The sequence below is a fragment of the Patescibacteria group bacterium genome, from assembly GCA_018896215.1.
Classification (GTDB): domain Bacteria; phylum Patescibacteriota; class WWE3; order 0-14-0-20-40-13; family 0-14-0-20-40-13; genus JAHINB01.
Map to the genome: position 1 here is coordinate 1 of JAHINB010000020.1, position 41229 is coordinate 41229.

Here is a 41229-nt window from a genome sequence, read left to right on the forward strand (position 1 = left end):
AAGCCCGCCGAAAAATCCGTCCGTCCGAAAGTTTTGGGGGCGAAGCCCAAGCAGGCGGGCAAAAAGGAAGGGGGTTGGGGGGAAGGAATTTTTGCCCGCCTGCTTCCGTTCCCGTCCCGTTTGAGCAAAGGAAAAGCGGAAGGGGGGTTTGGGGGGAATTCCGCTTTTCCTTTGCGAAATCAAAATGAGGCCAGCCCCGCCACCTGCCTGAATACTTGGAAGGCAGAACACCGCAGAAAAATACTCTTTTCATTAAGAGAAAAAGAAATCCGGCGCGCGCACAATGAAAAGAGCAAAGAGTATTTTTCTGTGGTGTGGCGAGCGGAGCGAGCGGTGGCGGGGCTGGCTTCCTTGGTCTGGTTTCGTTCAGGAGTTTTTGATAAAATAGGTTCGAGCCAAACTGTAAAGACACACCAATTGGGCAAGTGGCGGAATGCGTTAGAAAATGTTTTCACAAAGTGAAATACATTTTGTTTCGTCCCGTAAAGTTTGCGTAGCAAACTTGTTCGGGAGCAGACGCGATGGACTTCGATTTGCGAAAGCAAATCTAGAGGAATTTTATTTGGTTAATGGGCAAGTGGCGGAATGGCAGACGCGATGGACTTAAAATCCATTGTCCTTTAAAGACGTGAGGGTTCGACTCCCTCTTTGCCCACCACGTAAAAATCTTGTCGATCCCCGACTTTAGGTCGGGGGAGACTAGAGTTTTAGAGTGCCCCGTTTAATTTGAGCGAAGCGAAAATTATTTCGGGGCGAGTTTCACAACAAGATTTAACGTGGCGCGGCCACACAGATTGTGTACTTGTAGGGGAGTATTTTTTGAATTAAAATAAGCCATTACTTTGGTGAGGTAGCCAAGTTGGTCACGGCTCTGGTCTGAAAAACCAGCCATGTGAGTTCGATTCTCACCCTCACCACCATTAGTCTTTGTGTTCGCAAAGCAAACTACAAAGACTTATGTCCTCCGTAGCTTTAGCGTAGGAGGACTGTTTTTATAAGTTCTCCTGAGGTAGCCAAGTGGTCTAAGGCCGCGGTCTGTAAAACCGTTATTCGTAGGTTCGAATCCTACCCTCAGGACCATCCAAAATTATTCAAGCCGAGATGGCGAAATGGTAGACGCGCAACGTTGAGGTCGTTGTGGGCGAATAGCCCTTGGAGGTTCAAGTCCTCTTCTCGGCACCACGTAAAAATCTTGTTGAATTCGCAAAATAAATTTGGCGAATGAAACTAGAGTTTTAGAGTGCCCCGTTTAATTTGAGCGAAGCGAAAATTATTTCGGGGCGAGTTTCACAACAAGATTTAACGTGGCACAGCCATAAGAATTCGGGGATTGGCGCAGTTGGTAGCGCGCCACGTTTGGGACGTGGAGGCCGTCAGTTCGAGCCTGACATCCCCGACCACGCTTAGTAAAATAACATACATGTAATGTCCAATTTTTGGCAAAAACTTGCAAAACCTTTTACCGTACTTGCTCCCATGGAGGATGTCACAGATTTTGTCTTTAGAGAAATAATTTGCGATCTTGCCAAACCCGATGTTATCTTCACTGAATTTACCAGCTCTGACGGTCTTTGTTCATCCAAAGGTTACGAATATAGCATTAAAAAACTTCTCTATTCCAAAAAACAACGCCCCGTTGTAGCACAAATATGGGGTAGTAATCCAAATCTACTCTACAATGCAACCCATATTGTGAGAGATCTGAAATTTGATGGGGTTGATATAAACATGGGATGCCCCGATAGAGGTGTAATTAAAAAAGAAGCTGGTTCGGCACTTATTCAAAATAAACAATTAACTGGCGAGATTATCTCCGCAGTGAGAGAAGGTGCGGGTAATATGGCTGTCAGTGTTAAGACAAGAATCGGCTTTGATTCTATTGTAACGGAAGATTGGATACGCTTTTTACTGGAACAAAAAATTGACGCTTTAATAATTCATGGTCGAACTGCTCGGGGGAAATCAAAAATACCAGCTGATTGGGATGAAATCGCCAAAGCCGTTTTGTTAAAAGATAAAATCTCTCCCAAAACAATAATTATTGGTAATGGTGATGTAAAAAGCTACGCAGAAGTTGTGGAAAAACATCAAAAGTATGGCGTGGATGGGGTTATGATTGGACGAGGAATTTTTGCCGACCCTTGGGTTTTTGATAAATCCCCCACTCCCAAAGTACACTCACCACAAGACAAAATTAATATCCTGCTTAAACATACTAAATTGTTTTGTGAAAAAAACACAATACTCACAAGTGAGTATGAAACGCCCCCGACACTAGGTCGGGGTAATTTATCGGAGGATTTCTCTAAATCTTGTTATAAAAATTTTGATGCCCTAAAGAAATTCTTTAAAATGTATGTAAATAACTTTAATGGCGCGGATAAGATTCGTCAGCAACTTATGGAATGTAATAATTTTGCCGAAGTGCAAAAAGTGGTAGACTTAAATTCATGCGCGATAAAAAAGGGTTAATCCTACAAATTATTGGAATCACCACATTGCTTTTTATTGTCTTTAAAGACAAAGAGCAGTTTATTACTATTCTAAACACCGCTGATCTTTCTTATTTACCCCAAATTGCCTTTTACAGTTATCTGGCTATTTTGTTTTCCGGGATAGGTTTTGTTTTGGTGGCGCGACTTTTTGAAATTAAAGTAAAAACCATTGCTCTTTTGCCAATCGCGATACTCTCCATCGTAATAAATAACTTGATGGCGTTTGGCGGAGTTGCCGGATTTTCCTTAAGGATTGTAATGCTTAAAAGATACGATATCAAAGCAAGATTGGTGATAGCGGCATCGCTTTTTCATATGTATTTGTACACGATTGGAATTACCGCGTTTATTCCTTTTTCCCTAATTCATATTTTTAACAACTATGTATTATCTCCACGGCAATATCACACTCTAGTAGCTCTGTCCTACACCTCTTTTATTATTTTTTGTCTAGCAACGATTGTTTTGCTTTTTTCTCAAGTACGAAAAATCGTTCTTTTGGGGACAGAAAAAGTTCTTAAAGTTTTTTCCAAAAAATCATTAAGCGAATCATTTGCTAATTTTGATTTGGTACTTTCTACCGGAATAAAATCCGCCACCAAAAAATTTTGGATTTTTCCCCTACTGGTATTGATTGTAATTGCAGATTATGGATCGGCGTCTCTGGCTTTAGGTTACTGTTTTAAAGCCTTTAATATTTCTTTGGGTCGCTTTTCAATCTTTAGCGGGATGGTGGTTGGAGCATCGGCAGGAATTATTTCGATGATTCCAGGAGGCTTGGGGGTTCAAGAGGCATCGATGTCCGAAATCTTTAAATTTATGGGAGTTCCCTTTAATACAACATTCCTAGTTTCTCTTTTGTTTAGAGCGGTTTTTTATCTAGTACCTTTCGCGCTTGCGCTTACTTCGCTCTTTGTTATCAACAGAAGGAAAAAAATATTGGGGTAGGATGGCCGCACCACGTTAAATCTTGTCGATATTGATATAGAATCACTGCCACGTAAGAATTCTCACTTCGTTCGAATTCAACGTGGCTACGTAAAACTCTAGTCTCATTCGCCAAATAAATTTGGCGAATTCGACAAGATTTTTATGTGGTGGATCGCCAGGGGGTCGAACCCTGAACCTACCGGTTAAGAGCCGGTTGCTCTGCCATTGAGCTAGCGATCCATTAGAACATATTAGCGAGTTTGCGAGCTTAAATGTTCTTATGTCCGCCAAAGCTTTAGCGACGGCGGACTTGCTTAGCCCATCCTTCGCTCGCCACAGGCGAGCTACGGAGGGCACAAGAAACTGTACGATACTTCGTATCCACAGTTTCTAGTGGTGCGCCCGGAGCGAATCGAACGCTCAACCTCTACCTTAGAAGGGTATTGCTCTATCCGTTGAGCTACGGGCGCATGTTGGGACTTTGTGAGCACCCAAAGACTTTGTAAGTATAATATATTTTGGTACAATCTAAAAGCTTAAAGATGCGGCGGTAGTTCAGTTGGTAGAATGCCTCCCTTCTCCCAAAAAACTTGGAGCGTAGCGACCTAGTTTTTTGAGAATCCCGTGAATGTGCAATAAAGATTTGTTGGCGATGGTAGTTCAATGGTAGAATGCCTCCCTTCCAAGGAGGAGGTTGAGGGTTCAAATCCCTTCCATCGCTCCAAGTTAACGGGATCGCGTAAAATTAGTGCTTCACAAAAGTTCAGCACATTTTACGGGACAAGGAGAAGGTCGCCAGTTCGAATCTGGTCCGCCGCTCCACGGGTTCATAGCTCAGTTGGTTAGAGCGCTTCGTTTACATCGAAGAGGTCTCAGGTTCGAGTCCTGATGAACCCACCATGGTGGGTGTAGTTCAATGGTTAGAATGCTTCCCTGTGAAGGAAGAGGTTGTGGGTTCGAATCCCATCACCCACCCCATTAGAAAATGTTTCCACCGAAGGTGGGTTACATTTTCTTATGCCCTTCGTAGCCCGCCTATGGCGAGCGAAGTAGGGCTATTTAGTTTATGCAAAAAGAAATCCGCTGGTTGCTTAAAGAAAAATATCACTGGACAGAGGCAGAAATTCTTTTAAATCAGCGTTTACCCTTACCAGAAGAAACATTTGACATCAAACGCCTTGAACAAGGAGAACCTGTGGCTTATGTAATTGGTAAAACCGAATTTTTAGGTTGTGTTATTGATCTTTCTTTAAGACCGCTGATTCCCCGTCCCGAAACCGAATATTGGGTAAACCAAGCCATAAAAGGAAAAAATCGGGTACTACCCGATTCGGGTAGTACCCGCATGGTTAAAGCCTTAGACCTATGCTGTGGGTCGGGGTGTATTGGAATAGCGTTACTAAAACACTTATCAAATGTCTCAGTTGATTTTGTAGATATAGACGATAACGCTCTTAAACAAACGGAAATAAATTTAAAACTAAATCTCATAAGGGGCGATCCCCGTTCGATTAGGGATAATCCCTTACAGGGATTATCCCTTATCAAGTCAGATCTATTCTCGAGTCTAAAGGGGAGAAGATACGATTGTATTTTTTGCAATCCGCCGTATGTCAACCCCAACGGCAAGTTTGATAAAAACCTAAAATTTGAACCCAAAGAAGCCCTTTTTGCCAAAGACAATGGGATGTTTTTTATCAATAAAATCCTAAGGGGATTCACCAAATACTTAAAACCAAATGGTATTTTGTATTTAGAGTTTGGGGATGATCAAAAAGTTTTGATTGAGAGGAAGCTTAAGTTACTTGAGAGATCCAAGAGACGCGACTTCTCTTTTCACAAAGACCAATTCGGGAAATGGAGATACCTCAAAATCGAGGAATTTATGAGATAATGGGAGGATTATGCTTTATCGATTAGTAACTAGCCTACTTATCGTTGTTTTGGTTTTTTCTATTAAACCAGTCAACGCTTTTGCTCAAGGCGATGTCTCCTTTGAAGTTTCAGTAAGCGCTGTGTACGATTATACCAATTCGGAGTATACACAAGTTGCCATTACTAATACTGTTACCAATTTAAAGCAAAGCGTTGTTTTAGGCAGTCAATTTATTAAAACTGGGTTTAATGATATTTGGGATGTAAAAGTTTCTTCGCAAAATAAATCTTTAGATTTTCAAACCACTACGGGTACAAGTGGTCGTGATATAGAGATAAACTTTACCGAACCTATTGTGGGAAAGGAAAATAGTTTTTCTTATACTGTTTCATTTAAAACTTTGGAGTCTTTGGAAAATAATGGACTAATTAGAGAAATTTACATTCCCAAAGTCAAGCGGTTGTCGGAATACCAAAGCTATCAAATTACCGTTGTGTATCCTAACTATTTTGGAGAAGTAAGCTTTGCCTCTCCAGCGCCTTACACGCTAGACACAAGTAAAAATAGTTTAACATTCGCGAATGAGTCTTATTATACCGTCGCAATGGTGGTCTTTTTTGGAAACTACCAAATATATAACTTTGATTTAACATACGATTTAGAGAATCCCACGGTATTTGTCCAAGATAGGGTTATTACACTCCCCCCAATTATTGCCAGTCGTCAGGAGGTCATCGTAAAAAAAATTACACCAATTCCAAAAGATATTTATCTTGACTCCGATGGAAACACCCAAGCCGTAATCAAAGTTAAAGAAAAATCTACGCAAATTGTAAAAGTTTCGGGATTAATCAAGGTAATTAATCATCCCATAGATCAAAAAGACTCCTTAAAAATCTTGCGGATGTCGGCTGGCAATATCCAAGAATACACAAAACCACTGCCTTTCTGGGAGGTAGATGACCCGGACATTAAAGCGGTTGCTCAAGAATTAGCAAGTTCAAAAGAGTCTAATCTAGAAAAAGCTAAAAGTGTTTTTGACTTTGTAACCCAGAATATAACTTACGATTCCACAAAACAATCTTTAGGAAATTCTCTTCGTCTTGGCGCTGTCAAAACGCTGGAAATCAAGAAGGGGGTTTGTATGGAATTTAGCGACTTAACAATTGCCCTGTTGCGCGCTTTGAGCATTCCTGCACGAGAGATCGATGGCTTTGCTTATTCTAAAGATTTATCCAAAAAGCCACTTTCGGTTTTTTATAATAAAGAAGACGATTTTTTACACTCTTGGGTGGAATTTTACGATCCTTCCTATGGTTGGATACCAATAGACCCTACTTGGGGAGCCACTTCGGGATTAGACTACTTTAACAATTTTGATTCCAACCATGTTAGTCTAGTAATTAAAGGAAAAGACTCTACAAACCCCCTTCCTCCAGGATATTTTAGAAGCGCCAATGATTTGACTAAAAAAGTCAATATTAGTTTTGCAACCAATAGCGAATGGAACCCCAACGAAAGTTTAATTAAGAATCTAAATACCAATACCAACCTTAAAGCTATTGAAATTTTAGGAATTTTTGTGGCTGTTGCCCTGTGCGTGAGCTTGGTAATTTTAGCATTTCAGCTACTCCGCCCCCATACCTGACATTTGGTATTCCCATTTAACAAAGTCTCTTAATCGTTCCCAGGGATAATAAAGATCATCAATTAACGGAGCTTTAATTTTGTCGCTCATATTATAATAATAAACTTCATGATATAAAAATAACGCCGGTACCTCTTCGTTGATTACGGTTTGAAAAATGCTGTAGTGCTCTAATCTTTGTTCGGGATCGGTTTCTTCGCGACCTTTTTCTAAGGCTTTATCCACTCTAATATTAGAGAATTGCGATAGGTTAAGTCCTGGGTACTGCTGTTGCGTAGAATGCCAAAAGACATATCTGTCGGGATCGTGTCCTACTTCTTCTCCTAGCAAAATTAAATCGTAATCCCTTTCTGTGCTGATCAGATTGTTGATTTCTGCGGGTGTTAAAGGGTTTAATTCAATTTCCAGATTTAACTTTTTGGCTTCCTGGACAATGTAATTGGCCACAAGAGAAAGTTCTTTGGAATTAGAGTACGAAAGAGACGACTTTACAACAGTGGTTTCGGGACTTTGGTTGGGATCGTAATCTAAAGACGCTAAATCTTTTTTTGTAACCCAACTATTGCTGATTACCCCATCGGTTTTTACCACTTTATCCTTAAGCAAAGTCTTTTGCAGGTAATCTAAATCGATAGATTTGGCTAGTTTTTTTCTTAAGTCTTTATCAGAGAAAGGCTCTTTGGAGGTATTAAAGTGCAAAACAAAATAACGACCGTAGATTGGAGTGCTAATTTTATGCATTCCATGAAAATTAAATTCTTGTCTGGCAAAAAACCCGTCAATTTCTCCAAGTTTATAAGCAGTTTGCAGGTCAGTATCCGACTTGTAAACTCTAAAGGCTATTTTATTTAATTTATAAGCAGGGTTGCTAGTATATAAGCTAGCTTGTTTCTGGTGAAATAGAACAATTTGAGAGACTCCATCTTTTGTTCGAGATACTTTAATAACCCTAAAGTCACCGGAACCATTAACATACAAATCAGAGACTTTGTTACTATCCTTTGAGGAGACTAATGGAAATGTAAGAATAGATAAAAATGGTGAGAACTTATTGGGAAGGATGAACTTAACTGCCGTATCACTCACTCTGTCAATTCTAATTTCACTAAGGCTGGAATATAATGAGGCGGAATACAAAACATCGTCAGCAGTAATTGGATCGCCGTTGTGCCAAAAATTATTCTCACTGATTGTCACCGTATAAGAAAGTCCGTCATCTCCCACCTCTACCGTTTTGGCTAGATCGGAAACCAAGTTTCCTTTGTCGTCATATTTGTAAAGACCGCGGTAGACCAAACTCACAATAGTTTTTTCAGCGTCTGTAGTGCTTTGTGGTGGGTAGATGCTTCGTACCGGACCTACAACCCCCTCTATGTATAATGTAGGAACTATCAATGATTTAAAAAAAATCCAAATGGAATAAAGTACGGTCGCAACAGCCAGCATTTTTATTTGATAAACACGGAAACTGTGGATACTGCAACAAAGGCAATGGCAACAGCGATGGTAGCAAAAAAGATGTAGCGGTCAAAGCCTCGTTTGGTGGCAAAATAATTAGCGTATCCCGAAGATGAGGATAAACCAGCTCCGCCACCTTGAAGGATGATGAGGGTTATGAGCAAGAGAGACAATAAAATCTGTAGTGATGTAATTAAAAGTGCTGGAAAAAACATTAAATTAGTTTTCAAACAACCACATAACAATTCTAGATAACCAACTGATAATAAACGAACATAGTGTTACTGTCCAAAAAACATTTAAAGAGGCGTTGGGAACCCTAAAGCCGTTTGAGGAAAATCCGCCAAATTCAAACGCCGAAACAGTAAATCCCGAAACCAAATAGGTCGTAAGATAAAGCATAAAAACGCCAATTATCCAGGAAATTGTTCCCAAGGTAATAAAGTTTATGGGCAACATTACCAGTTTTAAAACGGGTCGCAAAATTAAATTGAGCAGGGAAAAAACCGCGCCAGCAAGAAGCAGGGTTTTAATGTTGTTGTCAAAGCTTAAACCTGATACCAAAAGAGAGCAGGCATAAATTGCAATGACCGAAACAAAAATTCTCTTGAGAATTGTTTTCATAAACATAGGCTAAGGAAGTATACAGTATTTAGTTGCGAATTTCCACCCAGCTGGTCTTAAATTCTTTAAGCTCTCGTTGCGAGCTTAAAACCAATGGCGAGGGATCGTAAATCACCAAAAGCACCGGATCCAAATTCCCATTCCCCGGAACTTTGCTCATATCTCGATTAATTAAAATATCCCCGCTAGAATACAACCCCCCGCTTATTGTAAGAGTTTTATCTCTGCCATCATTTGCTCCCGTTTCCCCATCAACAATAGTAGTATTGTTTCCCACAACAATTACCGTAGCTTCTATTAAATCAACATCTTTGGAAACAACCAAATTGCCGTTTATTACAAGTATTAAAGTTGTATTAGAGGAAGAAGAGGAACTTTTATTTATTCTCTCGTTTATTGTTAAGTCTCCATTAAAAAGTATTACCGCCACAGCGGGGTTTGTTCCATTAATTTTATAATTTTTAAGCGAGTTTCCTAAAGACGAAACGGACGAAGTTGGCTTATAAATTCCACCTTTTGATAAATCTCCTATGTTGGATGTTGCTGTAGCTGAATCTTCCAGTAGCCCAAAGCTTTTGTTGGGATCAAAAAGCGCCGGAAAGGAAATAGGTTTTGCACCCGATCCAAAAATGCTCCATCCAGTACTACTTGAGGGAACAAATAAATCATCAGGTGTTGATCCACTAAATGATTGGGTAGTTAAAACGCCAAAGGCTTGACTTCCAATATTAGTGAATGATCCAACTATGGTAGAAACATTGTTTGCTGTGGCGTAAAAGTACTTATTTGGTGGAAGGTCGTCCATAGCGGTTTGACCGTTGACATTGACATCGCCCCCGTAAACCTGGAACCAGGGAGCGGGAACTAAATCATTTAAGACAAAATCTACTGTTTTATTGGAACCGTCTGTAAGGGTAACTGCTCTTGCTAAACCGCCACACGATGAGGTAACCGTTTTTTCGGCTGGAGGTGTTAGAGATACCGTGTAGTCGCCAAGTGGTAGATTACTAAAAGAGTAAGAAGGGTTTGAGGTTGTTATTTGAGTACTTCCAGACGCAGGCACTAAAGTTACTGGAGCTCCCGAAAAGGAAGACGCTCCGCTTGTGGAGCAACTGGTTTGATCTGGCTGGTAATAAACAGTTCCGCTAATCGATCCTGTTACCGCTACAACAGTTGCTGTTGTTGGACAGGTACTTGTTCGTATTGGACGCACGGAATCGGTAACCGTAAGTTGTAAACCATAGCTTCCAATTGCAAGATTGGCCCCAAAGGAATTTTTAGCCGTCCAGTTGGTTACAGCGCCTGTAGCGTTCGAAAATTGACCAAGAGCACCCCAGGAGTATTGAACAACTCCAAGTACATTGCCCAACACAGTTCCTGTAAGAGAGGAGTAAGTTTGGCCTGTAATAACACTAAATGTAAGCGGGCTTACAGAACAAGAGATTGGCGCAAGAACAGTAATTTGAGGAGATACCGTGTGGGTTCTAGTTATAGATTGGGTTCCAGTTGCAGTTACCGTAATGGTGTAAGTCCCACTAGGAGTTGCCAGAGCTGTTGTAACTGTTAGTGTTTGTGTTCCTGTGGGAGTTATCGAAACTGGTGATAAAGAGCAGGTCGGTTTATTTAGCAAAGATCCTAATACCAAACAGGTTGGAGACAAAGCAGTACTCCATCCATTTACCGAGACATAAGAGATTGTATAGGAAGAGCCCTGTCCCTTGTCAACAGAAGCTGTAGCAGGCGCAACGGTCATTGTAAAGTCAGGACCATTTCCAATTGTAAGACCTGCAGAATCTGCGTGCGTTCTTGTATAACCACTTTGAGTAGAAGGTCCTGCAGTTACTGTAATAGTATATGCTCCGGAGTTTCCTGCCGTGTTGGATATTGTTCCAGTGGTCAAGGCGGTTATGGAGGGTATCTCCGATAACTTGTTTAGGTTGCATACGGGACCTGCAGGAGAAACCGTGCAAGACAAAGGAACTGCTACTGTCCAGTCAGAAGATCCATCTCGTAGGTTGACGCTAAACGATCCATTTACCCCTTCTGTGGTTGCGATGGCACTTTCCACAATATTTACAGAAAAATCTGGTTCGTTCGAAACTGTTATCGGCGTGGTACATCCACCAGAAACTCCTTTGGTATCCGTTACTGTTAATCTCACATCGTAAGTTCCGCTGGGAAGATTAACGGATGAAGCGTTCTTAGCCGTCCAAGTAGCGCCAGCTAAAGAAGTACCGCTCAACGATCCACCGCTGGCTGACCAAGACGGGGTTAAACTCCCCACTCCTCCTGCCGTTGTTGCTGTCACGGTAGATACTCCTCCTGGAAACACGCTAGTTGGACTTGCTGAAAGAGAACAAGAGGGAACATCTCCTACAGTTACCGTTACAGAAGTGGAGTGAGTTCGTGTTGTTCCCGATTGGGTTCCGCTGGCATTTACTGTAATAGTGTAAGTTCCATTGGGAGTTTGAGAAACCGTAAAAACGGTTAAAGTTTGCGCTCCGGGGGGGGTAACAGATGGCAAAGATAATGTACAAGTTGGTTTGTTGGCAGATGTTCCCGAGACCGAACAAGTTGGAGACAAAGCGCTATTCCATCCATCAATGGATTCATACATTACCAGATGCGAAGAACGCGATCCTTTGGTCACTGATGCCGATGCAGGAGAAGCCCACATCAAAAAATCCGGAGCGTTGACAACAGTAATGGGTTTAGTACAGGTTCCTGTGAGAGAACCATCGGATACAGTCAGGTTAATGTCTGGACTTGAGGCGACTGGTGGAGCAGTCCAGGTTGTGGGGTTAGTTGTAGTGTTGGAATAACTGCCTGCGGAAGATGTCCAAGTATAGCTGATAGGGTTTCCGTCGGGATCGGAAGCTGTGGCTTGCGCGGTATTAGCAGAACCCACAATAACAGGGCTTGGAGGTGCGGTGATGGAACATGTTGGGGCGCGATTAGCTTGAGTAATAACCAAACTGACATTGGCAGAATGTGCGGCATCGCCATTTATTGTTAATGTGTACGACCCAACCACTATTGAAGCGGTGGTGGCGACAGAAACAGTTTTTGCCGTCCCGGATGTCGAAGGAACAAAAGCTGTATTGGGTATTGTACAAGTAGCGTTAGCTGGACATCCAGAAATAGATGGAGTAATAGAGGTTGACCAACCATTTAGAGCTGTAAAGGTTGCGGTATATGTTGTTGATGAACCCTGCACTACAGAACGAGAAGTTGGAGAGAGAGAAACAGAAAAATCTGGAATCGCTGTTGGGGGGATTACTTGCAAAGTCAGCCAAGCCGAATGGGGAATCGGTTTGCTTAAGGCTGGAGAGGTGGCGCTGGTTTGGAACATCAAATAATAAGTTCCAAGAGAGGCGCTACTCCCGGCGGAAAATGTGATTGTGGAGTTGCAATCGGGGGTGCAGGAAGATGGAGAGTAATTAACGCTTATACCGCTAGGGGGGTTGCCGGTTGCGTTTGCTGGCCACCAAACACTAGATCCTGGATCGGTGCTTTGCCATCCAATCAAACCAAATCCCACTGAAAGAGAGAAGTTATAGCTTGTAGATGGAACTTGATCGGCGGTTCTTCCCAATGTCGTTTTTGACCCTCCCTGCTCTACGGAAACGCTGGTTGGATTGATCCAAAATGTGTAGTTTTTAACATGAGCGACGCTGGCGCAACTGGCGCTTCCTTCCACCCCAGAAACTAATAGATTTAAATCATAATCCGTTCCCGGAAGTCCTGTATTTCCCGACTGCGCTGTCCAGCGAGGAGTTGCCGATGCGGTACTGCTGTACGATCCGGCGCTGGCTGACCAAGTGTATGTTGGGTTAGTGATGCCTGTTACCGTGGCTTTTAGATCTAAATAGTCTCGGGCGTAGGGATCCATTCCAGACAGGTTAGTGGAGCTGATAACGCATCCGCGAGACTGTGACACTATGAGAGTTAAATTGGCCGTTTTGCCTTCGTCAGTTGACAACCTTACATTATAGGATCCCCTTCCGGGAAAACTGACGCTAAATCTCGCTGTTCCGCTGGCTCCAGCAACCACTGCCGAGGCGGGAGAGCAAGATCCTCCGTTATCAACAGCACAATACACAGTCACATTGCTTGTCCAACCGTTGAGTGGAGTCAGAGTTGCGGTAAGAGTTTGCGCAGGATACCAAGTGTAGATTTCGCGCAGTGTAGTGTTGGTGCTGTCCCATTTCGCGGTCATGGTGTAGTCGGGAGTTGCAACAGAAATCACCGTTACTGGTGTAGTACAGTTAGCAAAGACGCCATTGCCATCCGTGACCTTAAGATTAACATCATAAGTTCCACTGGGAAGATTAACGGATGAGGCGTTTTTGGCAGTCCAAGTGGCTCCAGATAAAGAAGTACCGCTTAAGGTTCCTCCACTACTAGACCAGGTTGGAGTTAAACCTCCTACCCCTCCTGATGATGTTGCTGTAATAGTGGATACTCCTCCCGGAGGCACGCTAGTGGGACTTGCCGAAAGGGAACAGGAAGGAGGGTCTCCCACGGTTAAAGTTACGCTGGTTGAATGCGTGGAGTCTCCAGTAACTGTTATGGTGTAATCTAGTTTTGGAGTGTTGGCATTTGTCGCGACAGTTAAAGTTTGCTTTGCTAGGGCAGAAAGCGGTGTCAAAGACCCAGAGGCTATTGCCAAAGAGCAGGTTGGTTTATTTGATGAAGAAGATCCGGCAACGGAGCAGGTTGGACTTAAATTACCGCTAAATCCACCAGAAGGGGTATAAGTAATTTCGTAAGTTGTAGTGGCGCTTTGACCTATAGAACGAGTTGTCGGGCTTGCTGACATAGAGTAGGCTGGCGTGAGCGCTGGCGTTACTGTTATACCCCCAGTGCAGGTTGCGTAATTTGCCGAGTTGGCTGTTTCGTAAACTTTAAGTCCTAAATTAAACGATTGGGCGCTGGAAATATTAGGAGGAGTCCATGTTGAAGGGTTTCCCGTTACGGGATTCCAACTTCCCACGGGATCTCCAACTCCCAGAGGATTCCAGTTGTAGGTTACTGGCATGGATAAATCATCGGACGAGAAAGAGCCGGTTAGCCTGGAAGTTTGGGCTGTTGTGATTGAACTCGGGGCGGGAGAAACCCCGCAGGATTTTATCTTTGCCTTAATCGTTAGAGCTATATCCACATAGTGAGTGGCATCTGCTCTTATCCTGTATGCATAACCTCCAGGGGTTGCGCTCGTTGAGTTTGTGATGGAAAGTGTTCTATTTGTTCCAGGGCTTGCCGGAGGAACGAAAGAGTTTGTGTTAAATGAATATGTGGGTTTAGTTGCTCCCACGGGAGCCGTTACCGAAACAGTTGGGGTTATCGCTGTACTCCAGCCATTTGTTCCGGTAAAGTTTATATCGTAAGTAGTAGTATCCCCTTGATAAATGGTTCTGGAGGTTGGGTTTGCCGATAGCAATAAATTTGGTGTTGAGACAATACAGGTAGCTACTGTAAAAAACTGCTCTTTCGCCCCGATGTTTCCGACCGAATCTCTTGCGTATATCCAAACGGAGTGGCTCCCCGCGGACAGACCTGTAACCGTTTTTGTTGTGGAGAAGGAGTAAGTTGTAGCGTTTATCTCATCAATATTGCTTGCCGAATAAGAAAGAGAAGAATTTCCGCATCCCGTGTCCGAACCGCTCCAAGAAAGTGCTACTGATCCGTCGCTGTTTCCGGGGTTGGCGCAGGTTGGGGTGGCGTTTATAACCCCTATTGTCGGATGCGAAGTGTCAATTGTGTAAACAGAATCTCCAGACCAGGATCCCCATAAAGAGGTGCTTTCTTTATACCGTGCTTTTATAGAGTAATTGCCATCGGGTTGCAGGGGATAGGAGGAACTTTGAGTAAAGGCGGAAATCACCCTACCATAAACTGCGTTATTGCTGTCCCAGCTGGTGTCTAGTTCCGTCCCGTTTGCGGTAAAACAACCCGAATTGCTTATACTCCATACCCAGCTTGGGGTCGTGTCATTTGTACAAACCGCGCTTCCCGGGGTTGGGTAGAGATTAGATACAGAGGGGCGGGTCGCGTCTATCCCTACTGTAGCACTGTCGGAGCAGGTTCCGTAGGTAGTACCGCCATTATTGCTGTAGCAAACTTGAATGGAATCGCCACTTGTTCTGTCCAAGGCAGAGGTCCACGAAGTTAGCTCGCTATTAAAATATTCGGTAACTCCTCCCCAGCTTTTGATTATTTTGGTTTTGTTAATAGCGTTACAATATCCACTATACGAGTAAGATCCCCTAGTCCAAGTTGGTGTGGTATCTTCTGTGCAAGATGAGGCGGTAAATGTTGGAGCGGGAGGAGGCGAGTTGTTACAGACGGTGAATGGAGCAGAACAAAAGTTGTCCGCTTCGCTTTTTTCGTTGGTAATGGCATTAGTGGAATCAACCTTTATATAGTAAGTATGTGAACCTGTTGTGGAGACTGTTAATCCACTGAATGTTTTTGTCGCACTAAACCCTTTCATAATTCCATCTACGGGAATACGAGATACATAAGAACAACTGGAAGTTTGGGGGTTGCAATCCAAAAAAATGTCGCCGGAAGATGCTCCGGCGTACGCCGATCCGATATTATTTATCGTTACGCTTGTAGTGTGAGTTTGGTTGAGGTAGGGATTGGCGGGAGATAAAACAACCGAATTGCAAGTGAGGTTGGGTCTCTTGCATTCGCTACTTAGCGTACAAAGATTGCTATAGCACGCACAACCGCCACCGGAACAAAGTGGTTGATTTTCATTTACTACACAGTTATCAACCGAATTGCAGGAGCTGTAGGAACAAGAAGCTGGGATGCTACATCCAGTACAATCGCTACCATCCCAAGTCTCGAGATAGAAGACATTGTTAGAGCAAGAGGAACGACAATAAACCGTGAGGTCACACTTAAAACAATCACCATACCAAGGATCTGCTCCATAATCCAAGGCGCAAGTGGAGTTTGGAAACATGTCATACGCGAAACTGTCATAAGTACATGCCATTGTAGCAGTAGATGAGACTGCAAAAAAACAAAGCAAGATAAAAATAAAAACACACAACCCCTTGAATTTTTTAAGGTAGCAAGAGTAGCTCGAGATTTGGGACAAAACCATACATTGTATATTATAGATAGGTAAGGATGTAAAATCAACTAGAAAGAAGTTGCTCCCGTCCAGTGTTTCTCCACTTAAGGATTATACTGAACGAGAGCATCGTTTATGGGATGGTGCTACAGCCAGCACAATCACTACCATCCCAAGTCTCGAGATAGAAGACATTGTCAGAGCAAGAGAAACGACAATAAACCGTGAGGTCACACTTAAAGCAGTCGCCACGCCAGGGATCGACCCCGTAATCCAAGGCGCAAGTGGAGTTTGGAAACATGCCATACGCGTAAACGTAATGTCGTATGCTAACATCAAAAACGAGCGGGAACCACACTTTTGTGGGTGTGGTGGGGGCGGCGACAGTGGTGTTTGCGGGGGTTCCCACGCCCAGCAACACAAACGCCAGGACGACGATGAGAGTGAGTCGACCAAAGATTTTCTTCATGATGCACCTCCTTAAGATGCATTTTTTGAGATTTTAGCCGAGACGGACCGCCTGTCCGTGGGCTTTCGTTTTTGAGCCAAACTTCCGCTCAATATGCCTTTATTATACCACTTAGGTTGTCTCCCCGTCAAATTCTATAGTCTTTCATAGCACCCATGATCGCCTTTACCTTGATAGCTGTCGGTAAGTTTGCGTCGAGCAATACTACATTTTTCAGTTGCCCACTCAATGTGATGTACTGTCTCAAGCACTTCTGCAACTGCTCTTGCGTTTCCGTTGTTGCCGGAAGATTGTATCCAGATTTCTTTCTGGTTCTCTCCAAAATTCTCTTGTAACAGAGATTCGCATCCCCATGTAGACATTCTGTTAGAATCCACCCAGATCTTACAATCTCAGAGTGTGTATATTTAGATCCCACTCCCGAAGTGTCAGATATTTTTACGAAAGCCACTATAAGTTTTCCCAAAGAGTGTGCTAAGTGTAAATTTGTAAATTCGTGTAGGGGTGGTTGTGTTAGCAGAAGAATTCTGAACAAAAGCGCATATAAGCCCGATGAATTTTGTCCTATTGTTAGGGGTTTTAAGGTTCCTGATATAAACTTCAAATTGGCTACTAATCCGAAAGATCTTATTCACGCATCCTACCTTTGCACAATAGTTTTGAGCCTCGAGTAGTTTTTATTTGTTATGGTGATAATAATTTGTCCACGGGCAGATACGCATAGAACAACAGAAGAGAATTTGGGTGCTGAATATATCGTATCTTTCTTGAGAAGCAAGGGAATAGAAGTTGTGTACATAGACGCGTGGTTATGCAATCTAGAAAATAAAAAGATTCTTGAAATGCTTAGGAAAGTGAAACAACCTATTTTAGTGGGTCTTTCAATGTCAATGGACTCTTTTTCTTCTGGATGTTATTTATCGAAATCCATAAAGACCATTTTTCCCGATGTACATTTGACCACAGGTGGTTACAAACCAACCTTCTCTGCAGAAGAAGTTTTAAAATCTTGCATAAATATAGATTCGGTGTGTTTTGGCGAAGGTGAACTTACAATTTTTGATTTATACAAGACTTTAAGCGCAAAAAAAGATTGGAAAAAAACACGAGGATTAATTTATTTAGATAAGAATGGTACTGTTATCAAAAACAGCCCACGCACTCTAATAAGAGATTTAAACAGTCTACCGTTTCCCTGTAGGGATTATATAAATATTGTAAAGAAAAAGAAAACCCCAGCACATATTTCTGCAAGTAGAGGGTGTTATGGAAACTGTTCTTTTTGTAGTATAAATTCTTTCTATAAACTGTGTCCTGGAAAAAAGTGGCGATCTCGTAGTGTAGAAAATATAGTTGAGGAGATCTGTTTGCTAAATAAAGTACACGATATACGCTCTTTCAAATTTGTGGACGATAACTTCTTTTCTCCAGTAGATACGGATTTGAGAGTTGATAAATTTTGTAAGTTCGTTAGACAGAAAAAATTGAATATAGAGTTCAGAATTTCGGCAAGAGCTAACGATATGGTAGAAGAAAGAATTGGAAAACTTGTGCGGATTGGATTGTATTCTGCTAGTGTTGGGGTAGAATCTGGAAATCAAAAATCTTTGAATCTCTTTAATAAAGGAACGACTGTTGACCAAAATTGTATAGCTTTAGATATTTCACGAAAGCTTGGGGTATATATACAAATGGGTTTTATTCTTTTTAATCCGCTTACCGATATGGAATCTTTAGTAGCAGATTACCGTTTTTTAGTTGCCAATAAGGACAGCATTACTAAAGGCATTTTTTCCTCTTTATTCCTTGCGGAGGGCACACCTATCACAGAGATGTTTGTTAAGAAGGATGTCATCAAGTATAAATCGGGATCAAATTATATTTACGAACCAATCAACAAAAAAGTAGCTATAGTCTTTAGAAGTTTAAAACTTTGGGCTATGAATAATACTGCGCTAAGAGATAAAGTCATAGATCCCTTATCAGCACCAAAGGTCGTTCCTAAAGGCTTAAGACCGCAATTTCTATCGTTGTGTATTAGAGTAAAGAAGTTAGACCTTTATATTTTCGGTACGATATTAAAAATGGTTTCTAGTGGTGTAGAAGAGAATGTTGTTACCAAATATGTTTACAACCAAATACAATTGAACAAGAGCTTCTGGAAAACTATTTCAGAAAAAACAGATACCCTTTACTTGCAGGGGAAACTAGAATACGATACAGGGAGGAACAAATACATAATTTGATAAACGCACCTATGAAAACGCATAAAAACAGAAAAGAGTTTGGTGTGGCCGTGAAGGCCCTAATAAAAAGGAATGACAAGTTTCTAATTTTGCATAAAAGTAGTGAGGAAGATATAAATCCTAATTCATACGATATACCTGGTGGACGGATAAGTTTTGGGGAGACACTTAAAGAAGCGCTAGAAAGGGAAATTCTGGAAGAAACAGGCTTAGATGTTACCGTGGGTCGTATTTTAGAGGCATGGACTTTTACCAAAAATAATTCTTTTCAACTTACAGGCATAAATTATCTATGTAGCTACAGCTCTGGAAAGGTGCGGTTAAGCGCAGAACACGACTCTTATAAATGGGTTTGCGTCAAAGATATTTTAACATCAGGAAATTATCCAGAATTTCTTGTGGGGGCTGTTAAGCTTACCACGGAATGATTGTTAAACATAAATTTTTAAACTAGTTGAGGGTTTATGCTCGAGCCCGGTAGCGTTCAAAAAATGGTGGGTGAAATAGCCTCTTTTAATCTTCAATACAAGCAAAACTCCTGTTTTTCCCCTAAAATGACCTCTATGACTAAAAAAAACTAAACATCCAAGGTGTCCTTTTTGTCTTAAAAGTGAGTTTGTAATTAAACATCAAAAACGAGGTTCTGTGAGGAGATATCTTTGCAAGGAGTGCAACAAAACTTTCTCTAAAAACTATTCATTTGGTAAACCATCATCAAAGGAAATGGCTAACTGGTATCTTGATGGAATCTCCTTTAGAAAGATTGGAAAACAGTTAGGCTGTGTGGGGTCGTTGGTATATAAAACGGTCAAAGTATTTTTAAATCAGCTTCCATCTAATTTGGATATAACGGGAGAGTTTTGTAATGTAAGTAAATTCAGTGGGTTACTGGAAGTTGATGGAACTTATGTAAATGTTAAAGGGTATAAAAACAAAATCCCAGCTATTTATGGAGTAGATTTCTTAACCCACGATATACCACACTTTGCCCTTGTTCCTTCTGAAAGTTACCAAGCCTATCTGGTGTTCTTTAAACACATAGAGCTGTTAGGATACAACTTACGATATTTGGTTTGTGATGATAATAACAATATAAAACGATCGGCTAGATATATCTTTCCAGATGTAGTTATCCAAACCTGCCTTAAACATTACCGAAGCAATATTCAAGATGATTTAGGATTAAAAACAAGCAAGAAGTATTTAGATTTTTATCTTGAAATAAACGGGATATTTGAAAATAGGCTCTGTCTCCCGGAGTTGTTTTTTGAGGTTGTAAGAATAAGTAAAATTTATACGAATGATGAGAAATACATTTTTTGGTTAAGTGATATTTTAAGAAGACGAGAAGAATTAACAAATTATCATTATCATAAGTTTGAATATGCCCCAAACACCACCAATCTAATTGAGGGATTTAACTCCCATTTAAAATCAAGAACAGATAGTTTACGGAGATTTTCATCGTTTAAAAGTGCTAAAACCTGGCTTAATGCATACTTCCTTAAGAGGGGACTTTCTAAGTTCACAGACTGCAAAGGAATGTTTAAAAAACTTAATGGATTTTGCTCGCTTGAGAAGACTAAAAAAGATGAGGTTTTGTTACCTAAATTGTTCTAAATCACCCACCAAAAAGTGAACGCTACCCTCGAGCCCCGAGCACGATTGATTTCGATGCCTCCATTCTACCACAATTTTGGATTGTGGTTAAATCCTATAGTACGGAAGCTGTCACTCCCATCGCCAATTTGTCGCCTGGCGAGTCTCCGTACGGCTGTCGAACGGCGTTGATGGTGTTTCTGGAGGCATTGGATACTGCCACCAACGAGGTCTGCGGATCGAAGCTATAATGGCGAGTAGTCGCCTACCGAGAGCACAGAAAATCGTGTTTGTCTTCACAATACACCTCCTAAAGTGCATTTTGAGATTAGTGTTTGTATTATAACAAGATTTAAGAAGAAATACTAAAATATTTCGCTTTAGCGAAAGCGTTACATATTTTCACCGAGTAAAACGAGGTGGGAATCTATACCACGCATATCGTTCTTTAGTTGCTCTGTGGCAATAAGGTCGGACAGCTTGCCATCCTTATCGGGATACTTGAAACCACGGATAAGAACTACAGGTAACCCCGCTTTACTTTGACCCATTAAAAGAGAGCCCGCTGCAGATATTTCATCGGCAAAGGAGATGTTTACATTTCGTTTTTTACCATAAAGATCAACTTCATCAACCGCTCCTCTAAGAACGGCGGGCATGCCTGCAACACCAATTGCAAGTCCGATGGAACCGACCCGATATCTAATACCTAATGAATCGTTAATAACCACACCTACTTTTTTACCAGTTGACTTGGCAATTGCATCGCTAATCTTTTTGGCGCTTTTATCTGGATTAAGTGGCAATAAACTTACCTTTTCTTCTTCTGGCTTTGCGGTGTTAGCACGGTCAATACCTCCACTCGTGCAGATAAAGCCAAGGTTGTGAAGCGTTTCTACTACCCCAGGTTTTACATTAAGAATCTGCGACTCATGCATCATTAGTTCTATAATTCGTGCATCTTTGCCACTTTCTCGAGCAATTTCAAATGCTTTTGCTGAGGGTGTGATAGAAACAAGAGATACCAGACGCCCCTCCGCTTTAGATATAATTTTTGAAGTCACTACAAGCACATCCTGGTTCTCAAAAGCAATGCCAGCGTCACTGGCACATTTTAAAATTATGGCACTAATATCATCACCTTCTTTAATTAAGGGAATGTTCGGAATTGCAATAAGTGTAATGGAATAAAGATTTTTCATAATCTTAGGTTACAGTAACTTTTCCCCTAACCAAAGTCAACCTTTTGCAACCCATAACAAGATTTAAGAAAAAATACTAAAATATTTCGCTTTAGCGAAAGCGCTACATATTTTTATGTGTCTACACATAAAAATTTATAGTTTGCGTGGGTTATTTGTTAAATTATTGGGGTTGGCTTTCAATATATTTTTCTTTCTTCTCATGTGCCATTTTTTCGGCTTCTGGGTGTAATATATGTGCAATTTCGTGACGAATAACCAATTCCAAACCCCCGGCCCTCTCTATTTGGTAAGGACATACTGTAATGTATTTGTCCTCAAGACAATACCCACCCCAAGTACCAAAATATCTCCAATAGCAAATAATGTCTGGAGTGCATTCTATAACTGGAGGTGTAGTTACCTTTAGCCAGTTTTCTAACCAATTTTTTCGTTCTTGAGTTGGTTCAAAATAGACAATTCCATGATCTTTATACCACTGTCTTTTTTCGTCTGATATATGCAAAAAGCTTTTTTTAAAATTTTTAGTGTGTTTATATAGCTAATCCAATTCAAAATTCAAAATGTTATTTTCTTAAAATAACATTTTGACAAGCGACTAAGCTATACATCAATGTTCAAAACAAACAAAAATACGACATTTTGTTTTGAACTTGCTATATATAACCATAAAAAAGAATAAAGGCTTGTCTAGTTTTATAAATACATACTAGACAAGCCAGTCTGAATCTGTGACGAAACGCCTACTCCCTGTTTTATTTGGATTCGTCGCACGAATCACACATTTCGACACAGTCATGACATCCGTCGTCACATTCGTCACAATCCCAGTCACATTCGTTGCTCTGACCACCCAAAACAACGACTCCGGGTAGCATGCTTATCACCTCCTTTCTTTTTGTCTCGCCGTTTAGTCGTCACAAACATCGCAGTCACAGTCGTGACAGTCGCAAGAATCGCAATCGCACAGTTCAATGCAATCGCATTCCCTGTCGCATTCGTCGCCTTTTTGATCGCTCAAGACAACGATTCTGGGTAGCGTACTTGCGATCACTGGTATCACCTCCTTTCTTTCTCTTAAGTTACAAGATACTTATAGTAGCTTTGTTGCCTCAACAATAGCTTCGTCTAAAGAATTCCAAATTTTGGATTTATACAAGTCACGCAAAGGTTTTTCGTTTGGTTTTCCTTCCTGTTCTGGGTTGGAAAAAAAAGTTATAGATTCTTTAAGTAGCTCATATTTTTCTAAATCAAGATTTTTGATAACTGGATAATAATAGTAAAACATAAAATGGTTTAGCTCGTGTTTTATAGTATTTAATTGGGAAGACAGATATTTATAATTTACAAAAAAATACTTTTGTTTGTAGTTGTAAGGAAAAATAAAGTTTGTTGTTATATACGCGGCTGCTTCCTTAAAAGGAAACGGTTTTTTATATAAAAATTCTAATGAATAAATTAACGAATCCCCAATTCTATCCCACACATTTTTAAGCTTTGTAATACTATCGACTATTACTTCTTTATTGGGGCTGTAAATTTGTTCGAGATAATCTCGGGTTTTGCTAAAAGCTTCTTGGTCGTTTTTTGCAGAGTTTAGAATGACTTGCAAAGGCAGATCAAGCTTTGATAAAAGATTTTCTTGGATATTACCGCGACCGTGTCTAAAGGATTTAAAATTAAAAATATAATCTATATATGTTTGCGCATCTTTTTCGATAGAGTATTTAACTTCTAATTTCATATTTAATGTTACTATCCCACAATCTCTAATTGTTCGATTGCAGATTCATCAAATTTTTAAACTCTTGTTCTAAACTTGGAACTTTTAACCCAGTGTTCTCCTCAAAGGCGTTTTTGAAAAGTTGCACATCGTATGTCATGAATTGTATTCTTAGAACTTTTAAAATCGCTTCCAAACCCACCTTTTTTATTAAAAATTCAACAAAATGACCCGCAAAGTTATAACCATCATGCTTTATAAAATTTGTCCAACCTTGATAGTCTCCAATCCCCACAAAAATTCCCCCCTTTGGAAAATGTCTGGTTTTAAGAGGCTGAAGTTGATTACTGGCTACATAAGCAAGACCCTCGTTTAGCCAAATGGGGAGACTCGATCCGTTGGTAAGCTCCAAAAAGCACAGATGTGAAAGTTCGTGGCAAAAAATCTTCAAAAAATCTTCTCTTCTTCTTCCGCTAATATAACTAAAAACACTTGGGGCAAACAAACCAATAACCCTTCGCTTGTAATCTAAAAAACCCACTTCCCAATTTTTAGTTTCTTTACCCAAATACTTGTTAAAATTCTCTCTCTCATAAAACAATCTAACATTCACTCGTGGAAGTTGGGTGTTAAAAAATAGTTTTAGTTTCGGTTTTAATTCATTAAATAAATGCTTTACCTTTCTAAGGTCGTCTTTGTTTTTGCGCCCTTGGTATATACATAAAAACTGATGTCTGCCATTATCTACCATATATGTAAAACGCATCCTTATAATAGGAAAATATAAAAACAACTGTGAGGTTTGCTCACTGTAATCTGTCGAAAAAAGCGCGGAGTCGAAAATTGGGTTTGTCTCCAATCCTGCAACTCCGCGCGCTCAGCTCACCTCCTAATCACAGTCGCACTGTACACAGTCACATTTGCCGACATCACAGAAATCGTTGTAGCAGTCCTCTTCGCATGAAGTTTGGGACGCCACCTGTGACGAGTCGCTCACGAGAATGCTCACAAAACCGAAATCTTGACTGATCATCTTCGCTCTCCTTTCAAAATACCTTGTTCATGACACCTCGATGATCTTCTTTTGATGCAGAACAGAGATCATCATTGCTGCCTCTGCTAATCCGATACCAAACCTTCTTGGCAAATCCTCTAATAGAATGCTAGCCTCCTTTCTGATTTCAAGAAACATCTCGTAGCTTCCATGTTTTAGGAAGGCTATCTCAACTTTCCCAACGCTAGAGCTAACTATACCACCAAAATTCTCGTTACGAAAGCAAACACCACCAACAACCCTGAAGCGCGAAGGCGGAGTCGCTCTTAGCGTCTTCGTAGGTGTACCAATCACATTGTGAGAACCACTTGCAAGTGGGTCCATGCCCCTAGCACGCGGATCAAACTTAGATGCCACACGACAACCACCACCACAGATATAGAAGGACGGACATTCTATACATTCCTGTGGTAATAGCGAGCCATCACGCAGGTCCGACATTCGTTCCCAAATAATCTTGAGTGATTCATCCAATATATTGCCGTAAACTTTGCTGCTGTGTGGACAACTTCGAACAGATCCATCAGCACCAATGGCGCAAGTTGTAGTACCAGCACTACACCGCTTATTGATTAAAGATGAATACTTACTCATATCACCTATAAAACAGAGCGGGTAGGGTTCTAGAACACCAACCCTGAGATTGGTATTTCTCGATAACTCCACAAGAGTGTCAAGACTTCTATGTATTGCATCCTCGGTTGGTAGCACTAACACGAAGTCCCCCAAAATATCTGGGTGTCCCATTCTCGTTGCAAAAAAGGATCTTGCACCAAGTTTTGCAGCCAGCATTCCTGTTTGATAGATCATATCTTGGTTTTGAGATGTTAGTACCATACTTACACCAACGGAGAAACCAACCTCCTTCGCGCACAAAATTCCTTGTAGGGATTTTTCGTAAGCTCCAACAGCCCCTACAATCCTTTCGTGAGTTGCGACATCGTAAGACGATAGAGATGTCAAGATACTACGAAGACCAGCTACTTTAAGTTCCTTAAGTAGTGGGGTATCTACATGTGTCAAATTAGAGTTCAGATCGCAAGGGATGCCAAAACCACCCAACAGCTTTAGCAGGTGTAAGGTTAGATTTTGCACACCTCTAGAAAGAAGAGGCTCTCCTCCAGTTATCGTACAAAAGAAAACTTCCGCATCAGCCAAGGCACTCGCTATCTTGGTGAGAGTTTCTTGATTCGTAACACGAGGAAGAGCAACAGATCTCTCTTGACGCCAAAAATTGTAACAGTAACAGCACAGTTGGTTACAAGCCTCTGTAACCTCCACTTGCACCGATATAGGTGCTGACAGTGTTCTGTAAAGCATGGATTCACCTCCTTATCGGATTCTGATTCCTAGATTAGAGTTTCGGTAGTACCGAACTCTTTAAAACTACTTATTGTATATCACTTTTGGAGGTTTTCGTCAAATCCTATAGTTCTTAGGATTATTCCCACCGCCAATTTGTTTCTTGGGTAAGTGGAATACGACTGTCAAGCGTTGAGGGTGGTGATTTTGGGGGTGTCGGATATCGCCACCAAGGCGACCGCCAGACCGAAACTACTAGGGAAAGCAAGCGTCGACCGAGAGTATAGAAAACCGTGTTCGTTTTCACGATACACCTCCTGAAGTGCGTTTCGAAATCTGTGTTTATATTATACCACGCATATCGTTCTTTAACTGATCTGTGGCGATAAGATCAGGGAGTTTACCATCCTCATTTGGATATTTAAATCCACGAATAAGAACTACTGGCAACCCAGCCTTGCTCTGACCCATTAAAAGAGAGCCTGAAGCGGATATTTCATCGGCAAAAGAAATGTTTACATTTCGTTTCTTGCCATAAAGATCAACCTCATCAACTGCTCCTTTAAGAACAGCAGGCATGCCGGCAACACCAATTGCAAGCCCAATAGAACCAACTCGATATCTAATACCTAAAGAATCGTTAATAACCACACCTACCTTTTTACCAGTTGACTTGGCAATTGCATCACTAATGATCCTGGCACTTTCGTCTGGATTGATTGGCAACAAGCTTACTTTTTCCTCTTCTGGTTTTGCAGTGTTGGCACGGTCAATACCTCCACTCGTACAGATAAAACCAAGATTGTGAAGCGTTTCGACGACACCCGGTTTTACATCAATAATTTGTGCCTCTTGTATCATTAGTTCCACAATCCTTGCATCCTTGCCACTTATACCAGCAATCTCGAGAGCTTTTGTTGAGGGTGTTACGGAAGCGAGGGATACCAAACGACCCTCCGCCTTAGAAATAATTTTTGAAGTCACTACGAGCACATCCTTATCCTCAAAAACAATACCAGCATTGCTAACACACTTGAGGATAATAGCACTAATATCATCACCTTCTTTGATTAAGGGAATGTTTGGAATTGCAGTAAGTGTAATGGAATAAAGATTTTTCATAATCTCAAGTTACAGTAACTTTTTCCCCAACCAAAGTCAACCTTATGTATGGGTTACGGACATTTTGGAAAGAATGCCTTTAAATACTAGAAACCCCATTGGGGTTAGGTTATCTAAACTTCTGTGTGGTCTTATTGAGTTAAAGTATATCAAGTAATCAACAAGTTTGCTGTTAAAGGTTTCTGCATCTTCTATACAATCTATATTCCTGTCTACAAATTCCTCCTGAATAGTTCTATTGAATCGCTCTACGAAAGCGTTTGATTTGGGGGTTCTGGGGTAAGAAAAGAAATGGGATATATTGTTTTCCTTTAGATAAGAATCGAAGTATCTCTCAAACTCCAAACCATTATCTGTTTTAACTGCCTTTATCTCAAATGGGGCTACTTTCTCAAGCTTTTGATAGAAGTCCAACGCCATTTTTGACGACAAGCTTTTGTATGTATAGGCAAAGGAAAATCTAGAGTATAAATCCACTGCGGTTATGATGTATCTCTTAAGATTAAGGTCAAATCTAGCTATGGAATCTATCTGCACCTGTTGTCCGGGAAAAAGTATTGCTTCCCCCTTAGGAGCTCTTTCTTTATCTTTTATTTGACACTTCCACCTCCGAAGTGGAAGAAATATTTATTGATACCACAATATTCTTATACTATTTTTGTAGTATTCCCGTCAAATCCTATAGCAAGATTTGAGAAGAAATACTAAAATATTTCGCCTCAGCGAAAGCGTTACATATTTTTATGTGTCTACACATAAAAATCTATAGTTTGCGTGGGGCTAGGAGTACCTTTTGTGGTGATATAATAAGAAAATATGAAAATTGTAAGATTAATAAAGAAGAGCAGAGGTGTTTTAAATGGTGTCTCGTTTTTAGTTAACCAGTCAATAGTAATCGATGCGGGGTTCTCAATGAAGGAAAATATTGGATTTTATTCCCAAATAAAGGATATTGGAAATTGGGTTTGTGGTCAGAGAATTCCTAATTGGAAATACGTTCCAAGTAGTTTTAATTTATTTATTTCGCATGCGCACGAAGACCATTTCGCAGGCATATATTCTATCCCCCACGATAAGAAATATAATCTATTTACTAGCAAACAGACCTACAAAATAATGGTGGAAAAGAGTAAACAACTTGGGTTAGCTTTTCCCAAACCAAGCAAAGTAGTTTTTTTAAACAACCTGAAAGAGTATGTTTTTGGCGAGATTACGATAGTCCCCCGTTTAGTAAAACATAACATTCCAGGAAATTATCTGTTTTTGATATCTTGTGGTGGCAAAAAAATCGTGTATTCTCCCGATTATAATGAGCCCTTTTGGCGAAAAATATCATTAGATGGTGGAGATACATTGATTACCGATTTTCTCCCAGAGCTTCCAAAATACATTAAGGGAAGGTTTGACGGAACAAAAATAAAGAGATTTATACACGACAACAGACAACTAATTATAGTTGATCATGGATGGGATATTAGTTTCATTTTAAGTATCTTAAAATTGGCCGAAGCAGATGAAAAAAAGATATTTCTATCGTTAACAATAGCCACTAATTTAAAGGTTGTGGGGGTAAGAGTTTCTAAATACGCTGTGTTGGAAAAAGTGTTTATTAATAAGAAGAAATTTATTATTATCGGTGATTTAAGCGATTATAAAACTGTTCGTGACAAATATCCTAATATTGCAAGTATCTCGAACAATTATTCACTTAACTTAATGTTTAGAAACCACAAGAAAACTCCATTTTTAAATGTTTTTAAAGGAGGCCATTTATCAGGACAATTTCTAAAAAAATATTTAAATGGTAAACAAGTAAAAGTGATTAAAGTTAACTATTACAGATAATGCTTTTTTGTGTAATCTATTTGATATCTAAATTCTTTTAAAATTTTTTTCAGGTTGCCCAATTTCCACATTCTTTCATAACTTTTAGAAAGATTTTTGTCAATATTATTTAGTTCACCCAACATATGCTTGGCGGAAGTGTAAGGCGAATTAAATGACTGAATAAATCCTCGGATAAAGAAAAAAGAGTTGGTCAAAGCAATAGCAGTTGCTTCGGATAACCGATTATTTTTTTCATATCTAATGGCGTCGTTTAAACCATCTTCGGCATTATTTATTCGACTTTTTAGGTTTATATCTAATTTAAAATTATTGGCGATCTCTTTTATTTCTATAATCATGTTTTTAGGATCGTATAGAGGTACAGCTTCTTTAGCAAAACAAGCATCGACAACAATACCATCACTAATGTTTTTTTTAATTTTATCTATATTGGTATATATTAAAGATATTTTGTGATCTTTAAATACATCTTTTGACATATTGTCTTGCTGGTCATTAGACAATTTTTTATTACTAACAATAAGCAAATCAATGTCCGAATCCAAACACGCTTGGTTGCGTGCAACCGATCCAATTAAAAAAACTCCTTCAACGCTTGGTTGCTTTTTAAGATTCTCTATAACATACTCATTTGCGAGTTTTGTTAAATGTTCATTAATTTTTTCTAATTTAAATTTCATAATTTTTTGCAGAACTTATATGGTCAACAATGCCTAATTTAATCGCTTCTTGCGGAGAAATTAAGATTCCTTTTTTTCCTTTGATTTTAGCTATGTCAAGCTTTCCTTTAGTATATTTTATTAGCAACTCTCGCAACCTTGTTGTTTGATAATCGGTCTCTTCGGATAATTCTTCGGCTACTGTACCTTTAATTTCTGTTCTACCAAAAGGTAAGTGCAAATGAATCATTGTATTTTCGGTAATGTACCGCTGACCAATTTTTCCACTACTTAGCAAGAGTACAGCCATACTTGCCACTACGCCTATTCCAACGGTGCTAATTTTTACCCCACACAAACTCATAAAATCGTGAATTGCCAATGTATCTACCACCCTACCTCCTGCCGAATTAATAAACAACATTATAGGTTTATGTGCATCGTCGATTAAAAAAGTATTAATATCTTTTATTATCTCCTTAGAACTAAGGGGATTGATACTATCAAATAGATATACACTTCTGGTAATATTTTGCGATATGTTTATTTCGTTTGACATAGGTAGTCCTGATTCATTAAATTACTACTAGCTAAACTTCTAGCCTGACAACAATTTGGGCAAGTGATAAGTTGTTTAAATTTGTTGTAATTGTGGATTATTTCCTTAACTGAGTTTGTGTAAATATTTCCAAGTAAATACTTTGAATTGCACAAAGCAACACAAGGGTAAAAATTACCCTTGGTGTCGCTGCTAATTAATCTGGAGTTCACGATACCACATACTTTGCTGGAAGTTTTTTTACGCGACCGGTAATTGACAAATTCTTTATCCTTAATAACCCATGTTACATCTTCAACATCGTAAGTTAGTTTTTCTAGAAGTAACTTAGATTCCAATTTTGGATTTTTAAATAGGGTGTATACGCTTACAGCAACCGCCGAAAAACTGCCCTTATTTTTCTTGAGCCAATTTATATCTTTCGCTTTTTCAATTTCGGCAATTAGATTTATATTCTTATACTTTGCAAGTTCTTCTAGACCAAAATTAGAAAATTGATTACAGCTGTCTACAATGTAATAATTTGATGTAGAAAGACCAATCTCATTAATAAGATCCGCTATCTTTTTGAAACGAAGAGGGTGTCCTCCAATCCCGATCCATTTAAAGTGCTCTTCGACTTTTTTAATGAGTTTGATTATATCTTTGATAGTTACAATATGGGTTGGTTTACAGTGAACTCGATAATCATTTTTGCCTAAGTTTAGTTCTAATAAATAATCTTCCATAGTAATAGTTCTTTTATAAATTTGGTTGTATCGCTTTTCTTAATTAAAGCATCTTCTAGACTATTCTCGCATAGTCTATTGACGATTTCCCAACTATACTTGTTAAGTTCCAAAATATTATCAGTTTCGGGATTAAATAAAAATATTTTTTCCCTGCATTCTCTTTTTACTAAGTTGGAAGTTAATTTATACTTTATATTTATCATATTCACAAAAGGGCTTGTGTGGTTGCACTTTTTTGTAAACTGAATAGGTCAATGCTTTACACGCACTATCGCAAATAGGAGGCAGTTCACACAAATCACATTTTTTTGGAACCTTATATGCAGAAAACCTAATAAACCACTCGTTATCGAATTTATTTAATTTGCCCTCAACAATGTTCCCAATTTTGGCTTCGGGAAATCCAAGTAACATATTACATGGATAGATATCCCCATTTGGTACAACTGAAATTTGACCCAATCCTGCGGCGCAGGTTCTACCGTAAATATCATTTGGTAATACTACATCTAATTTGGTTTTTAGATTTTTGATCTCATCATAACACCTCTTTTTTTCTCTAAAGTTCATGTAATAATCTTTTTTATACTTTCCCCTTCCCAAAGGGATCATTCCACCAAAAGAGACCATTTCCACACCTAGTTTTTCCGCCAATTTTACAAATTCTACAATTTCATGATTATTGTTTTTTGTTAGAGTCATCCCCAACATTACATGAAGCCCATCGTTAACGAATTTATCAATATTGTCCACAATTAATTTAAAATTTGTATTTCCTCGCACTTCATAGTAGGTCTCCTTGCATGCTGCATCGAGACTTACTTGTAAAATGTGCTTATACCTTAAATTTACCAGTGCTTTATTGATAGATTTGTTATAGATTAGACCATTTGTGCTGGTGCTTCGATACACAACATTGTATTTTTCACAGTTATTAGCCAAGGCGATCAGTTTATCAGCTTTTAAAAAAGGCTCGCCTCCTAGCACATTAATACGAAATATTCCTTTATTCTTACAAAATTTGAGTAAATCAATGGGGTTAATATTAATATCCGATCTGTCAAGTTCGTCTGGTACAAAACAATAAGAACACCTCAGATTACACCCAAGGGTAACGAACCAAGTCAGTTCAAAAGGGAAAAAACCATCCTCAAAAGCCTCTGGGTCAATATTAGTTTTAAGTAATTTTGTTCTAATTTTTTTAAAAGTGAGAGACGACACCTTATTTTACCTTACTAGTTGAGCTTTTTTGGATTTCTCAATCCTCGCTTTACTTTCTCTTATCTCCGCATTAGATGTTGGTAATGGACATCCATCTTTGCCATAACAACCAACAACTATTGGTCTTACATACAATTTTTGTTTTTGCATAGCTGCATAATGTAAACTAACTTATAATATAATTATATATATACTAAAGTGCGAAAGTTGTCAAGATTCAAGTGTGCGTTGTATGTTTGTGGTATAGGTGTTGTTACCAAAACGGAAGAGATTCTTTTTCATTTCGCACCTCCTTTCCCATAACAAGATTTAAGAAGAAATACTAAATTCTTGTCGAACGACTCCATGAACCAGATTGCTATCGGAGGGAATTATAGTTTTTATTTTATACTTTTCAAAAACAGCTTCCGCTATGGCGCTACAAGCCCTAGCACCATGCATCCACTTGGGGTTTTGAGGCATCAGCTCTTCCAATTCTTTTAAAGAAACTTTAGAAAATATCTCGCTGTTTCTTTTAGAAAAATTGTCGATATCTATTTTTTGCGGGTGATCCTCATCTTTGAAAATGTCGTTTTGAGAGATGTTATATCCTGCAATTTTCATGTATGTTAATTCTCCTCCGTTGTAAAAGGCGGTTTCTACTTTATTTTTAAGGTTGGGAAGAGCTTTTTTTACAAAAAGTTTAATCTCGTCAATTTTTATTTTCGAAAACTGATCGTTTATTCCTACGAATTTGGACAATACTGTTCCTACCCCCAAATCTAAATTATACCTTTCTATGGCTTCTCTGCCGTACATAACAACAAGCTCTGTTGATCCCCCACCTATATTTAGGAGAAGTAAAGGGCAATCCAAAGTGCATTTTCCAACCAAAGCGCTTTCGAGATAAAAATTCTCCAAATCTTGAGAGATAATATTTAGATAGATACCTGTATTCTCAAAGATTTCATCAATGAATTGGCGTCTAGCCTGCGGGGGAAGTTTTCTATGGAGGGCTGTAGCGTAGATTTTTATTTTACAACCTTTGTGCTTGTTTTTTATTTCGAAAAGAAGTTCTAAAAGCTCTTTTTTACTGGATTGAGATATTCCGCTATCTTCCGTGAAACCATCTTTAAAAGAAATGGAGCGAATCAAGAGAGGATGTAGCCTGTTGTCCTTTTGCTTGTAAACTTTGACTGTAGATGAACCTAAATCTATCAGTATTTTTTCCATTAGCCGAATTAACACTTAAAATTCACAAAATGTCAAGCACTTTTTTGCCTCTTCCCGTCAAATCCCATTGTTTTACAAGTTATAACTACGGGAGATTGGTATCCACTTTTACTCAATTTATCCAAATCGTCACCATATTTGTTCCAAAGAGACCATTTCTTGTCTAATTCGCCTTGAATACCACAGCCAATTTTCAAAACCCCTCTCAAGATAGTGTCAAAACCAAACCCCTTTTCTCGCTCTTTATTAAAAAACCTTCTAAAGAAATCAACAAATCCTATCTCCTCGCCGTCCGAATTGACTCGCAAAAGAGAGGTATTGTAATTAGTTGGACTAAAGCCACTATTAACTTTTAAGAACTCTTCGCACTCTCCAATAATTGTGGCAAACGCCTCTTTTAGATAATAATTGGTTGCACTATTTAATTTAAAGCCTAACTCCTTGTGAGCTAGTTCAATCTTTTGATACCAGCAGATATGGGAAAGTTCGTGAATAGCGATTCTATCTACTCTCCGTCCATTCTCCTTCCCTCCGATAATTTCGTTGTAAATTGAGAAATAGAAATGATTCTTTCCGAATGGGCTAAATGGTAAAAAAGTTGGTATCGCAAAAAACTCAAAAGAAGAATCCCACCCGCAATCCACAAAATCGAAGGTTATCTCTTGGGATTTTCCATCGTTTGCTGTAGCTATCTCTTTTTTGAGTTTTGGGTATGAATAAAGTATCTTTCTATGATTTACACCACCATCCCGCATAAAACTCACAATAAAAAAGGGGTGACAAAGTTAAAGATCGGCTTTGTCGCCCCCCCTTCGAGTCCCCTCTTCCACTTCGGGGGTGGAAGAATTTTGATGTGCCGCAAAAGGAGAGAGTAAACTTAAGATACAGGTATCCCGTACTTTTTTATTTCGACACAAAGAGGATCGAAAGGGTCGTTAAATCTACCAGGGTTCATGGCAATTGGTTCTATGTTTGGACTTGTTCTCCATGCTATCTTGAACAAATCAGAAGTTTCGGAAAATTCGTCTTTTCCAAAAGCCCTAGACACAACACAGACATCGATATCGCTATTTTTTGATGCGGTACCCTTGGCGTAAGATCCAAAAAGAATGAGCCTTTCCGGTCTTATTCCAGCAGTTAATAAACCTTTTTTAAAGGCCTTTATGGCTTTTTTGGTTTCTTTTTCCCTTAAATTTGTTCTAGTATCCATTTTTGCATAGCTTTTATCTTGTCAAGATAAAGCGTTGTATAACCTTTAGTAGCCTTCTTATACATCTTCCTTCTGTAATCATCGTATCTTGTTTTAAGATTAAAGGCATTAACCTCGGAGAAAAAGTCAAGATCCTCGTCTTTAAAAGGTATTTTTGTCGCTTTTGCCAAATTTACCAAATTGTGGGTTGGCATGACATCTTAGAGCTGTTTTTCCAAAATTTTATGACCTCGTCTACTTCCATAACTGAACCCAAGATACCATTTTTCCCGCCATTCCGTCAAATCCTATAGCACGATTTGTTTGGTTAGGATTTTAAAAAACATTTGCGATAATTTCGTTTTGTGATAATATTTTCTCCATGAGTATGGGATTAAGATACGACAACAAAAGCATTGATATTCTTTGTCAAAAATACGGAATTAGGTTTCTTGGTGTTTTTGGTTCTCGAGCGAGAGGCGATTTTAAATCTACAAGCGACACGGATGTTCTTATCAGATACGCTACAAACTCCTCCGTCAGAAGCATACTAGATCACATAGCGGTACAAAATAACCTATCTATTATTTTTGGTGGAAAAGTAGATTTGGTAGAGGAGTCTGGTTTAAATAAAGACATTGCTCCTAATGTAAAAAAGGAGCTGGTTGCCATCTATGAAAACCGTTAGCGTATATCTTAAACATATTTTAGAAGCCTGCGAAAAAGTAGAGATGATGGTGCAAGATTTGGATAAAGAAGATTTTATGGATAAGGATTGGATTACTCGAGAAGCAATACTTAGACAGTTAGAAATAATTGGAGAAGCGGTAAAAAGAATTCCCAATGAGTTTAAGTTAAAATACTCCGAAGTTTCTTGGAAGGATATTTCCGGTATGAGAGATTACTTGGTACATGAGTATTTTGCAGTCAACTACGAAATGGCTTGGGAAACAGCAATTTCCGATATCCCGAAATTAAAAAAGAAGATAGTCGAGATTGCACTAAAAGAGAATATTAAAATTTCATTAATACCCTAAGGTTTCAAAACATCAAAATCTATAGTTTTTGGTGGGTTTGTGTGGTAGATTCTTGTTTTCCAAACTCTACTGGCTATATCTATTAATTCCTCGTTTGTTATATTTCCCACTGCAGACAGATACCAGCTGTTGCGGTTCAAATATTTTTTAGCGTATTTTAATATATCGTCTGGCGTAACGGCATTGATACCTTTTATGTAGTCTTCTACAGTCCAACGAGACTTGGCTATTAAATTAGGGTAGGTGTGAAAGTTAGCAAACGCTTCTGATGTTTCCAAGGAAAGTTTTAAAGATTTTACCATTTTGACCTTTGCCATTTTTACTTCTCGCTCATCAATCTTAGATTTGGAAATATTCTGCAACTCTCCGGCAATTATTTTTAAAACCTTCTCGAGACTATTTTTGGCTGTAGAGGTCCTAATAGAAAAAACGCCCGAATCTTCGAAACCCAACGATCCGACATTAAACTCGTAAACCAGCCCCGCTTCTTGCCTAAGCCTAATCGCAAGTCGCGACGCTTTTCCTCTGCCTAAAATTGTCGCCAATACGCGTGATGCTGAAAACAGTTCCCCAAAGAAATTTTGAGCTCTAAAATCTAAAGAGATAGAGATATGGTCGGTTTTTAACGAATTATTTGTGGTGATGGTTTCTTTTCGAATAATTGGCAGAGCGCTATTTAGCGCCGCTATTTTCTCTTTTGAGATTTTACCGAAACACTTTTCCGCTGATTCCAAAGCATTTGCGTGGGTAATATCTCCAGAAACAAAAACTAAAATGCCGCTAGTTTTTAATACATTTTTATACTGATCAACAACATCATCTATTGATATACCACGCAACGATTCCGGAGTTCCTAAAGTTGAGTATTCCAACCTAGTGCCCTGAAAAACAAGTTTCTTTGAAATTTCCGAAAGGAGACCCACGGGATTAGAATTTTTCCTGCCGATTTCCGCCAAAATCGCATCCCGCTCCTTGGAAAAACTGTTCGGAGCAAAAGTGGAATTCAGAAGTTCCTCGGAAAGAACCTCCAGTACAACCCTGAAATCGCCCGAATCTGGAAAACTTGCCCAAAGGAAAAGAGATTCTACGCCAGTTGTCGCCCCAAATAAACCACCAACACTATCTATCTTTCTTGCCAAGTCTTCTTTTTTAGGAAATTTCTTTGTCCCAGAGACCAATAAATGCTCCAAAAGGTGGGAAAGACCTTCTTTTCCCGCGTGATCAAAACGGGATCCTGCAAGCAAAGAAATAACAATATAGACTGGAGATTTGGGTTTATAAGCAGAAACAAGTTTTATTCCATTTTTAAGAGTTGTTGATTTTATGGTTGCGCCAAAATTTTCGAGCGAAACCGTATTTGTCATAAAGATGTAGCCCAGGTAACTATATTTGCATTTTAAGCAAGCATAATTTCCTGGGCGAGATAGGTTTGGAGAATACCACTTCTGTGGTACTCCCGTCAAATCCCATAGTTACGACGAGTATAGCCCCGAAAGTCTTGCGTAGTCAAACTTGTCGGGATTAAACACATGCTTTAACCCGAGAGTTAAAGTTTGATGGTTTATGTCCTCAACAAGTTTCTCTGGGTTGTCTGTACTTCTCCTGCTTTCCGCAACCCTTCTTGCAAAGAGCCTAAGTCTCCTGTACCCCACTTCTGAGACAACGGTTGAGAGCGTAGCGTCCTTAAGCGACCATCCGAGAGAATTCGCCAGCATAAATCTGGCTGTCAGTTCGTCATGACCTAACTCCGCCAGTTTCTCCAAACACCACTTCCCTACAGTCCCCGGATGGTTTATGTAGGGAGTAACAATCAGGTGAATCTCTCCATTAAATCCGAGCGTCCTCGCTAACAGTATAGCGAGAAGCCCCTGCTTTAGAACATGGTTGCTAACGACAAGCACAAGTCGCTTGTCGTTTTCTTGATGGATTAACTCGTACGGCATAGTCTGCCACACAAGCTCCACATCCAGATTTCTTTCTGAATAGAGGAAACCGGTTGGTCTGTTCTTGCCTACGCAAATTCCGTTTCTTCTGATCTGTCCCATCAAGTCTCGGATCTCTGCAGAGTACGATCTGGGGTGAATCTGCGGGGACTTTCCAAAAGCGCTTTCTGGAAAGAACATACAAAAACGGCTTTGTGTTGAGGTTGTGGCCTCGCCACCGCATACTACGCAAAAAACCTTTCCGTTTTCAATATGAAAGGTTTTTGGTTTGAGAAACCTCACTTGCTCAATTGGAATTTCCAAGAGACCGCACTCGCAAACATAGCATTCCGAAACGATGTCGCTAGATTCCACTCTGGAAAGTATTGTTGCAACATTTCTTTCTAGGCTTGCGACGAGTTCGCCGTCGGTTAGGACTTTTGCTTTCCGGACACCAACAAAGTCCAACTCCTCTCTAAATAATAAGATGTCCGCAACAGACGGACTTTTTGCTCCGATTGTTCCAATACATACAGCAAGAGAGTCAGAGCTTCTCTCCCGCAGTATATCCGCAATTACTGGCGTTAACCAGTATCCCAAAGGAGCGCTACTTCCTTTGGGAGTCATCGGGAGAGTCGCTATCATGGTTCACCTCCTTGTCAGATGTAGTTGGGGGTATATATCAGATTAAATCTTTGGCTACGATATTTGCCAAAAGATCTTCGTTGAATTCGTTTAAGGCGTGTCCCGCGCCTTTTATTTCATGTATTTTTATTGAAATATTTTCATTACCAAGGCATTCCCTTATTGCTTGAGGTGATATTTTGTCATTTTCTCCTTGATATGTTGTAATAAGTGAGGGTTTAGCCCTAAAATTAGAAAAAATCTTCCCATTTCCGCTAAATTCTTTCTCTAATTCTCTCCAATCTTTTGTCCTGTAAACATTGGGGAATCCCCGTCTCATGAAATCGGCAAGTTTCACTCCATCCAATTTTATTTTTTCCATATAGCTTTTTTTAAATAAAGGAACGGCGCTTACCAAAAAGATTTTTGAGACATTGTTTGGCGTTTTTAAAGATTGAATCACATTTGTTCCAAAACTTATGCCACCAAGAAAGATTCTTTCTACCGCGAGAGGAAGGTTTTCTTTTGCGTAGAGATCAAATACAGATTTTTTAGATTCCAGCGCTCTCAAACAATCCAAAACTGTTTTACGGCAGTTTTTGGCAGAAAAATTTCCTCCGGAAACCCAACTTCCATAATAGAAAGGTTGTAAAACATTAAATCCCAATTCCGCAAGGCTTTCACCAAACTTGCTCCTGTGCATGTACGAAGGAAGCCCTCCAAGAAAGACTATTGTCCCCAAGGATTTCCCCACCTTTGCCAAGTAAAGATCACCAAGAAGATTTTTTGCTATCCGTACTCTATGTAGAATCATAGGATTGCGAGATTTTTTCCCATAAAATTTCGTAGGATTTTATAATATCTTTTCCAGAAAAATTTATCCCCTTTTCTTCTAAAAGCTTTGTTGCTTCCGCCTCCGACAATTTAAAAACATCTGTCAACTCAAACTTGTCACTTAAAAGGTATAAAGAAAGGACAAGAAATTTTTCCCATCGTTCGCGAACCTCTTTTCGAAGTTCCTTCGTAAACATAGATTTTCTTGCAATATACACATACCCCTCCATTCTTTCTTTAACGGATTCCCTTACCTTTTCTTTGTTAGGGTAGGGAAAGTTTTTAAAAACATTTTCGCCGATAAGCGCTTTTCCGCATTTAATCGCTAGCAGTACATGATGAACTCCATAGCTTCCAAATTTAAAATTTTTCCAGTCTCCAATTTCTTCTTCTCTGATTAAAGATACATCAATCTTAGAAAAATCGTCCGACTTTATGGTGTCCAAAAATTGCCAAAATTTCCCTTTTTTTGTTACTATGGCAATGTCTAGGTCGTTTGGAGTTTTTGGATAAAGGGAAGAACCAAATTGCACCACACACAAAATAACACCTTTATTCCAGCACTCCAAAAGAGATTTTGGCAAAACAACTGCTTTAGCCATTGTTGACGCATTTTATACCACTTTTGCCCCTCCCGTCAAATCCTATAGCAAGATGTATGAAATATTAAGAGGGTTAAGGGAGTCACCCGTTTAGGGTGACACCCTTTTAGGGAGTCACCCTAAAAAAAAGCTTTACATGAATGTTATATAAATTTAAGATGGATAATTAATATGCCATGCAAAAATACACGGAAAATATATTCGGAGGATTCTTATTATCATGTTTACAATAGAGGTTTTGATAGGAAGGAGATTTTTTTAGACTCGCACGACTACAATACTTTTATCTATCTTTTTAGAACATATTTGGAGCCTGGATTTACAGTTAAAAAATTTGATAAAGCTAAAAAAGTTTATGTTGAATATACTCCTGCTCACTGTTATAAAAAAGTCTCATTAAAAGCCTTTTGCTTAATGCCAAATCATTTCCACTTGTTAGTTCGTTTATTACAAAAGGAAGGCATGTCAGAATTGCTTAAAAAAGTGTGTCTTAACTACACATCGTATTATAATTCCAAATATGATAGAGAAGGAAAGCTATATAATGGTGTGTATAGAGCGGTTTTGGTTAATAATGAACCACAATTTAAGCAACTTACCAGATATATTCATTTAAACCCTGTTAAATTACTTGATTCAAAGCCTTTAGAAGGCTACGAATTTTCTAGCTTTAATTATATTTTTAGTGACATCAAAAAACCTTGGATTGACTGGAAAGCAGTGCTTTTAGATAACACTAGGGAAAACTACATAAATTTTGTAAAATGCAAAGAGAAAGATGGGTTTGGAGATAAAGATAGAGAGGAAATTGCAAGTTTAGTTTTAGATTAAGTCTAAATCAGGGTCTAAATCAGGGAGTCTCCCGTTTAGGGTGACACCCTTTTAGGGTGACACCCTAAAAATTCCCTAAAAATTGCCAATGTAGCTCAGCTGGTAGAGCAAACGCTTCGTAAGCGTTAGGTCGTGGGTTCGACCCCCACCATTGGCTCCATTGGTGCTATACTTTATCTATGATCAAAAGACGAGCTTCAGAACATAAACAAGTTTGTTTCTCACGAAATAAAATTATCTACAAAAAGCTCTTTTATAGAACGCTACTGTCTCTTTTTATTGTTGGCATTTTATACCTGTGGGTTTTTGGAATATTTTCTAATATAAATAATTTTTGGAAATTGTTTGGAAAATCTGCCACTACCCAATCGCTCGACACTCGCCCACCTTTTGCACCGTATCTTAAATCAATCCCCATCGCCACTAACAAGGACACGGTCAACATAGAGGGCATCTCCGAGAAAGGAGCTAAAATTGAACTTTTTTTAAATGAGCAAAAAGTAGAAGAAACCATTTGCGATAATGACGGGACATTTAATTTTGGAGCGGTAAAAATCCAGCCCTCCAAGAACTCTCTTTACGCAATTGCAACCGACGAAGCCCAAAATAAAAGCCTGCAATCGGAGATGAGAGATATTTTATTTGACAATGAAAAACCCAAGATTAGTATTATTGAACCTAGCGAAGGCGAAACTATCAGCAGTCCAGTTAGAACGGCTAAAGTTGAAGGATCCACGGAACCTAACGCTACAGTTACCATAAACGGAACTCGCGCGATAATTGACGAGAATGGAAACTTTTGGCAAATGATGTACCCTGTGGAGGGAGGAAACAAAATTACAGCGCTTGCTATCGATACCGCTGGAAACGAAACCAAGATCGAACGATATTTTAGTTTTGAAGAAGATTAGAAATTCTTACCTCACGATAAACCAGTATCAATACTATAAACTCCGTCAAAATAGTAATGTATGCACAAGCCATATAACCATATTGGGGAATTAGAATAAGATTTGCTACCACATTAAATATCAGCCCCAACCCATAAAACACCGGCAAGCGTTTTTGCTTTTCCATAACAACTAATGCCCAACTGTAAGGAGAGGAGAGAAAAAAAGT

General features: G+C 39.4%; 40 protein-coding genes and 11 tRNA genes. 22 read left to right on the forward strand and 29 right to left on the reverse strand.

Annotation, left to right across the window (positions count from 1 at the left end):
- From KKF75_03910 to KKF75_03945, 8 genes are all read left to right on the forward strand, one after another.
- Positions 1-462 (forward strand): hypothetical protein (locus KKF75_03910; GenBank protein MBU4381336.1); only part of this gene is annotated, 462 nt, incomplete at its 5' end.
- 109 nt (positions 463-571) lie between these two features.
- Positions 572-658 (forward strand) — tRNA-Leu (locus KKF75_03915).
- Between the two features lie 186 nt (positions 659-844).
- A tRNA-Phe gene (locus KKF75_03920) sits at positions 845-920 on the forward strand.
- A gap of 83 nt (positions 921-1003) precedes the next feature.
- Positions 1004-1080, forward strand: a tRNA-Tyr gene (locus KKF75_03925).
- A gap of 15 nt (positions 1081-1095) precedes the next feature.
- Positions 1096-1182 (forward strand) — tRNA-Leu (locus KKF75_03930).
- Positions 1183-1324: 142 nt separating this feature from the next.
- Positions 1325-1400 (forward strand) — tRNA-Pro (locus KKF75_03935).
- Between the two features lie 25 nt (positions 1401-1425).
- Positions 1426-2472 (forward strand): tRNA-dihydrouridine synthase, encoded by a 1047-nt coding sequence (locus tag KKF75_03940; GenBank protein ID MBU4381337.1) that lies wholly within the window; start codon positions 1426-1428, stop codon positions 2470-2472.
- Positions 2451-3443, forward strand: a complete 993-nt coding sequence (locus tag KKF75_03945) for a flippase-like domain-containing protein (GenBank protein MBU4381338.1) — start codon at positions 2451-2453, stop codon at positions 3441-3443. Before KKF75_03940 ends, KKF75_03945 begins: the two co-directional genes overlap by 22 nt.
- A 147-nt stretch (positions 3444-3590) precedes the next feature.
- Here KKF75_03945 and KKF75_03950 read toward each other — a convergent pair.
- Positions 3591-3665: transfer RNA gene (locus KKF75_03950), tRNA-Lys, on the reverse strand.
- Positions 3666-3819: 154 nt separating this feature from the next.
- Positions 3820-3895 (reverse strand) — tRNA-Arg (locus KKF75_03955).
- Positions 3896-4074: 179 nt separating this feature from the next.
- Here KKF75_03955 and KKF75_03960 point away from each other — a divergent pair.
- The 5 genes from KKF75_03960 to KKF75_03980 all read left to right on the forward strand — a co-directional run bounded on the left by KKF75_03960 (position 4075) and on the right by KKF75_03980 (position 6949).
- A tRNA-Gly gene (locus KKF75_03960) sits at positions 4075-4149 on the forward strand.
- 99 nt (positions 4150-4248) lie between these two features.
- Positions 4249-4325, forward strand: a tRNA-Val gene (locus KKF75_03965).
- Positions 4326-4327: 2 nt separating this feature from the next.
- A tRNA-His gene (locus KKF75_03970) sits at positions 4328-4403 on the forward strand.
- A gap of 88 nt (positions 4404-4491) precedes the next feature.
- On the forward strand, positions 4492-5319 hold the full coding sequence (locus KKF75_03975) for a peptide chain release factor N(5)-glutamine methyltransferase (protein MBU4381339.1): 828 nt from the start codon (positions 4492-4494) through the stop codon (positions 5317-5319).
- 10 nt (positions 5320-5329) lie between these two features.
- Entirely contained in the window at positions 5330-6949 is a 1620-nt protein-coding gene (locus KKF75_03980) for a transglutaminase domain-containing protein (protein ID MBU4381340.1), read from the forward strand.
- On the opposite strand, the gene KKF75_03985 is transcribed toward KKF75_03980, so the two are convergent.
- The 5 genes from KKF75_03985 to KKF75_04005 form a co-directional block, all read right to left on the reverse strand.
- Positions 6929-8395, reverse strand: a complete 1467-nt coding sequence (locus tag KKF75_03985) for an ABC transporter substrate-binding protein (GenBank protein ID MBU4381341.1) — start codon at positions 8393-8395, stop codon at positions 6929-6931. The two genes, KKF75_03980 and KKF75_03985, sit on opposite strands and share 21 nt — an antisense overlap.
- Positions 8396-8397: 2 nt before the next feature.
- Positions 8398-8637, reverse strand: a complete 240-nt coding sequence (locus tag KKF75_03990) for a preprotein translocase subunit SecG (protein ID MBU4381342.1) — start codon at positions 8635-8637, stop codon at positions 8398-8400.
- On the reverse strand, positions 8627-9031 hold the full coding sequence (locus KKF75_03995) for a phage holin family protein (protein ID MBU4381343.1): 405 nt from the start codon (positions 9029-9031) through the stop codon (positions 8627-8629). The genes KKF75_03990 and KKF75_03995 overlap by 11 nt, the downstream gene beginning before the upstream one ends.
- A gap of 28 nt (positions 9032-9059) precedes the next feature.
- Positions 9060-16154 (reverse strand): hypothetical protein, encoded by a 7095-nt coding sequence (locus KKF75_04000; protein MBU4381344.1) that lies wholly within the window; start codon positions 16152-16154, stop codon positions 9060-9062.
- A 566-nt stretch (positions 16155-16720) separates the two neighbouring features.
- Complete coding sequence (locus tag KKF75_04005) at positions 16721-17059, reverse strand: hypothetical protein (protein MBU4381345.1); 339 nt, start codon at positions 17057-17059, stop codon at positions 16721-16723.
- 220 nt (positions 17060-17279) lie between these two features.
- Here KKF75_04005 and KKF75_04010 point away from each other — a divergent pair, with 220 nt between their 5' ends.
- From KKF75_04010 to KKF75_04020, 3 genes are all read left to right on the forward strand, one after another.
- The gene (locus tag KKF75_04010; GenBank protein ID MBU4381346.1) at positions 17280-18839 is read left to right on the forward strand and encodes a B12-binding domain-containing radical SAM protein; all 1560 of its coding nucleotides are present in this window, start codon (positions 17280-17282) and stop codon (positions 18837-18839) included.
- Positions 18840-18850: 11 nt separating this feature from the next.
- Positions 18851-19267 carry an NUDIX domain-containing protein gene (locus KKF75_04015; protein MBU4381347.1) on the forward strand — a complete coding sequence of 139 codons (417 nt, stop codon included), beginning with the start codon at positions 18851-18853 and terminating at the stop codon, positions 19265-19267.
- A gap of 295 nt (positions 19268-19562) precedes the next feature.
- Positions 19563-20459, forward strand: coding sequence for a transposase (locus KKF75_04020; GenBank protein MBU4381348.1), 897 nt, complete (start codon positions 19563-19565; stop codon positions 20457-20459).
- A gap of 371 nt (positions 20460-20830) precedes the next feature.
- Here KKF75_04020 and cofE (KKF75_04025) read toward each other — a convergent pair whose 3' ends face one another.
- The 7 genes from cofE (KKF75_04025) to KKF75_04055 form a co-directional block, all read right to left on the reverse strand.
- Positions 20831-21640 carry a coenzyme F420-0:L-glutamate ligase gene (cofE, locus tag KKF75_04025; GenBank protein MBU4381349.1) on the reverse strand — a complete coding sequence of 270 codons (810 nt, stop codon included), beginning with the start codon at positions 21638-21640 and terminating at the stop codon, positions 20831-20833.
- Positions 21641-21803: 163 nt separating this feature from the next.
- Positions 21804-22145: a hypothetical protein gene (locus KKF75_04030; GenBank protein ID MBU4381350.1), complete on the reverse strand. Its 342-nt coding sequence runs from the start codon at positions 22143-22145 to the stop codon at positions 21804-21806.
- Between the two features lie 588 nt (positions 22146-22733).
- Positions 22734-23384, reverse strand: coding sequence for a hypothetical protein (locus KKF75_04035; protein MBU4381351.1), 651 nt, complete (start codon positions 23382-23384; stop codon positions 22734-22736).
- A gap of 25 nt (positions 23385-23409) precedes the next feature.
- Positions 23410-24129, reverse strand: a complete 720-nt coding sequence (locus KKF75_04040) for a hypothetical protein (protein MBU4381352.1) — start codon at positions 24127-24129, stop codon at positions 23410-23412.
- A gap of 294 nt (positions 24130-24423) precedes the next feature.
- The gene (locus KKF75_04045; protein MBU4381353.1) at positions 24424-25737 is read right to left on the reverse strand and encodes a radical SAM protein; all 1314 of its coding nucleotides are present in this window, start codon (positions 25735-25737) and stop codon (positions 24424-24426) included.
- Positions 25738-26061: 324 nt separating this feature from the next.
- Positions 26062-26841 (reverse strand): coenzyme F420-0:L-glutamate ligase, encoded by a 780-nt coding sequence (cofE, locus tag KKF75_04050; GenBank protein ID MBU4381354.1) that lies wholly within the window; start codon positions 26839-26841, stop codon positions 26062-26064.
- 42 nt (positions 26842-26883) lie between these two features.
- Complete coding sequence (locus tag KKF75_04055) at positions 26884-27378, reverse strand: DDE-type integrase/transposase/recombinase (GenBank protein MBU4381355.1); 495 nt, start codon at positions 27376-27378, stop codon at positions 26884-26886.
- A gap of 279 nt (positions 27379-27657) precedes the next feature.
- On the opposite strand from KKF75_04055, the gene KKF75_04060 reads away from it, so the two are divergent.
- A complete protein-coding gene (locus KKF75_04060) occupies positions 27658-28686 on the forward strand; it encodes a hypothetical protein (protein MBU4381356.1) in 1029 nt (342 codons plus the stop codon).
- Here the strand turns inward: KKF75_04060 and KKF75_04065 are convergent.
- The 10 genes from KKF75_04065 to KKF75_04110 all read right to left on the reverse strand — a co-directional run bounded on the left by KKF75_04065 (position 28677) and on the right by KKF75_04110 (position 34475).
- Positions 28677-29369, reverse strand: a complete 693-nt coding sequence (locus KKF75_04065; GenBank protein MBU4381357.1) for a nucleotidyltransferase domain-containing protein — start codon at positions 29367-29369, stop codon at positions 28677-28679. The two genes, KKF75_04060 and KKF75_04065, sit on opposite strands and share 10 nt — an antisense overlap.
- Positions 29359-29907, reverse strand: coding sequence for an ATP-dependent Clp protease proteolytic subunit (locus tag KKF75_04070; protein ID MBU4381358.1), 549 nt, complete (start codon positions 29905-29907; stop codon positions 29359-29361). The genes KKF75_04065 and KKF75_04070 overlap by 11 nt, the downstream gene beginning before the upstream one ends.
- Entirely contained in the window at positions 29892-30635 is a 744-nt protein-coding gene (locus tag KKF75_04075) for an SPASM domain-containing protein (GenBank protein MBU4381359.1), read from the reverse strand. The genes KKF75_04070 and KKF75_04075 overlap by 16 nt, the downstream gene beginning before the upstream one ends.
- Positions 30617-30841 carry a hypothetical protein gene (locus tag KKF75_04080; GenBank protein MBU4381360.1) on the reverse strand — a complete coding sequence of 75 codons (225 nt, stop codon included), beginning with the start codon at positions 30839-30841 and terminating at the stop codon, positions 30617-30619. The genes KKF75_04075 and KKF75_04080 overlap by 19 nt, the downstream gene beginning before the upstream one ends.
- A complete protein-coding gene (locus KKF75_04085; protein ID MBU4381361.1) occupies positions 30822-31859 on the reverse strand; it encodes a radical SAM protein in 1038 nt (345 codons plus the stop codon). Before KKF75_04085 ends, KKF75_04080 begins: the two co-directional genes overlap by 20 nt.
- A 6-nt stretch (positions 31860-31865) precedes the next feature.
- Positions 31866-32009 (reverse strand): hypothetical protein, encoded by a 144-nt coding sequence (locus KKF75_04090; GenBank protein ID MBU4381362.1) that lies wholly within the window; start codon positions 32007-32009, stop codon positions 31866-31868.
- A 159-nt stretch (positions 32010-32168) separates the two neighbouring features.
- On the reverse strand, positions 32169-33071 hold the full coding sequence (locus KKF75_04095; protein ID MBU4381363.1) for a hypothetical protein: 903 nt from the start codon (positions 33069-33071) through the stop codon (positions 32169-32171).
- A gap of 32 nt (positions 33072-33103) precedes the next feature.
- Complete coding sequence (locus KKF75_04100; GenBank protein MBU4381364.1) at positions 33104-33826, reverse strand: hypothetical protein; 723 nt, start codon at positions 33824-33826, stop codon at positions 33104-33106.
- Between the two features lie 122 nt (positions 33827-33948).
- Positions 33949-34281, reverse strand: a complete 333-nt coding sequence (locus tag KKF75_04105) for a nucleotidyltransferase domain-containing protein (GenBank protein ID MBU4381365.1) — start codon at positions 34279-34281, stop codon at positions 33949-33951.
- A complete protein-coding gene (locus KKF75_04110; GenBank protein MBU4381366.1) occupies positions 34260-34475 on the reverse strand; it encodes a hypothetical protein in 216 nt (71 codons plus the stop codon). Before KKF75_04110 ends, KKF75_04105 begins: the two co-directional genes overlap by 22 nt.
- 167 nt (positions 34476-34642) lie before the next feature.
- Between KKF75_04110 and KKF75_04115 the strand changes: the two genes are divergently transcribed.
- Both KKF75_04115 and KKF75_04120 read left to right on the forward strand, forming a co-directional pair.
- On the forward strand, positions 34643-34948 hold the full coding sequence (locus KKF75_04115) for a nucleotidyltransferase domain-containing protein (protein MBU4381367.1): 306 nt from the start codon (positions 34643-34645) through the stop codon (positions 34946-34948).
- Positions 34935-35297 carry a DUF86 domain-containing protein gene (locus tag KKF75_04120; GenBank protein ID MBU4381368.1) on the forward strand — a complete coding sequence of 121 codons (363 nt, stop codon included), beginning with the start codon at positions 34935-34937 and terminating at the stop codon, positions 35295-35297. The genes KKF75_04115 and KKF75_04120 overlap by 14 nt, the downstream gene beginning before the upstream one ends.
- Here KKF75_04120 and KKF75_04125 read toward each other — a convergent pair.
- From KKF75_04125 to KKF75_04140, 4 genes are all read right to left on the reverse strand, one after another.
- A complete protein-coding gene (locus tag KKF75_04125) occupies positions 35294-36661 on the reverse strand; it encodes an insulinase family protein (GenBank protein ID MBU4381369.1) in 1368 nt (455 codons plus the stop codon). The two genes, KKF75_04120 and KKF75_04125, sit on opposite strands and share 4 nt — an antisense overlap.
- Positions 36662-36769: 108 nt before the next feature.
- Positions 36770-37864 carry a hypothetical protein gene (locus tag KKF75_04130; protein ID MBU4381370.1) on the reverse strand — a complete coding sequence of 365 codons (1095 nt, stop codon included), beginning with the start codon at positions 37862-37864 and terminating at the stop codon, positions 36770-36772.
- Between the two features lie 37 nt (positions 37865-37901).
- Positions 37902-38657 carry a hypothetical protein gene (locus KKF75_04135; GenBank protein ID MBU4381371.1) on the reverse strand — a complete coding sequence of 252 codons (756 nt, stop codon included), beginning with the start codon at positions 38655-38657 and terminating at the stop codon, positions 37902-37904.
- Positions 38644-39279, reverse strand: coding sequence for a hypothetical protein (locus KKF75_04140; GenBank protein ID MBU4381372.1), 636 nt, complete (start codon positions 39277-39279; stop codon positions 38644-38646). The genes KKF75_04135 and KKF75_04140 overlap by 14 nt, the downstream gene beginning before the upstream one ends.
- A 171-nt stretch (positions 39280-39450) precedes the next feature.
- Here KKF75_04140 and KKF75_04145 point away from each other — a divergent pair, with 171 nt between their 5' ends.
- The 3 genes from KKF75_04145 to KKF75_04155 all read left to right on the forward strand — a co-directional run bounded on the left by KKF75_04145 (position 39451) and on the right by KKF75_04155 (position 41021).
- Positions 39451-40110, forward strand: coding sequence for a transposase (locus KKF75_04145; GenBank protein MBU4381373.1), 660 nt, complete (start codon positions 39451-39453; stop codon positions 40108-40110).
- Positions 40111-40194: 84 nt separating this feature from the next.
- Positions 40195-40270: transfer RNA gene (locus KKF75_04150), tRNA-Thr, on the forward strand.
- 19 nt (positions 40271-40289) lie between these two features.
- Positions 40290-41021, forward strand: coding sequence for a hypothetical protein (locus tag KKF75_04155; protein ID MBU4381374.1), 732 nt, complete (start codon positions 40290-40292; stop codon positions 41019-41021).
- Here the strand turns inward: KKF75_04155 and KKF75_04160 are convergent.
- Positions 41002-41229: polysaccharide biosynthesis C-terminal domain-containing protein (locus KKF75_04160; protein MBU4381375.1), on the reverse strand; the 228-nt coding region annotated here is incomplete at its 5' end. The two genes, KKF75_04155 and KKF75_04160, sit on opposite strands and share 20 nt — an antisense overlap.

Bases quoted from the DNA above. Each gene is read 5' to 3' on its own strand.
- KKF75_04145 (MBU4381373.1), top strand. From the start codon at position 39,451: ATGCCATGCAAAAATACACGGAAAATATATTCGGAGGATTCTTATTAT.
- KKF75_04095 (MBU4381363.1), bottom strand. From the start codon at position 33,071: ATGGAAAAAATACTGATAGATTTAGGTTCATCTACAGTCAAAGTTTAC.
- KKF75_03940 (MBU4381337.1), top strand. From the start codon at position 1,426: ATGTCCAATTTTTGGCAAAAACTTGCAAAACCTTTTACCGTACTTGCT.
- KKF75_03985 (MBU4381341.1), bottom strand. From the start codon at position 8,395: ATGCTGGCTGTTGCGACCGTACTTTATTCCATTTGGATTTTTTTTAAA.
- KKF75_04125 (MBU4381369.1), bottom strand. From the start codon at position 36,661: ATGACAAATACGGTTTCGCTCGAAAATTTTGGCGCAACCATAAAATCA.
- KKF75_03945 (MBU4381338.1), top strand. From the start codon at position 2,451: ATGCGCGATAAAAAAGGGTTAATCCTACAAATTATTGGAATCACCACA.
- KKF75_04060 (MBU4381356.1), top strand. From the start codon at position 27,658: ATGAAAATTGTAAGATTAATAAAGAAGAGCAGAGGTGTTTTAAATGGT.
- KKF75_04135 (MBU4381371.1), bottom strand. From the start codon at position 38,657: ATGATTCTACATAGAGTACGGATAGCAAAAAATCTTCTTGGTGATCTT.
- cofE (MBU4381349.1), bottom strand. From the start codon at position 21,640: ATGAAAAATCTTTATTCCATTACACTTATTGCAATTCCGAACATTCCC.
- KKF75_04100 (MBU4381364.1), bottom strand. From the start codon at position 33,826: ATGCGGGATGGTGGTGTAAATCATAGAAAGATACTTTATTCATACCCA.
- cofE (MBU4381354.1), bottom strand. From the start codon at position 26,841: ATGAAAAATCTTTATTCCATTACACTTACTGCAATTCCAAACATTCCC.
- KKF75_04155 (MBU4381374.1), top strand. From the start codon at position 40,290: ATGATCAAAAGACGAGCTTCAGAACATAAACAAGTTTGTTTCTCACGA.
- KKF75_04040 (MBU4381352.1), bottom strand. From the start codon at position 24,129: ATGCGTTTTACATATATGGTAGATAATGGCAGACATCAGTTTTTATGT.
- KKF75_04075 (MBU4381359.1), bottom strand. From the start codon at position 30,635: ATGGAAGATTATTTATTAGAACTAAACTTAGGCAAAAATGATTATCGA.
- KKF75_04090 (MBU4381362.1), bottom strand. From the start codon at position 32,009: ATGCAAAAACAAAAATTGTATGTAAGACCAATAGTTGTTGGTTGTTAT.
- KKF75_03975 (MBU4381339.1), top strand. From the start codon at position 4,492: ATGCAAAAAGAAATCCGCTGGTTGCTTAAAGAAAAATATCACTGGACA.
- KKF75_04070 (MBU4381358.1), bottom strand. From the start codon at position 29,907: ATGTCAAACGAAATAAACATATCGCAAAATATTACCAGAAGTGTATAT.
- KKF75_04015 (MBU4381347.1), top strand. From the start codon at position 18,851: ATGAAAACGCATAAAAACAGAAAAGAGTTTGGTGTGGCCGTGAAGGCC.
- KKF75_04045 (MBU4381353.1), bottom strand. From the start codon at position 25,737: ATGCTTTACAGAACACTGTCAGCACCTATATCGGTGCAAGTGGAGGTT.
- KKF75_04020 (MBU4381348.1), top strand. From the start codon at position 19,563: ATGGCTAACTGGTATCTTGATGGAATCTCCTTTAGAAAGATTGGAAAA.
- KKF75_04140 (MBU4381372.1), bottom strand. From the start codon at position 39,279: ATGGCTAAAGCAGTTGTTTTGCCAAAATCTCTTTTGGAGTGCTGGAAT.
- KKF75_04035 (MBU4381351.1), bottom strand. From the start codon at position 23,384: ATGAAATTAGAAGTTAAATACTCTATCGAAAAAGATGCGCAAACATAT.
- KKF75_04105 (MBU4381365.1), bottom strand. From the start codon at position 34,281: ATGGATACTAGAACAAATTTAAGGGAAAAAGAAACCAAAAAAGCCATA.
- KKF75_04080 (MBU4381360.1), bottom strand. From the start codon at position 30,841: ATGATAAATATAAAGTATAAATTAACTTCCAACTTAGTAAAAAGAGAA.
- KKF75_04010 (MBU4381346.1), top strand. From the start codon at position 17,280: ATGGTGATAATAATTTGTCCACGGGCAGATACGCATAGAACAACAGAA.
- KKF75_04000 (MBU4381344.1), bottom strand. From the start codon at position 16,154: ATGGTTTTGTCCCAAATCTCGAGCTACTCTTGCTACCTTAAAAAATTC.
- KKF75_04110 (MBU4381366.1), bottom strand. From the start codon at position 34,475: ATGCCAACCCACAATTTGGTAAATTTGGCAAAAGCGACAAAAATACCT.
- KKF75_04120 (MBU4381368.1), top strand. From the start codon at position 34,935: ATGAAAACCGTTAGCGTATATCTTAAACATATTTTAGAAGCCTGCGAA.
- KKF75_03980 (MBU4381340.1), top strand. From the start codon at position 5,330: ATGCTTTATCGATTAGTAACTAGCCTACTTATCGTTGTTTTGGTTTTT.
- KKF75_04130 (MBU4381370.1), bottom strand. From the start codon at position 37,864: ATGATAGCGACTCTCCCGATGACTCCCAAAGGAAGTAGCGCTCCTTTG.
- KKF75_04115 (MBU4381367.1), top strand. From the start codon at position 34,643: ATGAGTATGGGATTAAGATACGACAACAAAAGCATTGATATTCTTTGT.
- KKF75_03995 (MBU4381343.1), bottom strand. From the start codon at position 9,031: ATGAAAACAATTCTCAAGAGAATTTTTGTTTCGGTCATTGCAATTTAT.
- KKF75_04065 (MBU4381357.1), bottom strand. From the start codon at position 29,369: ATGAAATTTAAATTAGAAAAAATTAATGAACATTTAACAAAACTCGCA.